At 63.0% G+C, this 56,858-nt stretch carries 53 protein-coding genes (1 of these 53 running past the window's edge); 18 read left to right on the top strand and 35 right to left on the bottom strand.

Going from position 1 to position 56,858, the window contains the following annotated elements:
- The first annotated feature begins 485 nt into the window (after positions 1 to 485).
- The 3 genes from JQ627_RS36510 (at position 486) to JQ627_RS36520 (ending at position 4,215) form a co-directional block, all read left to right on the top strand.
- Positions 486 to 1,550: a ketopantoate reductase family protein gene (locus JQ627_RS36510; protein ID WP_028154283.1), complete on the top strand. Its 1,065-nt coding sequence runs from the start codon at positions 486 to 488 to the stop codon at positions 1,548 to 1,550.
- Between the two features lie 229 nt (positions 1,551 to 1,779).
- Positions 1,780 to 2,598, top strand: a complete 819-nt coding sequence (locus tag JQ627_RS36515) for a YkgJ family cysteine cluster protein (RefSeq protein ID WP_212489174.1) — start codon at positions 1,780 to 1,782, stop codon at positions 2,596 to 2,598.
- A 105-nt stretch (positions 2,599 to 2,703) separates the two neighbouring features.
- Complete coding sequence (locus tag JQ627_RS36520; protein WP_212489175.1) at positions 2,704 to 4,215, top strand: ATP-binding protein; 1,512 nt, start codon at positions 2,704 to 2,706, stop codon at positions 4,213 to 4,215.
- Here JQ627_RS36520 and JQ627_RS36525 read toward each other — a convergent pair.
- The 11 genes from JQ627_RS36525 to JQ627_RS36575 form a co-directional block, all read right to left on the bottom strand.
- Positions 4,212 to 6,524: a TonB-dependent receptor gene (locus JQ627_RS36525; RefSeq protein ID WP_212489176.1), complete on the bottom strand. Its 2,313-nt coding sequence runs from the start codon at positions 6,522 to 6,524 to the stop codon at positions 4,212 to 4,214. The two genes, JQ627_RS36520 and JQ627_RS36525, sit on opposite strands and share 4 nt — an antisense overlap.
- Complete coding sequence (locus JQ627_RS36530) at positions 6,505 to 7,578, bottom strand: HoxN/HupN/NixA family nickel/cobalt transporter (protein ID WP_409363839.1); 1,074 nt, start codon at positions 7,576 to 7,578, stop codon at positions 6,505 to 6,507. Before JQ627_RS36530 ends, JQ627_RS36525 begins: the two co-directional genes overlap by 20 nt.
- Positions 7,579 to 7,807: 229 nt before the next feature.
- Complete coding sequence (locus tag JQ627_RS36535) at positions 7,808 to 8,548, bottom strand: ABC transporter ATP-binding protein (protein ID WP_212489177.1); 741 nt, start codon at positions 8,546 to 8,548, stop codon at positions 7,808 to 7,810.
- Positions 8,545 to 9,390 carry an ABC transporter ATP-binding protein gene (locus JQ627_RS36540; protein WP_212489178.1) on the bottom strand — a complete coding sequence of 282 codons (846 nt, stop codon included), beginning with the start codon at positions 9,388 to 9,390 and terminating at the stop codon, positions 8,545 to 8,547. The genes JQ627_RS36535 and JQ627_RS36540 overlap by 4 nt, the downstream gene beginning before the upstream one ends.
- Entirely contained in the window at positions 9,390 to 11,213 is a 1,824-nt protein-coding gene (locus tag JQ627_RS36545; RefSeq protein WP_212489179.1) for an ABC transporter permease, read from the bottom strand. The genes JQ627_RS36540 and JQ627_RS36545 overlap by 1 nt, the downstream gene beginning before the upstream one ends.
- A 61-nt stretch (positions 11,214 to 11,274) precedes the next feature.
- Positions 11,275 to 12,432 carry an ABC transporter substrate-binding protein gene (locus JQ627_RS36550; protein WP_212489180.1) on the bottom strand — a complete coding sequence of 386 codons (1,158 nt, stop codon included), beginning with the start codon at positions 12,430 to 12,432 and terminating at the stop codon, positions 11,275 to 11,277.
- Between the two features lie 61 nt (positions 12,433 to 12,493).
- Positions 12,494 to 13,072, bottom strand: a complete 579-nt coding sequence (locus tag JQ627_RS36555; RefSeq protein ID WP_212489181.1) for an alkylhydroperoxidase domain protein — start codon at positions 13,070 to 13,072, stop codon at positions 12,494 to 12,496.
- Positions 13,073 to 13,086: 14 nt separating this feature from the next.
- Positions 13,087 to 13,686, bottom strand: a complete 600-nt coding sequence (locus JQ627_RS36560; protein WP_212489182.1) for a CMD domain protein — start codon at positions 13,684 to 13,686, stop codon at positions 13,087 to 13,089.
- A gap of 37 nt (positions 13,687 to 13,723) precedes the next feature.
- Positions 13,724 to 14,758, bottom strand: coding sequence for a putative FMN-dependent luciferase-like monooxygenase (locus tag JQ627_RS36565; protein WP_212489183.1), 1,035 nt, complete (start codon positions 14,756 to 14,758; stop codon positions 13,724 to 13,726).
- Positions 14,759 to 14,882: 124 nt separating this feature from the next.
- On the bottom strand, positions 14,883 to 15,677 hold the full coding sequence (locus tag JQ627_RS36570; protein ID WP_212489184.1) for a MetQ/NlpA family ABC transporter substrate-binding protein: 795 nt from the start codon (positions 15,675 to 15,677) through the stop codon (positions 14,883 to 14,885).
- Between the two features lie 203 nt (positions 15,678 to 15,880).
- Positions 15,881 to 17,308: an MATE family efflux transporter gene (locus JQ627_RS36575; protein WP_212489185.1), complete on the bottom strand. Its 1,428-nt coding sequence runs from the start codon at positions 17,306 to 17,308 to the stop codon at positions 15,881 to 15,883.
- A gap of 143 nt (positions 17,309 to 17,451) precedes the next feature.
- Between JQ627_RS36575 and JQ627_RS36580 the strand changes: the two genes are divergently transcribed.
- Positions 17,452 to 18,030, top strand: a complete 579-nt coding sequence (locus tag JQ627_RS36580) for a TetR family transcriptional regulator (RefSeq protein WP_212489186.1) — start codon at positions 17,452 to 17,454, stop codon at positions 18,028 to 18,030.
- 224 nt (positions 18,031 to 18,254) lie between these two features.
- Here the strand turns inward: JQ627_RS36580 and JQ627_RS36585 are convergent, their stop codons facing one another.
- A complete protein-coding gene (locus tag JQ627_RS36585; protein ID WP_212489187.1) occupies positions 18,255 to 18,812 on the bottom strand; it encodes a hypothetical protein in 558 nt (185 codons plus the stop codon).
- A gap of 263 nt (positions 18,813 to 19,075) precedes the next feature.
- Here JQ627_RS36585 and JQ627_RS36590 point away from each other — a divergent pair, with 263 nt between their 5' ends.
- A complete protein-coding gene (locus JQ627_RS36590; protein WP_212489188.1) occupies positions 19,076 to 20,863 on the top strand; it encodes a peptide ABC transporter substrate-binding protein in 1,788 nt (595 codons plus the stop codon).
- On the opposite strand, the gene JQ627_RS36595 is transcribed toward JQ627_RS36590, so the two are convergent.
- Positions 20,826 to 21,830, bottom strand: coding sequence for an AraC family transcriptional regulator (locus JQ627_RS36595; protein WP_212489189.1), 1,005 nt, complete (start codon positions 21,828 to 21,830; stop codon positions 20,826 to 20,828). The two genes, JQ627_RS36590 and JQ627_RS36595, sit on opposite strands and share 38 nt — an antisense overlap.
- Positions 21,831 to 22,024: 194 nt before the next feature.
- On the opposite strand from JQ627_RS36595, the gene soxC reads away from it, so the two are divergent.
- The 5 genes from soxC to JQ627_RS36620 all read left to right on the top strand — a co-directional run bounded on the left by soxC (position 22,025) and on the right by JQ627_RS36620 (position 25,522).
- Positions 22,025 to 23,296, top strand: coding sequence for a sulfite dehydrogenase (gene soxC, locus JQ627_RS36600; RefSeq protein WP_212489190.1), 1,272 nt, complete (start codon positions 22,025 to 22,027; stop codon positions 23,294 to 23,296).
- On the top strand, positions 23,283 to 23,831 hold the full coding sequence (locus tag JQ627_RS36605) for a c-type cytochrome (protein WP_212489191.1): 549 nt from the start codon (positions 23,283 to 23,285) through the stop codon (positions 23,829 to 23,831). The genes soxC and JQ627_RS36605 overlap by 14 nt, the downstream gene beginning before the upstream one ends.
- 10 nt (positions 23,832 to 23,841) lie before the next feature.
- A complete protein-coding gene (locus JQ627_RS36610; protein ID WP_212489192.1) occupies positions 23,842 to 24,309 on the top strand; it encodes a DUF302 domain-containing protein in 468 nt (155 codons plus the stop codon).
- A 32-nt stretch (positions 24,310 to 24,341) separates the two neighbouring features.
- Complete coding sequence (locus JQ627_RS36615) at positions 24,342 to 24,659, top strand: hypothetical protein (protein ID WP_212489193.1); 318 nt, start codon at positions 24,342 to 24,344, stop codon at positions 24,657 to 24,659.
- Positions 24,660 to 25,324: 665 nt separating this feature from the next.
- Positions 25,325 to 25,522 (top strand): hypothetical protein, encoded by a 198-nt coding sequence (locus tag JQ627_RS36620; RefSeq protein WP_249143690.1) that lies wholly within the window; start codon positions 25,325 to 25,327, stop codon positions 25,520 to 25,522.
- Positions 25,523 to 25,722: 200 nt separating this feature from the next.
- Here the strand turns inward: JQ627_RS36620 and JQ627_RS36625 are convergent, their stop codons facing one another.
- Both JQ627_RS36625 and JQ627_RS36630 read right to left on the bottom strand, forming a co-directional pair.
- On the bottom strand, positions 25,723 to 25,872 hold the full coding sequence (locus tag JQ627_RS36625) for a hypothetical protein (RefSeq protein WP_212489194.1): 150 nt from the start codon (positions 25,870 to 25,872) through the stop codon (positions 25,723 to 25,725).
- 358 nt (positions 25,873 to 26,230) lie between these two features.
- Positions 26,231 to 26,395, bottom strand: a complete 165-nt coding sequence (locus tag JQ627_RS36630; RefSeq protein WP_212489195.1) for a hypothetical protein — start codon at positions 26,393 to 26,395, stop codon at positions 26,231 to 26,233.
- 473 nt (positions 26,396 to 26,868) lie between these two features.
- Here JQ627_RS36630 and JQ627_RS36635 point away from each other — a divergent pair, with 473 nt between their 5' ends.
- Positions 26,869 to 27,843: a glycosyltransferase gene (locus tag JQ627_RS36635; RefSeq protein WP_212489196.1), complete on the top strand. Its 975-nt coding sequence runs from the start codon at positions 26,869 to 26,871 to the stop codon at positions 27,841 to 27,843.
- Positions 27,844 to 28,409: 566 nt separating this feature from the next.
- The gene (locus JQ627_RS36640) at positions 28,410 to 29,960 is read left to right on the top strand and encodes a winged helix-turn-helix domain-containing tetratricopeptide repeat protein (protein WP_212489197.1); all 1,551 of its coding nucleotides are present in this window, start codon (positions 28,410 to 28,412) and stop codon (positions 29,958 to 29,960) included.
- Between the two features lie 1,153 nt (positions 29,961 to 31,113).
- Here the strand turns inward: JQ627_RS36640 and JQ627_RS36645 are convergent.
- Together JQ627_RS36645 and JQ627_RS36650 are read right to left on the bottom strand one after the other, a co-directional pair.
- Positions 31,114 to 32,892, bottom strand: coding sequence for an adenylate/guanylate cyclase domain-containing protein (locus tag JQ627_RS36645; RefSeq protein WP_249143691.1), 1,779 nt, complete (start codon positions 32,890 to 32,892; stop codon positions 31,114 to 31,116).
- Between the two features lie 286 nt (positions 32,893 to 33,178).
- A complete protein-coding gene (locus tag JQ627_RS36650; protein WP_249143699.1) occupies positions 33,179 to 34,093 on the bottom strand; it encodes an AraC family transcriptional regulator in 915 nt (304 codons plus the stop codon).
- Positions 34,094 to 34,585: 492 nt separating this feature from the next.
- Between JQ627_RS36650 and JQ627_RS36655 the strand changes: the two genes are divergently transcribed.
- Positions 34,586 to 35,266, top strand: coding sequence for a TetR/AcrR family transcriptional regulator (locus tag JQ627_RS36655; protein WP_212489199.1), 681 nt, complete (start codon positions 34,586 to 34,588; stop codon positions 35,264 to 35,266).
- A 242-nt stretch (positions 35,267 to 35,508) separates the two neighbouring features.
- Here JQ627_RS36655 and JQ627_RS36660 read toward each other — a convergent pair whose 3' ends face one another.
- The 11 genes from JQ627_RS36660 to JQ627_RS36710 all read right to left on the bottom strand — a co-directional run bounded on the left by JQ627_RS36660 (position 35,509) and on the right by JQ627_RS36710 (position 45,190).
- Positions 35,509 to 35,799 carry a DUF1330 domain-containing protein gene (locus JQ627_RS36660; protein WP_249143692.1) on the bottom strand — a complete coding sequence of 97 codons (291 nt, stop codon included), beginning with the start codon at positions 35,797 to 35,799 and terminating at the stop codon, positions 35,509 to 35,511.
- 37 nt (positions 35,800 to 35,836) lie between these two features.
- Positions 35,837 to 36,742: an NAD(P)-dependent oxidoreductase gene (locus JQ627_RS36665; protein WP_212489200.1), complete on the bottom strand. Its 906-nt coding sequence runs from the start codon at positions 36,740 to 36,742 to the stop codon at positions 35,837 to 35,839.
- Positions 36,743 to 36,814: 72 nt separating this feature from the next.
- On the bottom strand, positions 36,815 to 38,089 hold the full coding sequence (locus tag JQ627_RS36670; RefSeq protein WP_212489201.1) for an amino acid ABC transporter substrate-binding protein: 1,275 nt from the start codon (positions 38,087 to 38,089) through the stop codon (positions 36,815 to 36,817).
- Between the two features lie 37 nt (positions 38,090 to 38,126).
- The gene (locus JQ627_RS36675) at positions 38,127 to 38,858 is read right to left on the bottom strand and encodes an ABC transporter ATP-binding protein (RefSeq protein WP_249143693.1); all 732 of its coding nucleotides are present in this window, start codon (positions 38,856 to 38,858) and stop codon (positions 38,127 to 38,129) included.
- Positions 38,848 to 39,612, bottom strand: a complete 765-nt coding sequence (locus JQ627_RS36680; RefSeq protein ID WP_249143694.1) for an ABC transporter ATP-binding protein — start codon at positions 39,610 to 39,612, stop codon at positions 38,848 to 38,850. Before JQ627_RS36680 ends, JQ627_RS36675 begins: the two co-directional genes overlap by 11 nt.
- The gene (locus JQ627_RS36685) at positions 39,609 to 40,607 is read right to left on the bottom strand and encodes a branched-chain amino acid ABC transporter permease (protein ID WP_212489202.1); all 999 of its coding nucleotides are present in this window, start codon (positions 40,605 to 40,607) and stop codon (positions 39,609 to 39,611) included. The genes JQ627_RS36680 and JQ627_RS36685 overlap by 4 nt, the downstream gene beginning before the upstream one ends.
- Positions 40,607 to 41,485 (bottom strand): branched-chain amino acid ABC transporter permease, encoded by an 879-nt coding sequence (locus tag JQ627_RS36690; protein WP_212489203.1) that lies wholly within the window; start codon positions 41,483 to 41,485, stop codon positions 40,607 to 40,609. Before JQ627_RS36690 ends, JQ627_RS36685 begins: the two co-directional genes overlap by 1 nt.
- 98 nt (positions 41,486 to 41,583) lie before the next feature.
- Positions 41,584 to 42,564, bottom strand: a complete 981-nt coding sequence (locus JQ627_RS36695; RefSeq protein ID WP_212489204.1) for a quinone oxidoreductase — start codon at positions 42,562 to 42,564, stop codon at positions 41,584 to 41,586.
- A gap of 31 nt (positions 42,565 to 42,595) precedes the next feature.
- Positions 42,596 to 43,039 carry a hypothetical protein gene (locus JQ627_RS36700; protein WP_212489205.1) on the bottom strand — a complete coding sequence of 148 codons (444 nt, stop codon included), beginning with the start codon at positions 43,037 to 43,039 and terminating at the stop codon, positions 42,596 to 42,598.
- Positions 43,040 to 43,115: 76 nt separating this feature from the next.
- A complete protein-coding gene (locus tag JQ627_RS36705; protein ID WP_212489206.1) occupies positions 43,116 to 44,027 on the bottom strand; it encodes a dihydrodipicolinate synthase family protein in 912 nt (303 codons plus the stop codon).
- Positions 44,027 to 45,190, bottom strand: coding sequence for a zinc-binding dehydrogenase (locus tag JQ627_RS36710; RefSeq protein ID WP_212489207.1), 1,164 nt, complete (start codon positions 45,188 to 45,190; stop codon positions 44,027 to 44,029). Before JQ627_RS36710 ends, JQ627_RS36705 begins: the two co-directional genes overlap by 1 nt.
- A 186-nt stretch (positions 45,191 to 45,376) precedes the next feature.
- Here JQ627_RS36710 and JQ627_RS36715 point away from each other — a divergent pair, with 186 nt between their 5' ends.
- From JQ627_RS36715 to JQ627_RS36725, 3 genes are all read left to right on the top strand, one after another.
- Complete coding sequence (locus JQ627_RS36715; protein ID WP_212489208.1) at positions 45,377 to 46,021, top strand: FCD domain-containing protein; 645 nt, start codon at positions 45,377 to 45,379, stop codon at positions 46,019 to 46,021.
- A 72-nt stretch (positions 46,022 to 46,093) separates the two neighbouring features.
- Positions 46,094 to 47,179, top strand: a complete 1,086-nt coding sequence (locus JQ627_RS36720) for an LLM class flavin-dependent oxidoreductase (protein ID WP_212489209.1) — start codon at positions 46,094 to 46,096, stop codon at positions 47,177 to 47,179.
- Between the two features lie 32 nt (positions 47,180 to 47,211).
- Entirely contained in the window at positions 47,212 to 48,108 is an 897-nt protein-coding gene (locus JQ627_RS36725; protein WP_212489210.1) for a polysaccharide deacetylase family protein, read from the top strand.
- Positions 48,109 to 48,134: 26 nt separating this feature from the next.
- Here the strand turns inward: JQ627_RS36725 and JQ627_RS36730 are convergent, their stop codons facing one another.
- Positions 48,135 to 48,284, bottom strand: a complete 150-nt coding sequence (locus tag JQ627_RS36730; protein WP_249143695.1) for a hypothetical protein — start codon at positions 48,282 to 48,284, stop codon at positions 48,135 to 48,137.
- 274 nt (positions 48,285 to 48,558) lie between these two features.
- Between JQ627_RS36730 and JQ627_RS36735 the strand changes: the two genes are divergently transcribed.
- Positions 48,559 to 50,355 (top strand): NAD(P)/FAD-dependent oxidoreductase, encoded by a 1,797-nt coding sequence (locus JQ627_RS36735; RefSeq protein ID WP_212489211.1) that lies wholly within the window; start codon positions 48,559 to 48,561, stop codon positions 50,353 to 50,355.
- A 240-nt stretch (positions 50,356 to 50,595) separates the two neighbouring features.
- Here JQ627_RS36735 and JQ627_RS36740 read toward each other — a convergent pair whose 3' ends face one another.
- The 4 genes from JQ627_RS36740 to JQ627_RS36755 form a co-directional block, all read right to left on the bottom strand.
- The gene (locus JQ627_RS36740) at positions 50,596 to 51,687 is read right to left on the bottom strand and encodes an ABC transporter ATP-binding protein (protein WP_212489212.1); all 1,092 of its coding nucleotides are present in this window, start codon (positions 51,685 to 51,687) and stop codon (positions 50,596 to 50,598) included.
- Between the two features lie 75 nt (positions 51,688 to 51,762).
- Entirely contained in the window at positions 51,763 to 52,614 is an 852-nt protein-coding gene (locus JQ627_RS36745) for a carbohydrate ABC transporter permease (protein WP_212489213.1), read from the bottom strand.
- 3 nt (positions 52,615 to 52,617) lie between these two features.
- Complete coding sequence (locus JQ627_RS36750) at positions 52,618 to 53,553, bottom strand: carbohydrate ABC transporter permease (protein WP_212489214.1); 936 nt, start codon at positions 53,551 to 53,553, stop codon at positions 52,618 to 52,620.
- A gap of 65 nt (positions 53,554 to 53,618) precedes the next feature.
- Entirely contained in the window at positions 53,619 to 54,935 is a 1,317-nt protein-coding gene (locus JQ627_RS36755; RefSeq protein WP_212489215.1) for an ABC transporter substrate-binding protein, read from the bottom strand.
- Between the two features lie 156 nt (positions 54,936 to 55,091).
- Here JQ627_RS36755 and JQ627_RS36760 point away from each other — a divergent pair, with 156 nt between their 5' ends.
- Positions 55,092 to 55,229, top strand: a complete 138-nt coding sequence (locus tag JQ627_RS36760; protein ID WP_212489216.1) for a hypothetical protein — start codon at positions 55,092 to 55,094, stop codon at positions 55,227 to 55,229.
- A 69-nt stretch (positions 55,230 to 55,298) separates the two neighbouring features.
- Here the strand turns inward: JQ627_RS36760 and JQ627_RS39440 are convergent, their stop codons facing one another.
- The gene (locus tag JQ627_RS39440; protein ID WP_249143696.1) at positions 55,299 to 55,598 is read right to left on the bottom strand and encodes a hypothetical protein; all 300 of its coding nucleotides are present in this window, start codon (positions 55,596 to 55,598) and stop codon (positions 55,299 to 55,301) included.
- 134 nt (positions 55,599 to 55,732) lie between these two features.
- A protein-coding gene (gene nagA, locus JQ627_RS36770) for an N-acetylglucosamine-6-phosphate deacetylase (RefSeq protein WP_212489217.1) crosses the window boundary here: on the bottom strand, positions 55,733 to 56,858 show its 3' portion. 50 nt of this gene lie beyond the right edge of the window; only the last 1,126 of its 1,176 coding nucleotides appear in the window; its start codon lies off the right edge, out of view; it ends in the stop codon at positions 55,733 to 55,735.

Raw genomic sequence — 56,858 nt, forward strand, 5'->3', positions numbered from 1 at the left:
AGGCGAGACGAAGCCTGACAGCGCCGCTCATCCAGCACGAAGTTTTGGGCTCACGGAGAGCAATCCGCCCTGCCCTATTCTTTCGCGCCCGACGCTGCCGCGTCCACCGCAAGCCCGGCTCGCGACAGTGACGACACAAGATCGCCCCTCAAGGATGAGCCGGGATGGGCAACACATACGCCGTTTCCGAATTTCGGTAAAGTAGAATATTTTAATGCGGAATGATTGACAGCCGCGCGGTGTTTTGCCCGACGGACAATACCGGTTCGCGTAGCCCGATAGAGCGAAGCGAAATCCGGCTTCTTTGCCGCGAGCTACGGCCGCCCCGGATTACGCAGCGCTGCATCCCTCAACGGGCGTCCTTCGGAACCTTGTATGCATTATCCCAGTTGCCATCCCTGCGGACTTCGCTTTACATGCCGCCAACTCGCCCGCTGATGACGGCTGGGCTTAAAAAATCACACACATTTTCAAAGGGACGGAATATGGCGCGTAACATCCTGATTCTCGGGGCTTCCTACGGCTCCCTGCTGGGCACGAAGCTGCTGATGGCGGGCCATAACGTGTCCCTGGTCTGCCGCGCCAAGACCGCCGAGCTGATCAACCGTGACGGTACCGAGGTGCGCATCAAGCTGCGCGACGAGGCGGTGCACCGGGCGATCTTCTCGCGCGACCTGCCCGGCAAGCTCGACGCGGTGACGCCGGGCAATGTCGACCTCTCGCGCTACGACATGGTCGGCCTGGCGATGCAGGAGCCGCAATACACCAACCACACGGTCCGCGTTCTCATGGTCAAGATCGCCGCGGCGAAGCTGCCGTGCCTGTCGATCATGAACATGCCGCCACTGCCTTATCTCAAGCGGATCCCCTCGCTCGCCGACATGGACCTCGAGGAGGCCTACACCAATGCGCAGGTGTGGGAGCGCTTCGAGCCCGGCCTGGTAACGCTGTGTTCGCCCGACCCGCAGGCGTTCCGTCCGCCGGAAGAAGCCGCGAACGTGCTGCATGTCGGCCTGCCCACCAATTTCAAGGCATCGGCCTTCGCCGACGAGAAGCACAACAAGGTGCTGCGCGAGCTCGAAGCCGACATCGATGCGGTGACGCTCGACGGTCACGACGTGCCGGTGAAGCTGAAAGTGTTCGACTCGCTGTTCGTGCCGCTGGCGAAATGGTCGATGCTGCTGACCGGCAACTATCGCTGCATCACGCCGCACGAGCCGCAGTCGATCCGCGACGCCGTGCACGGCGATTTGGCGCGCTCGCAGACGATCTACGACCATGTCGACGCGATTGCCCGCCGTCTCGGCGCCGATCCGCAGGACCAGGTGCCGTTCGCGAAATACGCCAAGGCCGCCGAGAGCCTGCTCAAGCCGTCCTCGGCCGCGCGTGCGGTGGCGAGCGGCGCACCCTTCATCGAGCGCGTCGATCTGCTGGTGAAGCTGATCTCGCATCAGCTCGGAACACCCAACGCCGAGATCGATCGCACGGTCGAGACCGTGGATCTGAAGCTGAACGAGAAGATCGTGCAGGGCGGCTCCGGCGCTCAGTAGCAGCGCGCCGGCGCCGGCTTGCACTGATCGACCGGATTTGTCGATGCAGACAGGGTCGCCCTTGGGCATGGGCCTACGATTTGGCCCAATACGGGCCATCCCGCTCAGCAGTCCGTTTGCGTAAATCCCGCATACATGCGACTGCTAGCCGTCACACGGGCGCCGACTTCCGCAAGTTCCGGGGCAGCGCGATGACCGGATCGAAGGGCTGAAGAACAAGTAGAAGACGATGGATCAGACGGCGTTGCAGGTCGCTCGCGCGGTGGAGGCCGGCGCGACGACGATGAAGGGGATCGTTGACGCGACCGGATTGTCCCGCCTCAAGGTCGAGCGCGCGCTGAGCACGCTGGAGAAGCAAAAGCTCCTCATTCGCGACGGCCAAGGATTTCGGCCGGCTAACCGGCAAACGCCGCCGCCGCTGACCCGGCAGTGCGGATCCTGCAACGCATGCTGCGATATCCTCGAGGTCGCTGCCGTCGACAAGCCGGTGAACCAGCTCTGCAAGCACTGGCAGACGGGCACCGGCTGCACCATCTACGACCGCCGCCCGCAGATGTGCCGGTCGTTCGTCTGCGCCTGGCTGCAAGGTCATCTCGATGACGCGTGGTTTCCGGCGACGTCCGGCATCATCGTGCATTTCAGCCAGGACGCGGTGAACGTGACGGTCGACGACCACTGCCCCGATCGCTGGCGCGAGGAACCCTATTTCAGCAAGCTCGCCGAATGGTCGCTGAACGGGATCAGGCGGATCGGCAACCGCGGCTACGCGACCCTCGTGGTCTCCGGCGAGAACCGGTTCCTGCTGCTCGGACGTACCATCGTTCCCGAGCCGACGCCGTTCGGAACGGCGTTCCTGCCGCTCACCACCGACACCTTCCGGTTCTGGCGCGCAAGATCTGCCGAGCATTTGCAGCGGCTGCACGAGCGCATCGCCGAGATCGAGCGGATCAGGCAGGAATTCGGCTCCTGCGTCATCCCCGAGAACGAGGACGACGATCCGCAAGCACCCTACCGCCCCGCACTTCTACGGCAATCGAATCACGCCTGAACTCCGTCGTGGGCAACACGGCATGATTCGCACCGTGCCGCTCGACGCGCCCCGGCCGGGTTGATAAGCCCCTGTCCGCGAATGATGGGGACTTGAGTCGGGGACATGACGGTTGCGATCGAGATGGGGCAGACCACGGCAGGCGCCGCGGCCGCCATGGACCTCGAGGAACTGCTGGCGACCCGCCTCCTGGTGCAGGGCAATTCGGGCTCCGGCAAGTCGCATCTGTTGCGGCGCCTGCTGGAACAGAGCGCGCCCTGGGTGCAGCAGGCCATCATCGACCCCGAAGGCGACTTCGTCACGCTGGCCGAGCATTTCGGCCATCTGGTGATCGAGGCCGAGGATCACACCGAGCGTGGCCTTCAGGTTGCCGGCGAGCGCGCGCGGCTGCATCGCGTCTCTACCGTGCTCAATCTCGAAGGGCTGGACGCAGAGAACCAGATGCGGCGCGCCGCGGCGTTCCTCGGCGGTCTGTTCGACGTCGACCGCGATCATTGGTACCCGATGCTGGTGGTGGTGGACGAGGCGCAGCTGTTCGCGCCGGCGGTCGCCGGCGAGGTCTCGGACGAGGCGCGCAAACTCTCTCTCGGCGCGATGACCAACCTGATGTGCCGCGGCCGCAAACGTGGCCTCGCCGGCATCATCGCGACCCAGCGGCTGGCAAAACTCGCCAAGAACGTCGCCGCAGAAGCCTCCAATTTCCTGATGGGCCGGACCTTCCTCGACATCGACATGGCGCGCGCCGCCGACCTGCTCGGCATGGAGCGGCGGCAGGCCGAATCCTTTCGCGATCTCGAGCGCGGACAGTTCATGGCGCTTGGGCCTGCGCTCTCGCGACGCCCACTGCGTTTGCATATCGGCCCGACCGACACCCAAGCGCGCAACTCCACGCCGCGGCTGATGCCGCTGCCCGAAGCGACACTCGAGGATATGCGCGCCGTGATCCTGGCCGCGCCGCCGCCCGATGCCAGCCGGCCGCAGCGCCGGCCCGCGCCTGATCTGCTCGAGCAGCTCCGCGCCGCGAAGGCGGCCGCGCCGGAGATCCGGCCCGAGGCGGTCGAGGCGCCCGTCAGCGCCGAGGAACTGGCGGAGCGGCGCGAGCGCGTCGACCGCACCTTGCGCGCCGTACTCGCCGCGCCCGACGCCGGCTTCCGCGCGGTCGGCGTGCTCTATCAGGAGTTCGTGGTCCGCTGCCGGATCGAAGGCCTCGGCTCGGCCGTGCCTGACCTCAACGAGTTCCGCCGTATGCTGACGCACGCGCGGGCCGGGCTCGGTGCGGATCTCGCCGATGACGACGCCTGGCAGGATGTGTCGCTACGCGCCTCGATCCTTCCCGACGACATGCAGGGCGTGTTCATGATGATCGCACGCGCGGCGAAGGAAGGCTGGCCGTGTCCCGGCGATGCCGCGATCGCGCGCGCCTACGGCTCGCACTCGCTGCGCCGGGCCCAGCGCCTGCTCGGCTATATGGAGGAGCAGGGCCTGATCGTCTGCCAGCTCGACGGCGGCGGCCGCCGGATCGTGACGCTGGTCGAACTCGCCTGGGCGACTGCGCCGGGCGATCCCAATGGCGATGATCTGCCGGCCGAGCAGGTTCCGAGCGCGGCCTCGGCCTAGAACGCGCCAGCCACAGTCAGACGAAACGTCAGCGGCTCGACCGGGTGCAGCACGTAATCCATCACGCCGTTCTGGCAGACCGCCGTCGGCGCGACGCCGCCGGTGCAGAGATTGAAGAGCGTATCGGTCTTGAGCAGCGAACCGTAGGCGTAAGTGATCTGGTTCGCCTGTGTGTTGAAGAGATTGAGCACGTCGAGCTGGATGCGCCAGCCATTGTCGATGCGATAGCCGAGGCGGCCGTTGAAGATGCTGGTCGCGGATGAGCGGAACGCATTGTCTTCCGTCAGCGGGCTCGACGCCAGATAGCGCCAGCGCAAAGCCCCGAACCAGCCGGTCTTCTCGCCGAGCGTGATGCCGGCGGAGGCCACCATCGCCGGCGCGTTCGGAATGTAGTTGCCGGGCGCGTTGCCGATCTGCGCCTCGGGATAGCCCGCGAGCGACGCATAGACCTCCGCCTGCTCGCTGTCAGTGCCGCGGAAGCGCGCATGCGTCATGGCGAGCTCGGCATCGATGTCGATCCACGAGCGCGGGCGGTAGTGATTGGTCCATTCGAAACCGTAGCGGCGGCTGGCGCGGGTCGCCGAGGTATCGCCGGCATCACCGGAGAACAGGATCTCGGAATCCTGGTCGAGGATGAAGAGGCTGAGCGAGGTGTCGAGGCCGGGAACGATCTTGCTGCGGACGCCGACCTCCGCGCCCTTTGTAGGTACCAGCAGCGGCGACGGCGTAAGTCGCGTGGCGGGATCCCTCGGATCTTCCGTCGTGGTCGCGCCGCGCGCGTCGTTCGAGTGCATGCCGGTGCCGGCGCCGAGGAAGAATTCAGTCTGGTTGAACGGGCCGAGCACCATGCGGAATTTCGGGCTGCCCAGCGCGGCGTCAGTGCGGCCGGAATTGTTGGAATTGAACAGCGAGGTGACGTCGGCCGCATAGTAATCGCCGCGCAGGCCGACAGTGGTCCTCAGCCAATCGGTCCAGCGCACGGTATTTTCGGCGAAGACGCCGACGCTGCCCTCGCCGACCTTGTCGCTGCGAATGCTGGAGAGCAAGCCGCGCTGGAACGTGTTGCTCAGCGCCAGATCGATCGAATCATAGCGCGATTGCAGGCCGATCGTGGTCTGCATCGGCAGGCCGGCGAACGACCCGTTCAGCGTGCGCGAGATGTTGGCGCCGGCCATCAGGCGGTCGTCGTGCTGGTGGAACTGGTCGCCGAGCACGGGATCGCTGAGGAAATAGGTGAAGTTGTTGAAGAGGTCGAGCTGGCTCTTCACGACGTAGGCGTTGGCCTTCCACGATCCCACATCATCGCTCTGCGCGACGCGGCCGGAGAGCGCGAAACGATTGGTGTTGCCACCGTCGCTCGGATCCTCCGAACCGAACCGGTCGAGAAAACCGCCGGTGATCGCGCGCTGCGGCACCTGGTCGGTCGAATTCCATTTGTTGGCATAGGCCATGCCGGTGATGGTCAGACCATCCGTCGCGGTGCCCTGGCTGTAGCGCATAAGGCCGTTGAGCTTCCTCACATTGTCCGGATTGTCCCAGGGACCGTTGTAGGTGCCGATTTCACCGGCCACGAGCAGCGAACCGTCACCGAGCTTTGCGGAATCCATGCCGAGCAGGCGGCGATAACCAAAGCTGCCGGCGGTGATCTGGGCGAGACCCTTGGTGCGGTCGATCAGGCCGATGCGCACGCTGCCGACGGATGCAAAATCGCTTTCGTCGGCGAAGTACGGTCCCTTGCGCACATCCATCGCGCTGATGGTTTCCGGGATCAACCAGTTGAGATCGGCATAGCCTTGGCCGTGCGCGTGGGTGCGCATGTTGACCGGGACGTCGTCGACGTAGATCGCAAGGTCGGTGCCGTGGTCGAGATTATAGCCGCGCAGAAAATACTGGTTGGCTTTGCCCTCGCCGGAATGCTGGGTCACGATCAGCCCCGGCACCGCTTCGAGCGCCTCGCCCGGCCGCGCGAACGGGCGCGCGTTGATCTCCTCGCCGGAGATGGTGATCTCGCTGGCCATGCTCGGCGGGCGCTTTGCGCCCGAGGCGACGCTGCGCGCATCCGTGACTTGCGTTGCGGCTGGAGAGACGACGACGACGCTGCCGGGCTGGATGGGTTTGCTGGCCCGCCGCGATATGGCCGGCTTCTTGCGACGCGGTGCCTCGTCGCTGGAGACTTGGACTGGCGGTAGTTCGCGTGAGGCACCACTGCTCTGTGCAAAGGCGCTGCCGTCATCTGCGAGAAGGACGAACGCGGAGAGTGCCGCCAGCCCGCCGAAGCGTCGGCCAGACTCAGGCTGCCTCGGTCGCATCGGTGCCTCGAAGCACATCCGCGCGTGAAGGTTCGATCGCAGACATGCGGCGATAGAGCACGACCGAGACGAGCCAGGCGACTGCGAACAGTCCGATCACGGCGAAGCCGACATTGGCGAGCGACTCGTTGAGGGCGTCGACCAGCGTCCACACGCCGCCGGACAGGCCGAGCCGGTCCGCGATCAACCCGAGCGCCTCGATGCCGCCGATGAACAGCGCCACCGCGACGGAGGCGCCGGTGATCGTGAGGTTGTACCAGAGCTTTCGCAGGGGATCGACGAAGGCCCAGCGATAGGCGCTGACCATCAGCGCCGAATCGGCGGTGTCGACCAGCGCCATGCCGGCTGCGAACAGCGCGGGAAAGACCATGACATCGGCGAGCGAAGCGCCACGTGCGGCTTCGCTGGCGGAGACGCTGAGCAGGCCGATCTCGGTCGCGGTATCAAAGCCGAGCCCAAACAGGAAGCCGAGCGGGTACATGTGCCATGGCTTTGTCACGAGGCGAAACATCGGGCCGAGCAGCCGCGTCAGGAACCCGCGATTGGCAAGCAGCGCATCGAGGCTTTCGGCGTCGCGAATCCCCTGCTCCCGTGCTGCGCGAAACGTCCGCCACAGCCCGGCGAAGATGACGAGATTGATGGCCGCGATGACAAGCAGGAACAGCGCCGACACCGACGTGCCGATCAAGCCACCGATCTCCTTGAGCAGGCTGTCGCCACCGAGGCTGACGACCCCGACCGCAAGCAGCATGGTCGCGACCACGACGATTGTGGAATGGCCGAGCGCGAAATAGAGGCCGACCGATCGCGGCGCATCGCCCGCATTCATCAGCTTGCGCACGACATTGTCGATGGCGGCGATGTGGTCGGCGTCGACGGCATGACGGAGGCCAAACACCCATGCCAGCAGCGCGGTCGCCATCACCGTGGGACGGTCGCCGAACGCCGCGAAGGCCCAGGCCCATGCGGCGATGTTGGCGGCGATGAGCCCCCCGAACAGCAGCACCATTTCGGGCTCGACCGCCCGCAGGGACCATCTCGTCACGAAGAACATTCCATCCGCTGCGCGCACCATCGCGGTAGCGGTATGATCTTTCCATAAAATGGTCATACTGACCAGTGCAATTCGGCAGGGCGGCCTTGCAACCGTGCTTGCGGCCATCCTTCGAGACGCCCGCTGCGCGGGCTCCTCAGGATGAGGTTCTGTTGCTTGGCATAATGTCAGACCCTCATGGTGAGGAGCCCGCGCAGCGGGCGTCTCGAACCATAAGGCCGAGGTCCTACTACGCCGCCTCGGAGCCGCCGAGATAGGCGTCGCGGACTCTGGGGTCGTCCTTCAGCGCCCGCGCCGGGCCTGACAACACGATCTTGCCGGTCTGGAGCACATAGGCCTCGTGCGCGATTTCGAGCGCGAGGCTGGCATTCTGCTCGACCATGAAGACCGACACGCCTTCCTGGTTGATGGTGCGGATCAGCTCCAGCACGCGGTCGACATAGAGCGGCGACAGGCCCATGGTCGGCTCGTCCATCACGATCATCCTGGGACGGCTCATCAGCGCGCGCGCCATTGCCACCATCTGCTGCTCACCGCCGGACAGGGAGCCCGCGCGCTGCGACAGCCGCTGGCCGAGTTTCGGGAACAGCGTCAGCATCTTGTCGAGATCCTGCGCCACTGTATCCCGGTCGTTGCGCACGAAGGCACCCATCAAGATGTTTTCGCGCACGCTCATGTCCGCAAACAACCGCCGCGCCTCCGGCACGGAGGCGATACCACGGCGGACGATCTGCGGCGTGGTCAGCCCGAGCAGCGAGGCGCCGTCGAAGGTCACGTCGCCCGAACGCGGTTTCACCAGGCCCAAAATGATCTTCATCGTCGTCGACTTGCCGCTGGCATTGCCGCCGAGCAGGCAGACGATATGGCCGCGCCCGACCGTGATCGACAGGTCGAAATGCACCTGGGCCTGGCCGTAGAACGTGTTGACGTTCGAGAGCGCCAGCAGCGGTTCGGATGCCTTGTCCGTCATACTGCGCTCTCCAGCTCCGGCGTCCCCGACAGACCGTGGCCGAGATACGCCTCGATCACCTTGGGATCGTTGCGCACCTCTTCGCCCGGGCCTTCCGCGATCTTCTTGCCCTCGTCCATGACGATGACGCGGTCGGAGAGGCGCATCACCATCTCCAGCTTGTGCTCGATCAGGAGGATGGTCAGCCCTTCCGCCTTCAGCTCGGCGACGAGCGCCTGCATCTCCGCGGTCTCGGTCGGGTTCATGCCGGCAGTGGGCTCGTCGAGCAGCAGCAGGCGCGGCCTCAGTGCGAGCGCACGCGCGATCTCGACGCGGCGGCGGTTGGCGTAGGACAGGCTGTAGGCGGGCTGGTCGATCCGCGGCAGCAGCCGCTCGCCGAAGCGTGCGAGAATGGCCTTCACCTCCTCGCGCAGCCGCTCCTCTTCGTCCCTAACGCCGGCCGGACGCAACAGCGCCAGCCCCAATTCGAGCAGCGGGCCGATCACCGGCACCGCCGGCTTCACCGCGCGCAGCCGCGTGTGGGCGCCGATCAGGACGTTATCCATGACGCTGAGATTGCCGAACACGCGGCCGAGCTGGAACGTGCGCGCGATGCCTTCGGCAGCAAGCCGCTCGGGCGAGAGACCCGTGACGTCTTGCCCTTCAAAGTGGACCGTGCCGGCGTCTGGACGGTCGAGCCCGGTCACGAGGTTGAACAGCGTCGTCTTGCCGGCGCCGTTCGGACCGATGATGCTGATCAACTCGCCCTTGGGAAGGTCGAGATCGATGGCGTCGACGGCGGTGAGACCGCCGAAACGGCGCGTCAGCCCGCGCAGGGACAGCATGGATGAGTGCTCCGCCATCACATTGTCCCCAACAGGCCCTGCGGCCTGAACCGCACGAGCAGCAGCAGCACGATGCCGTAGATCAGGATGCGGTACTCCGCCGCGATCCGGAAAACTTCCGGCAGACCGACCAGCGCGACCGCTCCGACGATTGCGCCGACGACGTTACCGAGGCCACCGAGGATCACAACGGTCAGCGCCAGGATCGATTGCTGCGTGTTGAAGGTCTCGTGGTTGATGTAGGAATAGAGATGCGCGGCGATGCCGCCGCTGACACCGGCCGCGAAGCCGCCGAAGATGAAGGCCAGCGACTTGTAGCGGTTCAGGCTGAGGCCATAGGCGCGCGCGGCGATGTCGTCGTCTCTGATAGCGCGGAAGCTGCGGCCGAGATGCGAGCCGAGCAACCGGCCCTGCAGCAGCGCCAGCACGACCATGACGACGAAGCTGAACCAGTAGATCGAATTCGGGCTGATCAGATCGTAGCCGAACAGGGACAGCGGCGGAATGCCGGAGATGCCGATCGGGCCGCGCGTGACGCTCTCCCAGTTCAGGATCACCAGCGACACGATCTCGCCGATGGCGAGCGTCGCGATCGACACATAGTGCCCGCGCAGGCGAAACGACGGCGAGATCAATGCCGTGCCGAGCGCAGCACTCATCAGGCCACCGCAGATGATGGCGAAGCCGACGGGGACGGAGAAATTCAGCGACAGCAGTGCGGAGGTGTAGGCGCCGATCGCGAGCAGCGCGGCATGCCCGAGCGAGACCTGCCCCACCGAGCCCGCAACCAGCGTCAGGCTGAGTGCGAGCATGCCGAGCAGCCAGGCGTTGATCAGGGTCTGGAGCACGTAGAAGGACACCGGAAACAGCGGCAGGATCGCGAAGATCGCGGCTGCAACCAGCAGCGCCCAGCGCGGAATGCGCACCGGACGGCTCGGCGCAATGAAGGTGCCGGTGAGCGGCTCGGGCGGCGCCTGCCGCGCGCTGGCGAACAGGCCGTTCGGGCGAAGCACCAGCACGACGACCAGCAACAGGAAAGCGAACAGATTGCGGTAGCTGGTGCCGAACACGGCGACGCCGTAGCTCTCGACCAGTCCGAGCAACAGGCTGCCGATCACGGCGCCCGGCACGTTGCCGGCACCACCGACCACTTCGGCAACGACGCCCTTCAACGTCGCCTGAAGGCTCATCGCGGTGTCGATCTGGTTGTAGTACATGCCGACCAGCATGCCGGAGACGCCGCCGAGCGCAGCGGCAATGCCGAACACGGCCTGATTGACCCGGTTGACGTCGACGCCCATCTGCATGGCGGCGTCGCGGTCCTGCGAGGCGGCGCGCACCGCCCAGCCGAGCTTGCTGTAGCGCAGGAACACGAACAACAAGAGCGCGCTGGTGAGGCCGACTCCGGCGATGAGCAGATCAAGAGGTCCGATCGTGCCGCCGCCGACCTGGAAGCGCACGTCAGGCAGTTGGCTCGGCAGCGCGCGGGGATTCGGCGAGAACGTCAGCATCACCAGCTGATCGAGCACGAAGCTGATGCCGATGGTCGCGAGCAAGGGCGCGATGCGCACGGAGTTCTGGAGCGGACGCAGGCCGAACCGTTCGATGATCAGCCCGACGATCGCGGCGGCCACGGCCACCACGATGATCGTGAGCGGCAACGGCGTATGCAGCTGCACCACCGCGACCCAGCCGATATAGGCGCCGACGAGGTAGATCGAGCCCTGGGCAAAGTTGATCAGCCGGCTGACGCCGAAGATCAGCGCGAGCCCGACCGCAACGAGGGCGTAGACATTGCCGACGATCAGCCCGTTGATCGTGTAGTCGAGCCAGGAAGACACGCTGATATCACCGCGTAGAGAGGGAAGCGGCCGGGACCCCCGCCCCGGCCGTCAAGTCAGGTCAGGTCGGCTTGCCGTCCCAGAGCGCGAACTGGCCCTTGCGCACGACGAGCTCGGCATTCATGGCGCCCTTGACGCGGCGGGTCGCGACGTCGAAGGTCGCCTGCCCGAAGATCACGCTCGGGACGTCCTTGACCTTGGTGAAGGCATCGCGGATCGCCTTGCGGTCGGTGCCGCCGATCCTCACCACGGCAGCCGCCATGTTCATCGCGTCATAGGCGTAAGCATTGAAGGCGTCGGGCTCGAGCCCATTGTACTTCTTCTTGAAGCCGGCAATGAACTTCTGCACCTCGGGCCGCGGGTCTTCCGGGAAGTAGCGCGTGCCGACGTGGACTTCCTCGACCGCCTCGCCGCCCAGCTCCAGAAACTTCGGCGAATAGACCGAGCTTGCCGCACAGATCACCTGCTTGAGCCCGACCTGGCGTGCCTGACGCGCGATCAGGGCGCCGTCGGAATAATAGGAGATCAGGATCAACCCGTCCGGATTGGCGTCACGCACGCGCACCAGCGTGGAGCGGAAGTCGCGCTCCTCGGCGATATAGCCTTCGGTGACCGCGATCTCGGCGCCGTATTCCTTGGCGGCGTTGACGAAATAGTCGCGGCTGGTGCGGCCCCAATCGGTGTTGAGGTGCAGCACCGCGAGCTTCTTCAGCTTGAGGCGCCGCACCGCATAGGACGCCAGCAGCGGCTGCTCGTCGGCCTGGCTGACCGAGGTGCTCCACATGAAGTCGCCGCCCTTGGTGAAGTCAGGATGCGAATTGGTGAAGCCGAACTGCACGAGGCCGGCGCGCTGATAGATCGGCGAAGCCGCCATCGAGGCGGGGCTGGAGAAATCGCCCAGCTCCAGCACGATGGCCGGATTGGAAACGAATTTCTGGGCGATCGCGACCGACTGGCGGGGATCGCTCTGGCTGTCCTCGAATTGATAGGCGAGCTTGCGGCCATTGATGCCGCCGGCGGCCTGGATCTCGTCGAGCGCGAGATCAAAGCCCTGTTTCCACTGCGTGCCATATTGCGCGTTCGGCCCGGTCAGGGGACCACTGACACCGAGCAGGATCGGCTCGGAGGATTGCGCGATGGCGGTGCGCGAACCGGCCGCTCCCGCCATCATGGCGGCAAGCGAGCCCTTGACCAGGGTACGACGATCGATGTTGCTCATGCACGGCTCCATCCAGTCAGATGTTACAAACAAGCGGCAATTCTTGTGCCAGTGAAGATGCCTATTTCGAGGGCTCACCGAGCGACAGCATCAGCCGGTTCGCCCAGTTGAAAAACGACGCGCCATTGATGACATCGACGATCTCGGCATCGTCGAGACCCGCGCGGCGCAGCTCCTCGATATTGTCAGGACCGAACGCGATCGGCGTCGCGGCCAGCGCCACTGACGCCTTGACCACCGCGTTCCAGCGCTCGCCGAGATCGGCCTTGATGCCCTCGTCGAGCAGACGCTGCACGTCGTCACGGCGTTTGGAATAGGTGCTGGCGAAACGCGCATGCACGGACGCGCAATAGATGCAGCCGTTGTAGCGCGAGGTCGCGGCCGCCGCGAGCTCGCGTTCGGCGCGCGGCAGGCCGTCGGCGACGTTGTAGAAGATGTCCTTGTCGGTCTTGGTGCGGGCTTCCAGCACCTCGGGATCGCGCACCAGAAGGCGGAAGTATTCCGACTTGGCACGGGCGCGGTCGACGAGGCCATTGAAATGCCGTTCGGTCAATTCGGCCTCGGGCAGCGGATCGATCCACGACACCCAGCCGAGCTCGTCCTGGGTGAAGACGACGGGCGGATTGACGGTGGCGCTCATGATGCAGCCTCCTCTTATGCGTTCATTGCTGCGAGCGTGCGCAAGCCGCTGACGACGCGCACCTGGAACGACAGGAACGCGACGAGTTGGGAGAAGGTGACGATGCCGGTGTTCGACCAGCCAGCGGCCAGCAGCGCCTTCATGTCGGTGGAGGCCGCATCGCGCGGCCGGAACACGAGCAGATGCGCATGCTCGAGTGCCGCGACGAGCCGGGTGCCGAGAACGGACTTGCTCGCCGCACCCACGCGATAAATAAGACCAGCCGTGTTCTCGACCGACAGCGGGCCGGCCGGGAACGAGCCATACGGACCCGAGGTTCTGCCCCGCGCGATCTCGGCGTCGATCGCTTCAAGCAGAGCCGCGCCATCCGCACTCGCCGCAAGCTTGTCGCGATAGAAGGTCGCAACGGGCGACTCACCATGCAGCCCGGTCACGAAGGCGGCGACCGCGGCGCGCTCCACAAGCGAGAAATCGCTCGTATCGATCGGCGCGAACAAGGAGAGGTAGCTCTTCTGCGCGTTCTCGCGCGCTTGCAGTCGGCGCCCGCGGATGCCGTCCAGAGCCGAGCCCGGCTCGATTCCGGCAAGCGTGTCGATGATATCTGTCGTACTCATCATTCAGCCTCGTGCAACGCGATCATGTTCATTCCGATCAGCCGGCCAGAGCCACGTCAGCCGCCGTCCGGGTCCAGCCCAGCGCCGGTGCGACCTTCTCCGCGACCAGCTCGATCGAGCGCAGGATATGGGGATGTGGCGCATCGACCGAATGGGCCTGGAAGACGAGGTCGGTCACCCGCTCCAGCGTGGCATCGGCGCGGAGCGAGGCGATGACGTCGTCGGCCGCACCGACATGGGTGTCGAATGCGATGATCATCTCCTCCAAACTCTCGCCCGGCCTGGCGTGACCGCCCTTGAGGAACTGCGGCAACGCGCGCCGTAGCCCGATATCGGCAAGGCGCATCGCTTCAGTCCGGTCGTCGGCGACGAAGACGCTGCGCGAGGCCATGATGCGGGGCTCGCATCCCGGCGGCAGCGCTTCGAGATAGGCATCGATGACCGGGTTCTGGATCTCGGCCAGCGTTGCGCGCGGCGCCTCCTTGGTCCGCGGCTGGGTGCGCGACAGCAACAGGCCGTCACCCGCCCTGCCCGCGCGCGCACCGCCGGCGACCGAGAACGTTGCCTGCCAGATCCGCTTGTCCAGTTGCGGGCGCTGCGGATAGAGCGTGTCGCCGCCGGTGAGCGGCTTGCCGACGAGCGCTGTGCGGACGACATCCAGATTGCGCGCAAAGATCTCGTTGCGCTGGGCGCTGTCGAGGCCGAAGGCGGCAAAGGCCGACGGATTGCCGCCGGTGCCGACGCCGAGCTCGAACCGGCCGTTGCAGAGGAGATCGAGCACCGCGGCATCCTCGGCCACCCGCACCGCGTTCTCCAGCGGCAAGGTGACGATGCCGGTGCCGAGACGGATGCGCGAGGTTTGGGCTGCGACGTAACCGAGGAAGGTGAAGGGCGACGGCAAGCCGCCCTCCCGCTCGTGAAAATGATGCTGCGCGATCCATGCGGAATCGAGACCCGCTTTCTCTGCACGCACGATCTGCTCGGCGGCGAAGCGGTAGCGCTCGGCTGGCGGGGCTTCATCGAGGAGCCGCGTGAAGAACCCCAGTCGTTTCAGGTTTGCAAAGCGTTTCATACGACCCCTGTCGGGCGAGGATGGGCCCCGATGATGTCGGTTGCCGCAGCCCCAGACAAGCGGGCATTGCGCAAGGCTGCCCGCCGGACCGCCCCTCGCGCTGGACTTCGGCTGGGCAAACTGCCTACCAGCTCGGCAGCACCGCGCCCTTGAACTTGGTCAGGACGAACTCCTTGACCTCCGCCGTGTGGTAGCTGTCCACGAGGATCTTGACCCAGGGCTTGTCCTTGTCGGCGGCGCGAACGGCGATCAGGTTGACATAGGGGCCCTTCGGGTCCTCGCGCAGGATCGGATCCTTGACCGGATCGAGGCCCGCCTGGGTTGCATAATTGGTGTTGATCGCGGCGGCATCGACATCGTCGAGCGCGCGCGGCGCCTGCGCCGCATCGACCTCGATGAATTTCAGCTTCTTGGGATTCTCGGTGACGTCGAGCATCGTCGGCTTGAAGCCCGTGCCGTCCTTCAGCTTGATCACGCCCTTGTCGCGCAGCAGGAGGAGCACGCGGCCGCCATTGGTCGGGTCGTTGGGGATCGAGACCTTGCCACCCTCGGGGATATCCGCGAAGGCCTTGTGCTTCTTCGAATAGACGCCGATCGGGAAGTTCACGGTCAGCGCAACGGGCTCGATCTTGTAGCCGCGGTCGGCCTTCTGGTTGTCCAGATAAGGCTGGTTCTGGAACGAATTGGCCTGGATCTCGCCGGCGTCGAGCGCCGCATTCGGCACGACGTAGTCGGAGAACTCGATGAGCTGGATGTCGAGGCCGTTCTTCGCGGCAATCGGCTTCACCGCCTCGAGGATCTGCGCATGCGGGCCCGGCGTCACGCCAATCTTGATGGTCTCGGCGGTTGCTGCTGCCGACCAGGCGGCGAGCGCGGCTGCAAGGATCAGGGGGAGGCGAAACGACATCTTGGTCTCCATCACTCAACGAAAATGATTGGAACCGTATTCGCTTCTCCGCCGGGCGAAATCAATGAAATGGAAATCCATATTTGTCGACTGACGCGGACAACGCTTCTCCGTTCGCCCTCATGTGGGGAACGAATGCGCCCGCGCAAGCGTGACGCGCATCACCGCGCAGCGGCGCCCGGAGAGCGAGAATTGCCGGCATCGGGTGCGCCCGTTTACTCGGAGCGCCACGTCCACGGTGATAGCATGATCAGGACACAGATCGCGGCATAGGCGGCGAGCGACAGCGTGACCATGGTGGCGAGACCCGCCACGCCCGCGCCAAAACTCGCCACCGCGATCCAGCCGCCGCCGGCCGCGATCAGGATGCGCGCGAAGGACGAAGCGAGCGGCCCCATCGCTCGGCCGGTGCCTTGCACCGCGAACGAGCTGACAAAACCGAAGCCGAGCGCGGCATAGGCCGGCGCGACGATGCGCAAATAGGTCATGCCCTCGCTGACGACGTCCGCGTCATGGCTGAAGAGGTGCAGCCAGGCCGTCGGGAAGATCGCAACCAGTAAGCCGATCGTGCCGGTCATGATCATGCCGACCACGCCGCTGATCCAGCCGATCTTTCGTGCCCGCGCGGTCTGGCCTGCGCCCATGTTGACGCCGACCATGGTCAGCGTCGCCGTGCTGATGCCGAACAGCAGCGGAATCATGATGTAGTCCAGCCGCGAGGCGATGCCGTAGCCGGCGAGTGCGGAGGTGCCGAACAGCCCGACCGCGCCGGTGACGAGGATGACGGTGAGGTTGGTCAGCACCGCGTTGAACGCGGTGGGGACGCCGACCTTCAGCATGTCGCCGAAGATCTTTGCGCGCAACGGCACGATGTGCAGCCTCAAGCCGGTCGCACCCGTCGACATGTAGCGCAGCAGGAACAGCATCGCCGCGCCGTAATAAAAGCCGAAGGCTATGCCGGCGCCGCCGATGCCGAGCCGCGGGATCGGCCCGAGCCCGAAGATCAGCGCCGGCGAGACCGGAATGGTCACGATGGCGCCGACCAGCGTCACCAGGGCCGGCACCTTGACGTTGCCGGCGCCACGCAGCGCGGCCGCCTGAAGGTTCACGATCCACACCGGGATGGCGCCGGCGAACAGATAGTTGGAATAGGTGGTGGCGGCGGCAAGCGCACCGTCGGTGCCGCCGAGGGCGCGATACAGATGCGGACCACCGAGGACGACGCCGAGCGTGAACACGCCGCCGGCAATGATCGCGAGCACCACGGCATGAAACAGCGCCGCCTCCGCGTCAGCGCGGCGGCCCGCACCGACCGCGCGTGCCACCGAGGACGCAACGCCGGAACCGAACCCGCCGTTCGACATCATGGTCATCAGCATGAAGATCGGGAACACCAGCGCGGCGCCGGCCAGCGCATCGGTGCCGAGAAAGCCGACATAATAGGCCTCCGCGATGTTGACCGCGGTCTGCGCCACCAGGACGGTCACGGTCGGCAGCGCGAGCTTGAGCAGTGTGGGCAAGATCGGCGCGGTCAGGAGCGCGGCGCGTCTTTTCTCAGCGGTGCTTGGGACGGGCGTAGCTGCCTGGCGAAGTGGCGCCGCGGTGTGGGCCACGAATGGTGCAGCGGCATCCTCGACTGACATGGGTTCGATCCTGTGGTTCCCCCGGACCGCCGGTCGGCCGCCCATTGTATTATGATCATAATGTATTATTATGATCGTAATTCAATAGGCCGTGGCTCACGATTTTGTGGCTGGGGTTCAAGCCGGGTTCGCAGGAGGCGGAATTGGCGCGCTACGACAAGGGACACAGGGACACGACGCGGCGGCACATTCTCGATGTCGCATCAACCCAGTTCCGCGAGAGCGGCATCGCCGCAGTCGGCCTCGCCGGCATCATGGCGGAGGCGGGCCTGACCAACGGCGCCTTCTACACGCATTTCGCCTCCAAGGAGGAGCTGGTGCGCGCGGTGCTGTGTGACGCTCTGGAGCGGCGCGAGCAGCGGCACAAGGACAATCTCGCAAACGGCGTCGCGCTGGAGACCACGATCCGCGACTATCTCTCGCCGAGGCATCGCGACCGCGGGGCGACCGGTTGCCCGACCGCGGCCCTCGTCTCCGAGATCGCGCGGCATCCGAAGGCGACGCGCGATGCCTTCACCGGAAAGATATCCGACATCCTCGCGCTGATGGCGGCGCAAATGCCTTTGGGCACGCCGGCGGAACGGCGCCGCCGCGCCATCGCGGCCTACGCCACCATGGTCGGGGCACTGCAATTGTCGCGCGCGGTGAGCGACAGGCAATTGTCCGAGGAAATTCTCGAGAACGCGGTGGATGCCGCGCTGGCGATTTCGAGCGGACGCTGATGCAGTCGCCGCTTCGCGGGTCCATGTGTGGCAATTTCCTGGCGGTCGCAATAAATCTCCGACCGGGGCAACACTCCGAAACTTGATGCGCCCGCACCGACCGGGATAGCGTTCCGGCGCGGCCTTAGAACTTCCCCAAGTTCACCGAGTTCGCACCGGATCGCCGCCTGGGTCTCTCGGGCGGCGATCCGGATCGTCGTAGCCCGGGGCTTCCTGATTATTACTCAGCTCCTCGCGTCGAGCTGGCTGCTACGGCCGGACGAATTGGCTTGCGAGGCATAAGCGGAGGCTGCGGCCGATGCCGGTGAATAGTGCGACAGCGATTCGGCGAGTTCTTCGGCGGCTTCGGTGAGTTCCTTCAGGACGGCGTCGCTGTCCGTGGCCTGGCCGCCGGAGGAATGCAGCACCTCGAACGAGATTCCGTTCGGCAGATCGACATGGACCTTGTCGATCCCGACGGCGTCGGGCGTGTCGCCGTTCTGCGCCTGGTCGGCGCTGGACGCCGGATCACCTGATATCTGCTGGCTCGCGAGCCGCTGCACGAAATCCTCGATGGACTTGAGCGCGCTGGCGTCGAAGCCGCCGCCGCCGAAATGGACGATGCCGATCGACATGCCGTTCGGCAGGCTCACCTTGACCTCGTCGTAGGGCGTGCCGCTATCCATCAGAGACGAGAACGTCGAGGCGCCGTCCTGTGAACCGGCCGATTTCGACGGGCTGGAGGATGAAGGCGCCCCCGCCGCGCTTCCACCACCGATGCTGCTCATGCTGCTGACACTCATACGCGTGCTCCACGGTCATTGCGAACGCACGCTTTGCGTGCAATGCGCATGCCAGATGAAGGCCTCATTGCCATCAAGGGCTTATCGCGAACTCGAGGCGGCAGGCCCTTCACGGCGGCAACGATGTCCCGGCAGAAGCTGCCCACCTCCACGTTCGTCATTTCGTCGCAGGGCCTCGCGGCCTCGCCGGCATTGCCGCCTCGTGCATGATGCAACATGATGGGGTACCGGCTACGATTTTTCTTCGAGGTGGAGGTCATTCGATGAACGAAGACGAGATTCGCAAGTCCATCGCGGAGGTGAAGCAAGGCACGCTGACGCGACGGTCGTTCATCCGGACCATGGCTGCGGCCGGGATCGCAGCGCCGGTCGCGAGCCAGATCCTGCTCTGGAACGACGTCGCGATGGCGGACGCTACGCTGCAATACAAGCCGACCAAGGCCGGCGGCGGCGGCCCGCTCAAGATCCTGCTATGGCAGGCCCCCACCCTGCTCAATCCGCATTTCGCGATCGGCACCAAGGATCAGGTGGCTTCGCGCATCTTCTTCGAGCCGCTGGCCGGCTGGGACAAGGACGGCAACCTCATCCCTTGCCTCGCCGCCGAGATTCCGACAAAGGCGAACGGCAGCCTCGCGGCCGACGGCATGAGCGTCATCTGGAAGCTGAAGCAGGGCGTGAAGTGGCATGACGGCAAGCCCTTCACCGCCGACGACGTCGTCTTCACCTGGGCCTATGCGGCGGACCTCGCGACCGCCGCCTACAGCACGGGATCCTACAAGGACATCACCGTCGAGAAGATCGACGACCACACCGTCAAGGTGCTGTTCAAGGCCCCGACCCCGTTCTGGGCCGACCCCTTCGTCGGCTCGGTCGGCCAGATCCTGCCGAAGCACCATTTCGGCGACTATGCCGGCGCGAAGTCGCGCGAGGCGCCGGGCAATCTGAAGCCGGTCGGAACCGGCCCGTACAAATTCGTCGAGTTCAAGCCCGGCGACCTGATCCGGGCCGAACGCAACCCCGACTATCACGTCAAGAACCAGCCGCATTTCGACACGCTCGAGGTCAAGGGCGGCGGCGACGCGGTCTCGGCGGCGCGCACCGTGCTCCAGACCGGCGAATACGACTATGCCTGGAACCTGCTGGTGGAGGAGGAGGTCCTCAAGCGCATGGAGGCCAGCGGCAAAGGCAAGGTCGACATCACGCCGTCCGGCAACGTCGAGTTCATCATCCTCAACACGACGGACCCCTGGACCGAGGTCGACGGCGAGCGCTCCAGCGTCAAGACCAGGCACCCGACGCTGTCCGACCCGGTCGTCCGCCAAGCGTTCAACCTGCTGATCGATCGCGAGGCGATCCAGAAATTCATCTACGGCCGCGGCGGCATCGCCACGGCGAGCTTCGTCAACCAGCCCCAGCAGTTCAAGTCGGGCAAGCTGACCTACGCGTTCGACGTCGACAAGGCGAACAAAATCCTCGACGAGGCCGGCTGGAAGAAGGGCACGGACGGCATCCGCGAGAAGGACGGCAAGAAGCTCAAATACGTCTTCCAGACCTCGATCAACGCCCCGCGCCAGAAGACGCAGGCCATCATCAAGCAGGCCTGCCAGAAGGCCGGCATCGACATCGAGCTGAAGTCGGTGACCGCATCGGTGTTCTTCTCGTCCGACGTCGGCAACCCCGACACCTACTCGAAGCTCTATTGCGACATGGAGATGTACAACACGACGCAGCCGCAGCCCGATCCGGAGCGGTTCCTGAACCAGTGCGTCTCCTGGGAGATCGCCAACAAGGAGAACAAGTGGCTCGGCCGCAACATCTCGCGCTGGTCCGATCCCGAGGCCGACAAGGCCTACAAGACCGCGCAGCAAGAGCTCGATCCGGTCAAGCGCGCCGCGCTCCTGATCAAGGTCAACGAGATCTTCTGCGAAGCCAATGTGCTGGTGCCGCTGCTCTCCCGCAACATCGTCGGCGCCGGCGTCAACAACCTCATGGCCGACATCTCGGGCTGGGACGTCACGACCTGGAATCTGGGGAGCTGGTATCGGGTTTGACAACGGGCGCCCGAGGACCCGGCTCCCTCAAGGCGCCGGGTCGCATGCCGTATCTGCGCATGATGGCTTTGCTCAGCGCGCCTTCGGACGCATACCCGACCTCGCCGGCGATCTTGGCGATCGGATCGGAGGTGCCGGCCAGCCGCTTGCGCGCGACCGTCAATCGCAAATCGGACAGGAACGTCATGGGCGCGACCCCCGCGCGCTTTTGAAAAGCGCGCACCAACGTCGCGCGCGAAGCGATCGCCACCGCCGCCATGTCGTCGAGCGTCCAGTCCCGGGCAAGATCGTTGAGGATCGCCGACACGACCCGGGCCGTCACGCGGTCACGCAACAGCGACACCGTCCCGTTCCCGGAGGCATCGCCCGAAAGATGGTCGCGGAGCATCATCACGAACAACGCTCTCGCGAGGTCGGCTGCGACCACCTCCGATCCAACCCGTCCTGCGTCGAGCTCTTCGCGGATGTCGATCAGCAGGCGCCGAAACCGTTCCAGCAGCGGCTCCTCCGCCGTGCGCAGGACAATCTCGTCGGGAAGCGCGGCGATCAGCGGGTTCTCATCCGACGTCTCGAACAGGAAACGGCCGCACAGCAGTTCGGTATCGACCTCGGCCTCGACCGTTGCGCGCTGGCGGACGCCGTTTCGGACTTCGGTCGAGATCCGCCCGACAGCGCCGCCCGTCCGGCTACGAACCGCGTGACTGTCGCCGTGCGGCAGCAGGAGGATGTCGCCGGCTTCCAGCCGCAGCGGGCCCAGGCCCGGCCGCTCGACCACGCAGGCGCCGCGCGTGACCATGTGGAATTGCGCCCATCCCTTGCCGTTCGGCGCGTGTAGCGACTCCCAGCTGCCTCCGAACTTGCAGGAATCCTCGAATATTGGACGGATCCTGAACAGCGGCACCATTGCCTTCAACAATTCCGCCGCGTCCGTCTCCGACATCCCTCTCCCCTTGATCCGCCCGGACATGTCTCCGAGCCGCACGGCCATTCCACGGAGCGGCCAAGCGCATTTAACGTGTGGCCGGGCCGTCGCGCGCATGAGTGCACCAGTCCTCATGGCTTCTAACACAACCTAACGAGCAATCCTCACGGTGTTCGGTACATGTCGCGGCATGAAGGCGCAGGGATTTCCAGAAATCAGGTTCATCGAGGGGAGATCATATGACGTCCAAGACGCCAGTGGAGTTGTTGCCACGGCCTGCGAACGTGTCGCGCCGTGGCTTCGTGGGAGGCCTGTCGGCGGGCATTTTGGGCGCGGTGGCGTCTGAGGCCGCCGGCGCCGAGACGCTGGCCGACGTCCCCGATCGCGGGCCGGGCGCCGATCTCAGCGCGCACAGCGAGCGATCCCGCTTCGCCAAGCTCGATCGCATCCCCGAGGCCACACCGGGCAAGCGCAACGTCGATCCCGGCGATGCCATCAATTCCAAGACTCCACATCAGAAACTGGTGGGCAACATCACGCCGACGGATCTGCATTACGAGCGCAGCCATTCCGGCGTGCCCGATATCGATCCCGCGCAGCACCGGCTGCTCATCCACGGCATGGTGCAAAAGCCGCTGGTCTTCAGCGTCGACGATTTGAAGCGGATGCCATCGGTCACGCGCGTCGTGTTCATCGAATGCACCGGCAACGGCTGGGAGAACTGGAAAACGGCCGATCCTGACGTGACGGTGCAGAACACGCATGGCCTCGTCAGCACCAATGAATGGACCGGCGTTCCGCTGAAATTCCTGATCGACCTCGTCGCCAAGGACAAGGACTCGAACTGGATGCTGGCGGAGGGCGGCGACGGCGCAGGCGTCGATCGCAGCATTCCCCTCACCGACGAGATCGTGAACGAGGCTTTCGTCGCCTACGGGCAGAACGGCGAGCCGCTGCGGCCCGCACACGGCTTTCCGATGCGGCTGGTGATGCCGGGCTTCGAGGGCAACCTCAACATCAAATGGCTGCGCCGCCTCAAGTTCGGCAGCGAGCCTTGGATGACGCGCTGGGAGACGGCGCGCTACACGCAGCTGCTTGCCAACGGCAAGGCGCGGCAGTTTCAGCTGCGGATGGAGACCAACTCTGTCATCACCCAGCCCTCGGGCATGATGCAGATCCAGCCCGGCTATAACCGCATCTCGGGTCTTGCCTGGAGCGGCCATGGCAAGATCGCGAAGGTCGAGATCTCGACCGACGGCGCCAGGACGTGGAAGCCCGCGCAACTGAGCCAGCCGGTGCTGTCCAAGGCGCAGGTGCGCTTCCAGATGGACTGGGTCTGGGACGGCAAGCCGACAAAAATCGTGAGCCGTTCGACCGACGACCAGGGCAACGTTCAGCCGGACCGGCAGTCCTTCATCGCTGCGATGGGGACCAACGCGCTGTTTCACTACAACGCCCAGCAGACCTGGAGCATCGACGAAGCCGGGAGGGTCCGCAATGTCCTCGCATGACAAGCTCATTCTCGCCGGCATCCTCACCGCCGGCCTGCTCGCCGCGCCCGCGCTGGCGTTCGATTTCGGCCGTCCGGCAACGCCGCAGGACATCAAGCTGTGGGACATCGACGTCGGTCCTGACGGCAAGGGCCTGCCCGACGGCAGCGGCACGGCGGCGCAGGGCAAGCAGATTTTTGCCGACAATTGCGCGGCCTGTCATGGCGACAACGGCCAGGGCGGCATCAAGGATCGTCTCGCCGGCGGACAGGGCACGCTTGCCTCCAACATGCCGGTCAAGACCGTCGGCAGCTTCTGGCCCTATGCGACGACCCTGTTCGACTACATTCATCGCGCGATGCCCTATCCGACGCCGGGCTCGCTCAGCACCGACGAGACCTATGCCGTCACCGCCTACATATTGAGCCTCAACGGCATTGTTCCCGCCAACGGCAAGGTCGACAAGGACTCCTTGCCGAAAATCAGGATGCCCAATCGCGACGGCTTCATTCCGGAGCCGGAATTCGACCCGGCGCGATTATTCCGCAAGAAGTGAGCGGGTAATCATGAGGCTCTTCACACTGATCCGGATCTTCGCGCTGATCTCGGCATGTTTCTGGGAGACGCAGGCTATGGCTACAGACGGACTCATCACCATCAAGAGCAGTTTTGGCCCACAGGACACGATGACGCGGCTCGAGACCGAGGTGAAGGCCAAGGGCCTCACCGTGTTTGCCCATGTCGATCATGCCGCCGGTGCTGCCGCCGTCGGCATGACTCTGCGACCGACCGATCTCCTCATCTTCGGCAACGCCAAGGGCGGCACGCCGTTGATGCAGCAGGCGCAGACCATCGGCATCGATTTGCCGCTGAAGGCGCTGGTCTGGCAGGACGAGCAAGGCGCGACCTGGCTGTCGTACAACGATCCGGCCTATCTCGGCGGCCGTCACGGCGTCGGCGAGCCCGCCAGGACCGCCATCGGCGCGATGACCGCCGCGCTGCATGCGATCGCGACCAAGGCCACAGCACCGTAAGCGCGCCACGACGGCCGCGCGAGGAGAGGTTCATGAACGTGACCGGCGAGCAACCCGCGTCGCCCAAGGCGAAAGACAGCAAGCTCGCCCGATGGCTGGTCATCGCGGTGCTGTGCGCCATGCTCGTCGCCGCCTGCGTTCTCGGCTATCTCGGCTGGACCAGCACGGATACCAGCGTGCCGGCGTCCGGCTATGTCGCACTGGTGCTCGGCGTCGTGTTCTCGCTGGTCGTCGGCGTCGGCCTGATGGCACTGGTGTTTTACAGCAGCCGCAAAGGCTATGACGAGCCGGTGGTGCTGATCCGGGAGCCGGAGAGCGATGCGGACGACGGACAGAGCGGCCCGCGCTGAGCCGTAAACATCGACCTGTCGAACAGCAGTCTTCCCAGGATGGGTAGAGCGGAGCGAAACCCATCGCGCTTTTGTCTGCGCCGAAGCTTGATGGGTTTCGCAAGTGCTCTACCCATCCTACGGCCTCGCAGACACACCTTCGCATCCTCGCGGCGCATTTCGCCCGAGCTTTGCTCACTCCACCCTCCAAACCAAGAGGGCGCAGGGAAGGCCGGGTGCTGACGTTGCACCCGCGGTCCGCTGCGCGAAAGTGTAGCGCAAGGAAACCGCACAGCAGCATACAGGTGGTGCCAATCACTCGGCCTTCCCTGCGCGATGGTTGGACGTCTTATGCCGTGCTCTCCCGGGAGCCGAGTTCCTTCTGGCCTCCCTCACGCTTGCGAAAGTCACCAGCACCGCGCCGGTTGACGCGACTGCCGCATCCGCAAAGCACTTGACCGTAGCAACGACGGCCAGGACCACACGTCTATGTTTTGGCATTCGGTGAAACACCGCAAATCTAAGAAAACCCTTTGAAATAAGCACTTTATGCGTAGGCTTGTTTCGGGCTGTTCCTGCGGGGTTCGCCAAATCTAGGGCCGGGACCTAAACGTTTCAGCGTCCGCACGACAAACTGAAAGCTCAAATCCCGGCCCCTTGGTCTCAAGCATAGGAGCCGAAACCACATGGATACTACCATTGCCGCCGCCCCCTCGGGCAAGCGGGGCCGCAAGAGCAGCGTCATCCTGATCGACCGCATGTGCGAGAAGCGGGTGACCAAGCGCACCAAAATCTACGACCGCAAATGCCCCGGCCTCTACGTCAGCATCACAACCGCCGGGGTTGCGACCTTCTCGTTCAAGTTCACCGATATGTGCAGATAAGGTCGCCTGCGCGGCTCACCCCTCTATCAACCCCCAAAGCACGATCAGGTAATAGACCACTACCGCGACGACAACATTGATCGCAACTATTAGCAAAACATCGTTAGGTAAGATCGGTTTTCGTCCAGCCATCGCGGCGATCCTAGCCGGACTGAGACACCCTGACCGCTCACAAATGATGGTCGATGCACGTTCCTCCGCTACTGTTGCGTTAACGCCGCAGATGGTTCCATTCCATGAATATAAGCCTGATCGCGGCGATCGTCAGCTGTGGCTTGCCAAGCGGCTACGGCAAAGTAGGCAGTGAGCGCCAGAGCAATCGCGACCAAAACAGAATTGAACTGGGTCATCGATCGGCCCTCCTTTTATACAGAGAAGCACCTTCGATTTGGGTGCGCACGACTTAACGCTGCACATCTAGAAGTTTACGCGCGCAATCCACAGAGAAAGAGGTTAACGAGCGCCATGCTTGTTGGCAGGAACGTATTGAGGCCGCTTAAGCAGCTCCGGCAGCCGGGCAATTGCCTTCGCAATCCGCCTCGCCCTCATCGCGCCACAGGTACTTCCCTGCATATTGATAGCTCCACGCATGAAGGTCCTCCCGATGGAAAGGCCAGCTAATGGCCGACCCGGCAATGCGCGACCAGTACATCAGGATGACTGACGCTTACGAAGCCATGACGGAGAACGAAGAGCGTATAACGCGGCTCACTGCGGCCAATCCTTGTAGAGCGTGATACCGATCATGATCAGCGAGCCGATTGCGACGACCACCGGGCAGATAAACGGCAACTCTTCCAGCACGCCGATAGCGACCGCCCGGACGCGGAGAGTTCTCTTCATACGCGCAAAGCGCCAGCCTGCCGCACCCATCGAACGTCTCCGGTTGGCCCCCAGCAGCCGCCACCCCACTCTTCAGCGCGGAGCGATCTTCGGCTATTGCCCATTCGGATGTATCCCTAGACCAAGGTGAAGGAACCCTTGCAAGTCTCGCGTCCGCATTGCTCTCAGAGGGCGACGTTGAAGCCGACATTGCTGCACGGGTGACTGCTCTAGCTACCAATCGAATTCCTCCGGTTGCTAGACGGTGCTGGCCTCACCGGAGGTGAAAGTCACAGAGCACGCTGCAACCTACTTCGTCCCCGATACTGAGACCCTTTGACGCGGCGGGTTAGGCAGTCCCGCCGCGTCATGCGAATGGACGATGACTGTGATCGCTTCACTGCCTAGCCTTCGGCAAACTCGGCTTGCTCAGCGGGAGAACGCTCGGCGTTGCCTGCGGATGAGTTTCGACGGCACGTGGGGACGGCCTCCAGCAGCCGCTTCGATCACCGAGGAGCTACTGAATGCACAAGTTGCAGGCCCTCCCACGTGGTAGTTCCCGACGTTCGGAACCCCGGCCGTTCATTTCGGTCGCGATCCCAACCTTTCGACGTCCTTTTGGGCTGCAACGCGCGATCGAAAGCGTGCAGCAGCAGGACTTCTCCGATTGGGAAATGGTGATCAGCGACGACGAAGGGCTAGTGGGCGAGAGTTGTCACCTCTTGTCCGAATATGTCAGCACAGAACCGCGCATCCGAGTGGTCGAGAACCGCAGAGGCCGTGGTCAGGTCGAGAACACGAACAATGCGATGCTTGCGTGTCGCGGTCCCTGGATCAAATTGTTGCATGACGACGACTGGCTCGCACCAGGGGCGCTTACGTCTTTCGCGAGACTTGCGTTGGCCTACCCCGCCGCGGCATTCATCACCTCCACAAGCCATCTCGTTCAAGACAAAGGCACAAAGTACCGGCAAGGGGGTGAGATTTACGTGTATTCGGGCCAACAGTGCCTGACTGATCTCTATTTGGTGGGCAAAACGCGGTCGCTCGGAATTGTCCCATCGACGCTGTTGGTCAATAGCAACGTCGTCAAAGCCGGCTGCCTGATGCGAAACTACAAGTCGATAAGTTGGGGGGTGGACCAACTGTTCTTCATTGATCTGGCCTGCCATGGTGACATGGTGGCGATAGACGATGGTCTTATCTTTTACGACATGACCAACCACCCCTGCATCACGGCAGACGGGTCGTTCACTCACATTGACCAAGAGACTGTCGATCTCAAACGCCTCACTTGGAGCCTTTTGGAAGATAAAGGAGCACTTCCCGATCCTGAAACGGTCGTGCGTGCGTTGCGTGTTGCTCGACTACGCGGACGGATCGGCCGGCAGCCACTCGGCGCAACGATCCGTGACGCAATCCAAATCCTGCGCCCCTCGGTCCTGATGGCTCTCAACAAGATCATCCGTGCTCGGGCGCGCGCGCCGAGTGCAATTTAATTCATCCTTTCTGCGGGAACGCTCTGATCTGATAGCGCAGCTAACTGACCGCCGCTCGAAATAGCAAGGTCCGCTATGGGGCCAAAGGCTGACCTCGGCATCTTGCAGGAGCTTTGTCCGTTCACCGCCTAGCAGCAGACATCGGGGTGCAAGAGCTCATCATATTCATCGATCTCCTCTTAGCAGGTCTGTTCGCTTTTGCACAAACAGCTACGGGGGCGTTCGCCTCAGCCCGCCTCGCCCGAGCGCGCGGCCAGTCGCTTGCCCGACCGGCCTCGTCGGCTGCGACCGCGCGGAGGTCGCCAGTAGTGACAGTCTCAGGCATCGCGTTACCGCAGGATAGCTCACTTCCGCTTTCGGCGGCATAGCCGACCTGCCCGGACTTGCCGCTGGCCAACCCGGTCGCGAATGACCAAAACCGGAGTTGGGCTCCGCTGCATTCACATGAGATGCCACGGCTCAAACCCGCTCAACCATCGGTTTACATGTTTCATGCCAGCGGCTTATCCTTTGGGTGCGCGAAGATGCCTTCCTGCGAAGGGAGGACACCGTGAGGGGTTCGCAACTTGCGCTATCGCTTCGAGGAATTCGCATTTGACATCGACCGACGCGAACTGCATCGCGGGGCAGAGGTCGTTTCCATTACACCGCAGGTGTTCGATCTGCTCGAATACCTAATCCGAAACAGGGAGCGCGTCGTCAGCAAGGACGACCTTATCAACGCCGTTTGGAATGGTCGCATCGTGTCCGATGCTGCGCTTACGACCCGCCTGAATGCTGTCCGCGCTGCCATCGGCGATACCGGCGAGGAGCAGCGCCTCATCAAGACGCTTCCGCGCAAGGGCTTCCGTTTCGTCGGACAGGTGCGGGAGGCTCCAGAAGTTGCGGGCCAAAATCCGGGCGATGCGCCCGAGAGCGCTCCTGCGCTCCCGGACAGGCCCTCCATCGCCGTATTGCCGTTCGAGAACATGAGCGGCGATCCCGAGCAGGAATATTTCGCGGATGGAATGGTTGAGGAGATCATCACCGCGCTTTCGCGGTTCAAATGGCTGTTCGTGATCGCCCGCAATTCCAGCTTTACCTACAAGGGCAAGGCGGTGAACGTGAAGCAGGTCGGGCATGAGCTGGGCGTGCGCTATATCCTTGAGGGGTCTGTGCGCAATGCAGCGGGGAAAGTTCGCATAGCAGGGCAGTTGATTGACGCGGTGACCGGCGCGCACATCTGGGCGGATCGGATCGAGCGCGACCTGACAGACGTTTTCGCGCTTCAGGACGAAGTGACGGTCGCCGTTGTCTCAGCTATCGAGCCAAAATTGGTTCAAACGGAAATCGCAATGGCGGCGCGGCGCCGACCGGAGAACCTCACCGCCTATGATTTTTATCTCCGCGCTCTGCCGCAGTCTTACCTGGCGACCCGCGAAGGGTTGGCCGACGCGATCAGGTTGGCTCACCGCGCCTTGGAACTGCACTCTCGGTTCGGCGGTGCCGCGGCTCTCGCAGGTCTCTGTCACATGCGAAACGTCCTTTTCGGCTATGCTGGCGATCCCCAGTTCGACCGCAGGGAAGCCGTTCGGCTTTCTCGCTTGGCATTGAGCGTCGACGATAGTGATCCAGATACGTTAGCAGCGGCTGCTGTAATCTCGGCGTTCATGATTGGCGATTGTGAAAGTGAGATCGAAATGGCTGACCGCGCGGTTGCGCTCAATCCCAATTCATTTGGCGCATGGTCCGCCAGAGGCTGGGTCTGTAGAGCTGCGGGGCTACCGCAGGAAGCGGTCCAGAGCTTCGAACGTGCCATTCGCGTGAACCCGATAGACCCGCTGCTACATTCGTCGTTTGTCGGGATGGGCATAGCCTTGATCGAGCTTCGTCGCTTTGACGAGGCCATCGTCGCAGCCAAGAAAGCCCAACGCCAGAAATCCTCCTATTGGCCAGCTTACTGCTGTCTCGCGTCCGCTTTCGCCCATCGCGCGCGCGAGGCTGAGGCCCGCGAGGCGTTGGCGCGTCTGCTTGAGTTCGATCCCGCCTTTACAATATCAGCGTTCATCGCGCGGGGCGGGCAATCAAACGCGAAGCTGTTGATTGAGGGTCTTCGGAAAGCTGGGTTGCCCGAATGAGCGGTGGACAGCTGCAGCGCATAGTGGACATTGGGTGCGGCGCACGTCCCTGTCACTGCAACCACGGATTTTCGCGCAGCAAATATCCAGACCTCTCGGCGTCGCGCGGTCCCCGCGCTTTGGGGCGCTCTCCAAAGGACCCTGCCGACCGATTGCGGAGGGACCGCGACAACTTCACACGCCCGGATAGCGTCACGCGCCGCACGTCATCACGATCACGAAAACTGCCAAGTTTACCTGTTCCGTTAACTTTTCATTAACCGGGTCCGCGCACCATCGATCCCGTTCTGAGGGGACACTGCGTCGCTTCTTGTCTTGTCGCCACGCATCGTCACCACGACGCGACCGTGCGTCAGCATTAAGCGCACGACCCTCACCAATCCCTCCCGCTGGTTTCCGGCCGCACGGCATCACGCTACCGCGTCACCATCGCCACCCTCGCGCGCGTCACGGCATCTTACGGTCGCAGCCTGCTACCGAAAGCGCGCCCGCATCACGGCGCGGACAGGCGACCGATAGCGGACCGCATCACCTCATCGCGTCATCACCACGTGGACGGACCGGGCCGCGCCAGCGCCATGTGAAACTAGGGCCTATTAGGGCCCGGCAGGTTCGGTCGGGCCATTCGTCGATCCGGAAGCAGTCGCAATATGCATACGTTTTCAGGCATTTACGCCGATTTCAACAGACCGAAGAAATCGCTGGCGGAAAGGACCACACGGTTTTGCCGTACGCACGGCCCGCCATGTCGCCGCAGTTTTTCCAGCCCTGTCGACGGAGCCCGAAACTTGCAGGCGAGACGAAGCCTGACAGCGCCGCTCATCCAGCACGAAGTCTTGGGCTCACGGAGAGCAATCCGCCCTGCCCAACGCCTCTCGCGCCCGACGCTGCCGCGTCCACCGCAAGCCCGGCTCGCGACACGTGACGACACAAGATCGCCCCTCAAGGATGAGCCGGGATGGGCGACACATACGACATTTCCGGGGTTGACGGGGTGATGGGTGTTTTGCCCGGAGGGTCTCTGTCACACAAACCGAGCCAAATCTCACGGGCAAGCAGAAGTCGCTGGCGGCGGACATGAAGGACGGAAACGTCCAAAATCTCCGGGGATTCCCGGACGTTTGCGGCGACGGTGCGCTGCGCGGCCTCGGCGCTATTCCAGCATTCCAGCCTTGCGCATTCCCTCGATAAACATCTCCGCGTCTTCCGAACGCTGAAATGGAACCCAGCTCTTCAGCTGTGAAATTCGCAAATCCGGGTCAACGTTTTGTAGTCGCTTGACCATTGAATACGCTTCGTCGGTCCGATTCAGTACGGAACAGGCAACTGTCGCGAATCTGAGCGCAGATGGGAAAGATGGACGACGCGTAAGCGCCTTGCTGATCCACTCTAATGCTTCCACGGGCCTGTGAAGAAAAAGCAGCGCGATACCCATGGCTGTTTCCGCCTGATGTATCTCAGGATCGATTGGATTGAGACGCATTGTGTGGCTGACCTCGGCCAGAGCCTTTTCGTGCTTTCCGAGATAGATGCTCGTCCAGCACCGCGCTTGCCAAGCCCGAAACAGGTTTGGATTAACTGACAGCGCTTGGTTGGCAAGGGTATCGGCGGTTTGCGCATCACGTGCAGCAAAGCCAAAAAACTGCGCCGCACAAGCCAGGGCTACGGCGTCGTCCTGACCAAACTCTACGGCAAGTAAAGCAAATTGCTTCCCCAGAGCCAGTTGCTCGGTATCGTTTCTCGCCCAACCGATGCTGTGGCGGAGACGGTAGCATTCTGACGCCAATCCATATGCTGCCGCAAATGACGGGTCCAGATCGATCGCCTGCTTGAAGTGCTGTAATGCCTCCACATTGCTGTCAGGACTCATCAGCTGCAATCGGGAGATACCACGATAATAGTAGTTGCAAGCATCGAGACTTTGAGTTGGCTTTCGGGCCGACCTTTCGATTTCTGCTTGTTGTAGCTTCGGAGCGATCGCTCCGACTAGCTTCTTGGTAACCTGATCTTGCAGTTCAAAGATGTCGTCAAGCGCACCATCGAATTTCTCTGCCCACAAATGCGCTCCAGTAGCCGCTTCGATCAATTGGCCCGTAATGCGCACGCGTCCACCCACTTTTCTTACACTGCCTTCCAGGACATAACGTACGCCGAGCTCCCGACCGACTTGCTTGATGTCGACCGGCTTGCCCTTGTAGGTGAACGACGAGTTACGAGCGATTACAAATAGAGATTTGAACCTCGACAACGCGGTGATGATGTCTTCCACGATGCCGTCGGCGAAGTATTCCTGCTCCGCGTCACCGCTCATGTTTTGAAACGGCAGAACCGCGATGGACGGTTTGTCGGGAAGGGCGAGCATCGGGCTTGGCGCACGTTCCTCCGCTGCTGCGGCCGCGCCGTCTGGCATCCCGAGGCGCCAGGCGCGCATCGGTACGACGATATTCTTGAGGGTTTGCTCGCCGATGTCTTCGAAGACGATGTCAAGCTTGCCGCGAACCTGGCGTTGGGCATCGTCCGAGATGCAGACGCCTCCTGGTTTCGCGATGCTTTCCAGCCGCGCGGCGATGTTTACACCGTCGCCGAAGATGTCATCGTCATCAATAATAATGTCGCCAACGTGCACGCCAATCCGGAATTCGACCCTCGTTTCCTGCGGAATATCCGCGTTTTGCCTGGCCATGCCGCGCTGGACTTCGATCGCACATCGAACCGCATCGACAGCACTCGCAAACTCAATCAGCAGACCGTCGCCAGTTGTCTTGACGATACGGCCGCGATGTGCCGCCACGGTGGGATCGATCATCGTCTGCCTGGCGGTCTTTAGATCTGCGAGCGTGCGTTCCTCGTCACGGCCCATCAGGCGGCTATAGCCGGCGACATCCGCCGCCAGCACTGCCGCTAACCGCCGCTCCATTCGCTCGCCGCTCAATTCAGTCTCCAATTAGGTAACGGATTGCCGGTTGTCGAAGCACAGCGGGCGGCAGTCGCGTGGGGTCGGGAACCGACCTTCCGCGAACCGCGCTATGATTGCCGCGCGACTCTCGAAGCCGTGCGCTCGCCTGCTGCTATCGAACACCGCCGCAGCGACCAGCTCCGTCTCTCCGATGGCTAGCGCCATAGTGCGTCTCCCTTGATCATGGCGCGCGCCGGGTTGGTTTAGCGACCGGAGCTACAGCCGCCCCAGAGCAATTGCCCTATCTGTAGAGCGATTGCTGTTACCTCATGCGTCGCCGCCAATCGCGTGGGGTTTCGCCGGTCAGCTTCCTGAAGGCCGCGGCGAAAGCGGTTTGGGACGCATAACCGAGCTCCGCTGCGATCGACACGATCGAAGCGTCTGTGTCGCGCAGCATGTTCATAGCCTGATCGAGCCGGTACTGACGCAGCCAGGCATGCGGTGAAAGCCCGGTGCTTTCCTTGAAGGCGCGGCAAAAGTGGAAGCGGGACAGGTCCGCCTCCGACGCGAGCGCGGCGAGCGAGACGTCAGCATCGCCGTCCGAGCGCAAGCGTTCGATCGCGCGCAGCAGCGTCTTCGGCGCCAGCCCGCCCCTGGCCGATTGGAGCGTGATTGGCGAACCCGAGTGCGCAGCCAGAAGGCGCGTGGCCAGGAGGTCTGTCAGTTGCTGCCTGAACAGCATGTCCAGGGCTTCATTGCCTTCCAGGACGTCCGCTGCGCTCAGGAGCAATCGGGACGTAATGGGGTCGGGATGCGCCGTTCGCTCCAGGAGTTCGGTCGAAGTGGCGGAATGGGACTCGTCGGCAACACGCTTCAGCGTTGTGTGAGGAAGATAGAGCTGAACCACATCAACAGGTTTTGGAATGTCCCATCGGGAGCTTGATCCTTCCGGAATGATAATCACAACCCCGGGACGAAACGTTCCAATCGCAACCGATCTTCCCGACCGCCGCTCCATGCGCTGCACCGAGCCGTTATAAGCCATGATGACGTGGTGATTCATGGGCTCGACAACGTCGTGCAACGGCTCATGTTTCCAGTGAGCGACCCCGGCACCGGAGTCATCCAAAGCCATGCTAAATGGTGTGGTCCCAAGCACCCGCGCCATCTCCACATCGGCAGGACGACGCGCGGCATTGGCCTGAGTGACTTGGCGCGGCTCAGCCGCGACTGACATATCTTCCTCCAAGGAGGCACGCAGGACATGTTTACTCATGAACGTATCCTCGCATTAGGGAGGCGATGTACGCTGACGGGGGCAAGCTCCCCCGTGATCAGGAGTCATTTGTTGCGCTGATCGGGAGGATCGCTTGGCCTGCTCACCGCTCATTTCGGCTCCAATCCAGCCATCGCATCGCTAGTTACCAAAGCCCTCCTGGCGGCAGCCCCGCTTGGCTGGGACTACCCTTCGGCGAACCGCGTCACGATTGGCGCGCGCCTCTCGAAGCCGTGCGTTTGCCTCATCGAGATCCTTGTTCTTGGACTCGGCCTTAGCGACTAGCTTCCGCCAGCACGGGAGCGTTCAGCTATTGCCATCCCCCACCGTCGACATCGGCGGTACGATCGGGGCAGTTCAGGTCTTTCAACCGGAATGGTAATGACCAGTACCCCAATTTCAAGTAAGGTAACGTACCGTACCCGTCAAGGGGTAATTTGGACGGAGTTTTCCATGGCTGTTGCTGCTCGCACTCGCTCAAAGCGGTCGACTCGGGAAAATCGGCGCACCGCCATTCTCGAGGCGGCCGCCCAAGTCTTCTTTGAACAGGGATACGCCGCGACCAGCATCGACGCGATCATCGAGCGCATCGGCGGCTCGAAGCGAACCATCTACAACGAGTTCGGAAGCAAGGAAGGCATATTCACCGCCCTGGTTACCGAGAACGCGGACGCCGCCGTTGCAGCGCTCTCCGTCGAGCGGTTTGCCGCCCGTAACCTCAGTGAAGTCCTGCTCGAATTTGGACGCCGACTGCTGGCGATCTACATGTCGCCTGCCGTCATCGGCATCTACCGCTCGATCATGACGGAGGCGCCGCGGTTTCCCAAGCTGGCCAAGGCTTTCTATGACAAGGGACCGGGCCGCGCCTCAGACCGCCTCGCCGACGTACTGGAAGACGCGAAGGCCCGCGGTGAAATTCAAATCGGGGACTGTCATTTAGCGGCGGACCACTTCGTTGGCATGCTACGCGACAACCTTCATCTGCGGGTCATCCTCGGATTGCGGCCGCCACCGTCGGCAGCGGAAGCCGAGGCCGCGGTGGCTTCCACGGTCAACATCTTCCTCTACGGAATCCATGGCGCGAAGCTGCCGCAACGCTCGAAGAGAGGCGCGCAATCAGGGGCGATGAGTTAGAATCTGCAGAGACCGAAATTCAAATAGATTCAATTTGATAGCAGAAGAACGCTACCTGCTTCCCCACATCACCCCAATATACGATATCTCATCCAATGTTCCGCCTAGGGCAAAGGCGGATATCCGGCGAGATAAGCGCTCAATCCGGGTTGTCGCCCACACGTGCCGGCGATCCGGATAGATCCTTCCAAGGATTGGGGGCGCACCAAGGCTCGAACCTGGGATCCGCTGATTGAGTACAATCACTTCTCGATGCCTTCGACTGCGACCATATGGCGTTCTGAAGTCCCAATCGTGTATCTCCGTGCCTCACTATATTCAGGGGAGTTGTAGCATTCGACAGCGGCCTCCAGGCTCGGAAAGCGTACCACAACGCTTCGCTCGTAATTGCCGCCCTCGAAAATGACCTGGTTGCCGCCTCGGGCGAGAAACACCCCGCCGTGCTTCTCGATCGCGGGACCGGCAAGCGCGGCATACTTCGCATAAGTATCGGCATCCGTGACGTGAACGCGTGAGCACCAATAGGCAGTCATAATCCATCCTTTTCTGTGTTTAGGTCGAGAGAAACAGTCAGGGCTTTCTCCCGGCAGGACGCACGAAGCCATTCATGCGCTCCAGAACGGCGCAGATCGACGCTGTGTCGCGTAAGGCAAAGCCCAGTCCGTCGCCGGCCCGGTACAACTGTTCAGCGGCGGCGTAGACCGGCAGCGCGCATCCCAACTCCGCCGCAAAACCCGAGATGATCGACAGATCCTTGAGGTGGGTGCGAATCGTCGCCGTTGGCGTGTCGTAGTTGTCGTCACGCATCAGCGGCCCGCGCATCTGGAACATGCGCGACGTCGCGGCGCTGTCGGCCAGCGTCTCGTAGACCAGGCCCGGATCAATTCCTGCCTTCATGCCGAGCAACATGGCTTCGGCAGCCGCGGCGTTGTGGATCGTGACGAGGTGATTGGCGATGTATTTCATGATGCTGCCTGCACCGAAACGGCCAAGATAGACCTGCCGCCGCGACATCGCGGCAAGGGCCGGTCCGCAGCGCGTGAAGGCGTGCTCGTCGCCGCTTCCAAGGATCACGAGATCGGCCGTCGCCGCCTGCGCGCCGGTGCCACTCACCGGGCAATCGAGCAGTGTCTTTCCCGCATTATCCATCGCGGCAAGCGCTGCGCGCTTTGCGGACAAGGCGAGCGTCGAACACTCGATCAATATCTGCCCCGAGCGGCTCGCGCCTGCGACACCCGTGGGTCCGTCGATTGCTTCGGCGAGCGCAGCCGCGCTCGGCAGCGACGCGAAACTGATTGCGGCAGCCTCCGCCACATCCTTCGGCGACAGCGCGGCCCTGCCGCCCATTGCGACAAGACGATCCCGCGCCGCCGGCGCGGGATCGTATCCGATCACGGCAAAACCCGCCTTGATCAGGTTCCGCGCCATGGCGGAGCCCATGATCCCGATGCCGAGCATGCCGATCGTTTCAGTCATGGTTTTCGTTTCTTCTTCTGGATTAGGCCCGGAGCGGCGCGTGCGTGCGGCGCTCCGGCAGGGCATGCGGCATCAGTTCTGCGCGTTCTTCTGCGCGTTCGTGAAAGGATAGACAAGGTCGCCGGACTTGTACTTCGGCGGGAAGATAATGACTTCCTTGCCGGGCTGGGTGAACTGCTGAACATCGTTACCCTTGATATTGCGGAACTGCACCGCGAACATGCGGGGCTCGACCCACTCGCCGTCGGGTCCGAACTTGATGTCGCCCACCACGGTCTGGAACGTGTTCTCGTGGATGTAGCTGATCAGCTTCTGCTGATCGACGCCGCCGGTCTTGGTCACGGCTTCTCCCAGCACCTGGAGCGCCGAGTAGACGAACGCGGGCACGTAGTAACCCAGCGCGTCGACGCCGACATCCGCCGCCTTCGCCTGGTACTTCTTCAGCATCTCCTCGATGCCCGGGAATTTGACGGTCGGCTCGGGAATGTACTGCTCGAAGCTGACGATGCCGTTCAGGGCCTCGCCGAGCTGCTGCTTGATCGCGGCATATTGGGTGCCGACCATGGCGCCACCAAACACCTTCGGCTCGAGATTGATCTCGTGCGCGGTCCGGATGATACCAACAGTATCGGACGGGTAGGACGCCACGAACACCAGGTCGGGCGACGTCGCCTGCAACGCCTTCAGCACCGGTGTGAAATTGACGGTCGTCGGCGGATAGACCTTGTCGTACACAACGGTGAGCCCGAGGCGCTTGGCCTGCATGCGGGCGCCTTCAAGCGCGTTCTTGGAGAATTCGGCGTCCGCTCCGACCAGTGCCACCGTAGTCGGCTTCGGGTTCATCGCGATCGCGTTCTCGAAGAAACCACGGGTCAGAGAGTCCTTTCCGTTCGGCCCATAGGGCTGGATCTGGAAGTAGCCCGGATATTTGAACTGCTCGTTGATCGCGAGCGCGAACATCCCCATGATCAGCCTTTTGTGCTGGATGATCGTCGGCATCGCCGGCGCGGTCTGGTTAGTGTTGTTCGAGAGCAGGAGATCGACCTTGTCGACGTCCAGCAGCTTCGAATAGATGCCGGGCACCAGGCCGGGATTGCTCTGGTCGTCATAGGCCACGAGCTCGACCTGCCGGCCGAGCAGACCCCCGGCCTTGTTGACCTCCTCAGCCCAGATCTGCGCACCGAGCAACGCCGCCTTACCGTTGCCGGCGAGCGGTCCCGTCAATTGCATGCCGAAGCCGATCTTGATCGGATCCGCCGCACGCGCCGCGTCGTTCGTCGCATAGAGTGCGGCGACCATTGTCGACAGCGCCAGTGTGACGCCCCTCAAGCCATTCAGCCGAAACATCCTCACGTATTCCTCCCTTGCTTTATTATTTCGAGTTCTACATTCCGAGGTAATGCTGTCGTATGAGATCGCTTTGCTGCATTTCCTCCGCACTCTCGCCTCGGAACGCGATTTCCCCGTGGACGATCACATAGCCCTTGTCGGCAATCCGCATCGCCTGCGTGAAATTCTGTTCCGCCATCAGCACTGTCAGATGATAACGCTCCTTGAGCTGTGCGATCATGTCGATGGTGCGGCTGACGAACAGCGGTGCGAGCCCGACCGAAGGCTCGTCGACGATCAGGATACTCGGCGCCGACATCAACGCCCGTCCGAGCGCCAGCATCTGCTGCTCGCCGCCGCTCATCGTGCCAGCGAGCTGCGAGCGGCGCTCGGCAAGCCGGGGAAATGCCTCGTAGCAATAGGCCATGTTGTCCTTCAGCCGTGCCCGGGCCGTGGGACGGTAGGCGCCCAGCAGGAGGTTTTCCTCGACCGTCAGGCGCGGAAACAGTCGCCGTCCCTCCGGAACCAGCGCCACGCCGAGGTCGATGATCTCCTCGGTCTCCTTGCCGATGAGATCATGATCCTTGCCGTCGATGGTCGCGACGATGCGCCCCGAACTCGGCCGGACCACGCCCATGATGGTCTTGATCAGCGTGCTCTTGCCGTTGCCGTTGGTACCGAGCAGCGTGACCGTCTCGCGCGGGGCGACGTTCATCGACACGTTGTGGAGGACTCGGACCGAACCGTAGCCGGCATAGATGTTGTCGATGCGAATGCTACTGGCCAAGATACGCCCCTATCACCCGTTCGTCCGCAATCACCTCTTTCGGCGCGCCGTCGGCGATCTTCTCGCCGGCAACAAGCACCGCGAGCCGCTCAGAAAACGCCATCACCGCACGCATAATGTGCTCGATGAAGATCACGGCGACGCCGCGCTTGTTGAGCGCGAGCAGCAGCGCCAGGATCTCGTCCACCTCGGAGTGCGACAGGCCTGCCAGCGCTTCATCGGACACCAGCAACGTCGGATCGGTCGCCATGGCGCGCGCCAGCTCCAGCTTGCGCATCTCGACCTGGGTGAGGTCGCCTGGCAGGCGATGGAGCTTGGCGCCGAGGCCGAACTCGCCGAGCAGGTCCGAACTGCGGCTGCGAATCTGCTGCTCGGTCAGATGCGTGCCACCGCGTGCATTGACGGCGTAGACCAGCGGGATCCGCAGATTGTCCAGCAGGGACAGGCTGTGAAACGGTCGCGGCAGCTGGAAGCTGCGTCCAAGCCCGAGCCGTGCGCGCTGATACGACGACAGATTGTCGATTGCCCTGCCCGCGAACGAGATCGAGCCGCCGTCGGTCTTCAGCGCGCCGCACAGGCAGTTTGTAAGCGTGCTCTTGCCTGAGCCGTTCGGGCCGATCAGCCCGAGCCGCTCCCCGGGGCGCACGGCGAGATCGACCTTGTTGAGTGCAACGAACCCGCCAAAGCGCTTGGTGATGCCTCGCGCATCCAAAATCAGTTCGTCAGCCGCCACCGCCGTTGCATAGGTCATCATTGGCTGCTCCGCTTCTCGGCCACCAGCATCGCGGCGAGCGGATTGGCCTCGGGATCCGCCTTCTTGCCGCCCATGGAACGGATCAATCCCAATATGCCGTTCGGCGCGGCGATCACGAAAATCACGAGCAAGACGCCGACCACGAGCAGATTAACCGACGACGAGATCAGCACCGTCATGGCCTGTTGCATGGTGCCGAGCAGAACCGCGCCGATCACCGGCCCGAGCCAGCTCGTGGTACCTCCCACCAGCGGCATCGCAACGCTGTTCACGGTATAGGCGAGGCTGAACGACGAGGTCGGCTCTACATAGGTCAGATAGAATGGCAGCGGTGCACCGGCCATTCCCATGAAGGTGCCGCTGACGGCCGCGGCGATCAGCTTGAGCCGCAGCACCGGAACGCCGGACGCGGCGGCCGCGGTCTCATCGTCGCGAATGGCCGCAAGACCAAAGCCGAAAGTCGAGCGTTCGATCACGCGTGCCGTGACGACCGCAGCAACCGCAAGTACCGTCATCAGGAAGAAGAGATAGGCGACGTAGCTTCCGAACACGGGAATCTCGCTCGGCCGCATGACATAGAGGCCACGCGAGCCGCCGACATATTCCCAGTTGGTGATGAAGGTCTGCACGACGACCGACAGCGCCAGCGTCGCGATGGTGAAGTAGACGCCCCGCAGGCGGATCGTCAGATAACCCATCGCGAGACCGACGGCCCCGCACAACAAACCTGCGATGGGAATGAGCACGGGAATGGGGAGATCGAGCCATTTGTTCAGCGCCGCAGCGCTGTAGAGCCCAATGGCCAGGAATGCCGTCGTACCGAAATTGACGTAGCCGACATACCCGCCGAGGATATTCCAGGCGGTGGCGAGCACAACATATTGCAGCACGAAGTAGGCCGCGAACACATAATATTCGTTGGTCACAAACATGCTGGCCCCGACCAACGCTGCGCCGACGAGACAAGCCAGGGCGATGAAGCGTCCGTTCGACATCAGGCTCTCCCGAACAGGCCGGCCGGCCTGACCACCAGGGCGATGAGCAGGAAGCCGAATGCGATGGCAGGCGACCAGGACGGACCGTAGAAGGTTGCCGTGATGCTCTCGGCCACGCCGACGATCACGGCGGCGATGAAGGTCCCGGGCAGCGAGCCGATGCCGCCGAGCACGCAGATCGCGAAAATCCTGCCGATATAGTCGCGCCCCATCGAGGGCTCGACCGGCTGGAGGATGATGAGGAAGGCCCCGGCCATGGCGGCGGTGGCCGTCGAGAGGCCGAAGGCAATCCGCTTGACGCGAACGGGCGCTGCCCCCATGAGCTGAAGCGCAAACTTGTCCTGCGCCACCGCCATGATGGCGCGTCCGGTGAAGGTGCGTGCGAAGAAGATCTGCAGGCCAACCAGGAGCAGCACCGAAGCCAGGAACGGGATCAGCATCCGGACCGGCAGCGAGACCGGTCCGATATTGTAGGACGGTCCGATATAGGGCGCTTCGACCAGGCGATAGTCGACGCCGAAGATGAGCTGAAGGCCAACCTCGGTGATGAACAGAAGGCCGAAGAAGAAGGCAAGGCCGCGGATGAGCTGCGTTCCGCGCCGCTCGAAGGCGAACTCGTAAGCGCTGTAAAGCAGCGTGCCGAGAAAGTAGAACGGAACGGTCGCCAGCACGCCGATCAGGATCGGATCCAGGCCGAACTGGGAATTGAGCACATAGGCAATGAACGAACCGAGCAGAATGAGGGCCGGATGAGCAATGTTGCTGATGCCGAGCATGCCGAAGGCGATCGAGATGCCGACCGCCATGGCGGCGTAAAAGCCCCCGACGAGAATGCCGGACACGATGGAATCGAGCAATAATCCTGCGAACTGTCCCATCCGCTGCCGGCCTCCTCCTCTTTGCGCACGCAATCGGCGCTATTGTTCTCGTTTCGGCGGTGGCATGGAGGCGGACGCGTCCGCCCCCATCGATCAAATCAGGGTATCAGCAACGACGATCCGCGCGTGGTTCCAGCTTCCAGATCGCGGTGGGCTGCGGCCGCCTCGGCGAGCGCGTAACGGTGTCCGATCATCGGCTTGATGATGCCCTTGCCGACCAGATCGAACACGGCGGCCGCCGATGCTACCAGATCGTCGCGGGCGGCGATGTAGGTCGCAAGCGTCGGCCGGGTATAATACAAAGATCCGTTCTTCTGGAGCAACGCCGCCTCGAGCGGTGGCGGCGCGCCGGTGGTGGCGCCGAAGGTGACGAAGAACCCGCGCGGGGCGAGCGAGGCCAGCGTGGCCTCGAAACTGTCCTTGCCGACGGAATCGAACGCGACTGCGACACCCTTGCCGTCCGTCAACGCCTTCACCCGGTCGGGAATCCTCTCGGTCTTGCGATCGATCACCACGTCATAGCCGTGCGAGAGCGCCAGCGCTGCCTTGTCGCCGCTGGTCACGCCGATCATGCGCGCACCGAGGTGCTTGCCCCATTGACCGGCAATCAGGCCGACGCCGCCGGAGGCGGCATAGAACAGCACCTGCTGCCCGGGCTTGACCGCGACGCAACGGTTCAAGAGATATTCCGCCGTCATGCCCTTCATCAACACGGCGGCGGCGGCCTCGTCGCTCACGGATTGCGGAATGGGTACGAGCCGTGCCGCCGGCATCAGCCGATGGCTCGCATAGGCGCCCGGCGCCGAGCCGCCGTAGGCGACGCGGTCGCCGACCTTGAACTCGGTCACGCCCGCGCCGACCGCCTCGACTACGCCCGCCGCCTCCGCGCCGACACCGGCCGGAAGATCCAGCGCATACGAGCCGTCGCGGAAATAGACGTCGATGAAGTTCAGCCCGATCGCGGTCTGCCGCATCAGCACTTCGCCGTTGCCGGGCGCGGCAAGTTCGACCGTCTCCAGCTTAAGGACGTCCGGCCCGCCCTGCGCGGCCATGCGAATTGCCTTGGCTTTGGTACCCATACGAGACTTCCCGTGTTCCGATCCTGCCGCGCTACGATGCCATCTTGATGTCGGCGCTATGCGGCGGCTTCAGCCGCACGCTGTCCGGCACGACCAAAGCCGTGTTGGCGCTATCGAGGAACTCGACTGTGGTGAACAGCAGATCCGTGGTCCCGATGTTCTCGACCGCGTGCACCATGTACTCGCCGGCACCGAAGGCGAGGTGCTTGGTCTCGCCCTTGTAGTGCTCGACATCGACGATGCGGCCGTCCTCGAAATAGCCGCGCGCCTTGCCTGGGTTATGCGCCGTCCAGAAATATGTCAGCACGTGGCGATGGAAGCCGCAACGCTTGCCCGGTGCAATCGACAGATGCCACACCCGCACGCGGTCCGTCTCCGACACCAGGATGCTGCCGACGCAGCCGCTATCTCGCCCTTCTTCGTACTCGCGCTGCAGCTCGATAGGCCAATGTGCGCGTGGATTCGAGTCTGCCATGAGGCTTTCCTTCCCATAATTGCCGCTGTCGCGGCCCTGATTTTCGTGCGTAAGGCGGGCGTGCTTCGACAGCCGGTCAGGCGGCGTCGCGCGCGTCTCCGATCTGACCGAGTCGTTCCATCTCCCGCCTGAGCTGAGCGGTCTGCTCCGCCGACAGGCCCCGCAGCGGCGGTAGCATGCGCAGCCATCCGGGATCGCCAGTGCGCCAGGCATGCACCTGCTTCACGGCCGGGATCAGTGGAAATTTCTGGATGGTCTGGCGGAAATCGGTCAGCTTCGCCTGCAATGCCGCGCGCTCGGCCCCGCTTGCGCGCAGCACGTCCCTGGCGAGCGCCGCGGAAATGTTGGTCGATCCGGAGATCACCCCCGCGCAACCTGCGGCAAGGCCCTCCGAAAGAACGGACTCGGTGCTCGGAAAGACGTCGAAATCCTCCGCGCCGACATAGGACTTGGCGGAGTCGAAATTGCCCGAAGAATCCTTGATGCCAGCGATGATGCCGCCGAACTTGTCACGCAACCGCGCCACCAGCGCGTGCGAGATCGGTACCATCGTCACCTGGGGGATGTGATAGAGGTAGAGGTGCAGCCTATTGTCGCCGAGCGCATCGATGATGCGGGAATAATAATCGTAGAGTCCCTCGTCCGAAGGTTCCTTGGTGTAGTACGGCGGCAGGACAAGCAGGTTGGAGTATCCTGCGGCCAGCGACGCCTTGCCGATGGCGACGGCATCGCCGAGCGACGGCGAACCGGCACCGAGGATGACCGCATCCGGCGCAATGCCTGAAGCGGCAAGCGCGTCGGGCACGCGCTGGCGAAACTGGAACGGAAGCGCGGCCGCCTCCCCGGTGGTGCCGAGCGGAGCCACGCCGTCGCAGCCCGCCGCGATCAGCCCGCGGCAATAGCTGACGAGCCCCTTGAGATCAGGCTCGCCGTCCGCGCCGATCGGCGTGATCGCCGCTGCGTAGACTCCCTTCTTCGCCTTGCTCATCACGCCACTTCCTTCTTGGTCTGGGTGACCGCCCCACGAGTCTTGACGACGACCTTGATGGCATCGTCGATGCGATTGCGTGCGTAGTGCAGCGCCATCGGCAGGTCCGCGAGCGGAAACGTGTGAGTGTGGATCAGCGTGGCGTCGAAGCGCTTGGCCGCCATCAGCGCCATGGCGCGATGCGTCGCGCTCTTGCCTTCGCCGCGAATGCCGTAGACGTAGATGTTGTTCTTCACCAGCGCGCCGATATCGGCCAGCACCGGCTCGTGCGGAAATGCCGCGAGACAGATCTTGCCGCCGCGATTGACCATCTTCGCCGCTTCGTTGATGGCCGTATCGGTACCGGCACATTCGACCACGTAATCGGCGCCGCGGTCCGTCATCTCCTTGACGACCGCGACCAGATCCTCATTGCGCACATTGACGACGCGGTCGGCCCCGAGCTTGGTGCCGATCGCAAGCCGGGCATCGCGGGTACCCGAGAGGATCACGGGACTGGCGCCGAGCGCCTTGGCGACGGCCACCGCGAGAAGTCCGATCGGCCCTGGCCCGGTCACGACGACGCTTTCACCCGCGACGAGGCCGCCGAGTTCGGTGAGGCCGTACATGGAGGTGCCGGCCGTCACGACCAGCGTGGCCTCCTCGTCGCTCATGTCGCCAGGCACGCGTGAAAGCGTGTTGATGTGGTTGACGGCATATTCCGCAAAGCCGCCATCCGTCGTGAAGCCGTTCGCGCGGTGGCCTTTGTCGACATCGCCGTAGTTCAGGCCGTAGTTGTGGCAGGATGTGTACATGCCCTGCCGGCACCGCTTGCACTGGCCGCAGCCGGCATGGATCTCGACGGTGACGCGCTCCCCGATCCTGTATTCATCCACACCGGGCCCGAGCGCCGCCACCGTGCCCATGTATTCGTGCCCGGGCGTGAAATTCTTGTTGAAGGGCGGACCACCCTGGACCAGCGCCGGCGTTCCGTGCTCGATAATCTCCAGGTCGGTGGCGCAGATCGCGACCGCATCGATGCGAACGAGCACCTCGGCCCGCTTCGGCATCGGCACCGGCTTCTCGATTAGGCGGAGCTGATTGGGATCTCCCAACACCCAGGCCTTCATCGTGTCGGGAATGGGCATGTCGGTTGACGTGTGAACGCCAGCGGCCTCGACCATTGCAACGATCCTCACCTATTGGTTGACCAATTTTACCATTGGCCTTTTGATTGGTTGCAGCCTCGCGCCGAAATATCTTTCTGTCAACGCCAAATTATCGGCTCTGATGTTTTGGTCTTGCATTTATGAATGAAGATGCCATTGAATACGGATTGGTTGATATTGGTTGCGACGAGGATTTGACCAGTGCTCGACTTGTTGGCTCGATTGACTGAGGGGGGTCCCGGCACGCGGCTTCCACCGGAGCGGCAACTCGCTGCGCAGTTCGGCGTTTCGCGCAACGAGATCCGCAAGGCGCTCGCGCGACTCGAGCTGGACGGCCGCCTCTCGCGCGAGGTCGGCCGCGGCACCTTCATTCGCGCGCCAGCGGAAACCGGCGTCGCCAATCTCGACGGCCTTCGCGACAGCACCAGCCCGCGCAACGCAATGGAAGCGCGTCTCGTGCTCGAGCCCGAGCTTGCGAGCCTGGCTGCGGTCAACGCCACCTTCAAGCAGATCGAGGGCATGCGCGTGCTGGCGCGGCAGATGCGCGAGGCCGAGACGTGGAAAGACTATGAGACCCTGGACGGGCGGCTGCACCGGCTGATTGCCGAGGCGACCGCAAATCCCTTGCTGTCAGAGATTCATCGCACCGTCGACGACGTCCGGCGCGCCGTCGTGTGGCGATGGCTCGATACGCGACCGACGCGGCCGCCGGACGACTATTCGTCCTTTGCCGAACATGATGCCCTGATCGATGCAATCGAGCAGCGCGATCGCATCAGGGCGATGGAGGCGATGCGCAGGCATTTACGAACCACCATGGACAAGCTGATGGGAACGCAAGCCTGAGCGCACCGGGCAACACGCGGCGTTCATGACAGAGATCGGCGATCCAGCCGACGAACATACGAGGGACCGGCCATGAAACTGGGCTTCTTCACGATGCCTATCCATCCGCTGGACAAGGACTGGCGACAGTCGCTGCGGGAGGATCGCGAAGCGTTCTTGCTGGCCGACGAGCTGGGCTTCTCCGAAGCCTATGTCGGCGAGCACGTCACCGACCGGGCCGAGAACATCACCTCCTGCATCGCATTCCTTGCCTGGATTGCCGCGGCGACCAAACAGATCAAGCTCGGCACCGGCACCGTCAACATGCCGAACGTGCACCCGGCCACCGTCGCCGCCACGATCGCGATGCTGGATCACATGCTCGACGGACGGCTGATCTTCGGCATCAGCCCGGGCGGCCTGCTCTCGGATGCGGAGCTGTTCGGCACGCTCGAACGCGACCGGAACGCGATGTTCCTCGAAGCGATCAACCAGGTCCTGCAAATCTGGGCGAGCGAGCCGCCATACAACATCGAAGGCAAGTTCTGGAACATCACGACGCACAAGACGCTGATGGCCGATATCGGCCAGGGCTTCATCGCCCGTCCCTTGCAGCGGCCGCACCCGCCGATCGTCGTCACCGCTGTCGCGCCGTTCTCGAAGGGCGTCACCGAGGCCGCCGCGCGCGGCTGGGATCCGATCTCGGCCAATTTTCTGATGCCGATGTGGGTGAAGAGCCACTGGCCGAAATATGTCGAGGGCTGCGAACGCGTCCGCAGGACCGTTGACTTTGCCAATTGGCGCGTGGCCAAGAGCGTGTTCGTCGCCAAGGACATGGCGACCGCCAAGGCCTACGCCACCGATCCGGACAGCCCTTACGTCTACTATTACCGCTCGCTCTTCACCAAGCTGAAGCGCAACGGCCGCATCGAGCTGTTCAAGACACGGCGCGACCAGCCTGACGACGAGGTCACGCTCGAATCCGTCTGCGACAAGCTCACCATCTATGGCACGCCCGACAGCGTAGCCGACCAAATCCTGGCGCTCCAGGAGGAGGTCGGCCAGTTCGGCACCCTGCTCTATGCCGGCAAGGACTGGAAGGACCGCGAGCTCGGGCGCCGTTCGATGATCCTGATGGCCGAGCAGGTGATACCGCGCGTCTCTGCCGGCTCACAATAGTTTCAGCTCTTCATCACGACAGGAGGCTCGTCATGGCCCTCAGCGACCGCATTCCCTATCAGGCCCTTGTCGACCGGCCGAAGCTGCAATTGCCGGACGGCAAACGCCTTGCGGTGTGGGTGATCCTCAATGTCGAGGAATGGCGCATCGAGAACGCGATGCCGCGCGTCGTGCTGAGCCCGCCGATGGGACAGCCGCTGCTGCCCGACGTGCCGAACTGGTCATGGCACGAATACGGGATGCGCGCCGGCTTCTGGCGGCAATTCAAGGCGCTGACCGACCGCAACATTCCGGTGACGCTGGCTGCGAACGCCGACGTATGCAACGCCTATCCCCGCATCGCTTCCGCCGCGCGCGAGGCCGGATTCGAGTTCATGGGCCACGGATTTACGCAAGGCCCCATGCACCGGATTCCCGATCAGGCCGACGCGATCAAACGCTCGGTCGACACGATCTCCAAATTCACGGGCCGCGCGCCACGCTCATGGGAGAGCCCTGGCCTGACGGAAACCGAGGAAACGCTCGATCTGTTGCGCCTCAACGGCATCGAATATGTCGCCGACTGGGTCATCGACGACCTTCCACAAGACATCGCAACGCCTCACGGCACCATCACGACGATCCCCTACACCGTCGAAACCAACGACATTGTCGTCCACGCTCTGCAGCAACTGCCGTCCGATCAGTTCCTGAAGCGCGGGATCGATCAGTTCGATCGGCTTTATCTCGAAGGCGCCGACAATGCGCGCGTGATGGCGATCTCGATCCATCCCTACATCACCGGCGTGCCCCATCGGATCAAATATCTCGAGGAGTTGTTCGACTATGTCATCGGACATGACGGCGTAGCTTTGATGACGGCGAGCGAGATAGGAGACTGGTACCGAGACGCCCTTCGTTCGTCGGTCAAACCAGATAGCGTCGCGTAGCCATCAGGATCCGAGATTGGCCGTTCCTAGTAGAGCCTCGTACGGTAGGCTTCTTCCATCGTCTTCTCGGCCTCCGCAACCTCGATGGCGGCAGTCTGCTCGGCGATGATCCGGCCGAGCGTCGGAAAGCTGTTGCGCTCGACCTGCGCGGCCGGATTCCACAGCTTCGAGCGCATCAGCGCCTTGCCGCAGTGGAAATAGGTTTCCTCGACATGGATCTTGCCGTCCCGATCTTCGCCTTCGGGCCAATTTCGGACGCATGCACCGCAGCAAACATAGCTCTTAGTCTACCCCATCGTCGGTAGGCAAAGCGGCGTTGTTGCAGGCGAGCGCTGAGAGGCGCTGAAGCCGACCGGGAACCCTGCCGCGCGAGTCTGGATTCCCGCGATGGTTGGGGTAAGGTTACGCTGCCTGTGTAGAAAAATTGCAAACAACATCCGGGAGGAAGTGATGCTCGACACCACGCTTAGTGCGCGCGTCCAGGGTTTCCTCGACGAGTTTGAAGCTGCGCTTGCGGCGGGCGATCTCGACGCCGCCGTTGGAATGTTCGCTCCGGAATGCTACTGGCGCGACCTCGTTGCCTTCACCTGGAACATCAAGACCATGGAAGGCCGCGATCAGGTCCGCGACATGCTCGCGCATTGCCTCACGCATGTGAAGCCGCGCAACTGGAAAATCGCCGAGGGTGAAACGCCAACCGAGGCCGGCGGCGTGACCGAATCTTGGATCACGTTTGAGACCGAGGTCGCGCGCGGATATGGACTCATCCGCCTGCAGAATGGTCAGATCTGGACGCTCTTGACGACCATGGCCGAACTGAAGGCCCATGAGGAAAAGGCTGGCTTCAGCCGACCGCTCGGCGCCAGGCACGGCGTCAATCCCGGCGCCAAGACCTGGAAGGAACTGCGCGACGAGGAAGTCGAGCAACTCGGCTTCAAGACCCAGCCTGACGTGCTTGTCATCGGCGGCGGACAGGGCGGCATTGCGCTCGGGGCGCGGCTGCGCCAGCTCGGTGTGCCGACGATCATCGTCGAAAAGAACGCACGCGCCGGCGATTCCTGGCGCAACCGCTACAAGTCGCTCTGCCTGCACGACCCCGTCTGGTACGATCACTTGCCCTACATCGATTTCCCCAAGAACTGGCCTGTGTTCTCGCCCAAGGACAAAATCGGCGATTGGCTGGAAATGTACACCAAGGTCATGGAGCTGAACTACTGGTCGAACACCACGGCCAAACGCGCCAGTTGGGACGATACCAAAAAGGAATGGACCGTCATCGTCGAACGCGATGGCAAGGAGATTACTCTGCGGCCCAAGCAGCTTGTGTTCGCGACCGGCATGTCGGCCAAGCCGAATATGCCGAAAATCAAAGGCATGGAAACGTTCAAGGGCGAGCAACACCATTCCTCACGCCATCCCGGCTCCGGCGGCTACAAAGGCAAGAAGGTAGTGGTGATCGGCTCGAACAATTCGGCCCATGACATCTGCGCTGCGCTATACGAGGCCGGCGTCGACGTAACGATGGTGCAGCGCTCAACGACCCACATTGTGCGCTCGGATTCGCTGATGGAGAGTATCGCCGATCTTTATTCCGAACGCGCCGTCCGCGGCGGAACGACGACGGCAAAGGCCGATCTGATCTTCGCTTCACTGCCCTACCGGATATTGAATCAGTTTCAGAAGCCGGTCTACGACAAGATCCGCCAGGATGACGCCGCTTTCTATGCCGGGCTGGAGAAGGCCGGGTTCAGGCTCGACTTCGGTGACGACGATTCCGGGCTATTCATGAAATATCTGCGCCGCGGCTCGGGCTATTACATCGACGTCGGCGCCTCACAACTTATCATTGACGGCAAAATCAAACTGTTCGCTGGACAGGTCGAGGAAATCACGCCCAACGGCGTCAGGCTCGACAACGGCAAGGAATTGCCAGCGGACGTGATCGTCTATGCCACCGGCTACAGCTCGATGAACGGATTTGTCGCCGATCTCGTTAGTCGGGAAATGGCCGACAAAGTCGGCAAGGTCTGGGGCCTCGGCTCGAATACGACAAAGGACCCCGGCCCATGGGAGGGTGAGCAGCGCAACATGTGGAAGCCGACGCAGCAGGAAGGCTTATGGTTCCACGGCGGCAATCTGCATCAGTCGCGACATTACTCGCAATTCCTTTCCCTGCAGTTGAAGGCGCGCTACGAGAGCATCCCGACGCCGGTCTACGGCCTGCAGACTGTCCATCACAAGGCCTGAAATCGCCGAATGCGCAACGGGGCTCGCGGATTGCGAGCCCCATGCTATTTCCGGGCCTCCGCACTCGCCGGCACAATGTCCGCCTTGTCTCGCTGAGCCGACATCGCTGACTTGATCCTCAAGCACGCAGCAAAAAGGGCGCGGAATGGTCAGGCCGCTCTCCGGGCGTCATCGGAGCTAGTGACAGGGAGGTCACCAGTTCTGATCGAATTCCCTTCGCCAGTGGCGTTGGCCAACTGCCTAGATGGCCGCCTCCGTCTGCGCATCGAAAACATGAAGCCTGGAAGGCCGCATGGCAACGCGCAGCTTGTCGCCCACCCTCACCCTTGCGGTCGGCTCGACGCTCGCCACCATGATACTCTCGCCGACCTTCATATCGAGCAGGATTTCCGAGCCGAGTTGCTCGACCACTTCAATCACAGCATCGAAGCATGGGTGGCCGAGATCAGCGCTACCCGCCACGGTCAGGTCCTCCGGCCGCACGCCGAGCATGAGCTCGCGTCCAATATGGCCGCGCAGCCGCTGCGCGGTCTCGTCCGGTAGCCTGATGCGCAGGCCGGAGTTCTCGGCAATCAGCGATCCGTTCGCCTCGGTCACCGTAACGGCGGCGAAATTCATGGCCGGGGAGCCGATGAAGCCGGCGACGAACTTGTTGGCGGGCTGATTGTACAGCTCGAGCGGCTCCCCCACCTGCTGGACCACGCCGTCCTTCATGACGACAACCCGGTCACCCAGCGTCATGGCTTCGACCTGATCGTGGGTAACGTAAATGGCTGTGGTGCCGAGACGCAGATGCAGCTTCTTCAGCTCAACGCGCATCTGCACCCGCAGCTTGGCATCGAGGTTCGACAGCGGCTCGTCGAACAAGAACACGCGGGGGTGGCGCACGATAGCACGGCCCAACGCCACGCGCTGGCGCTGGCCGCCCGAGAGCTGGCGTGGCCTGCGCTGTAGCAATTCGCCGATGCCGAGGATCTCAGCCGCCTCCAGCACGCGCTTGTCAATCTCGGGTTTTTCGAATTTTCGCATCTTCAGGCCGAACGCCATGTTGTCGTACACGGTCATGTGCGGGTACAGAGCGTAATTCTGGAACACCATGGCGATGTCACGGTCCATGGGTGCCAATTCATTGACCACGTTGCCGTCGATGGAAATGTCGCCGGAGCTGATCGCTTCGAGCCCGGCGATCATCCTGAGCGTCGTCGTCTTGCCGCAGCCGGAGGGTCCAACGAACACCATGAACTCCTTGTCGCGGATCTGCAGATTGACGTCTTTGACAGCGTGCACGCTGTCAAAAAACTTGTTGATCCCCTTGAGCACGACCTGGCCCATTCGCTTCCACCTGCCTCCAGCGGATTATGCGCTGTCGCTATGCGCGCTTTCGAACCCTTGCGATCCGCGGTGCTGTCAGCCCTTCACTGATCCGGTCAATCCCGCGACGTAGTGCTCGACGAAGAACGAATAGGCGATAGCAACCGGTATCGATCCAAGCAGGGCCCCAGCCATCAGCGGCCCCCAATAGAATACATCGCCGCGGATCAGCTCCGACGTGACGCCGACCGGCACGGTCTTCTGCTCAGGCGAGGACAGGAAGACGAGCGCGTAGATAAACTCATTCCACGATAGCGTGAAAGCGAAGATGCCGGCCGAGAGGATGCCCGGGACCGCCACCGGGATGACGATGTAGAGCATCGCTTGCCAGCGCGAGGCGCCGTCAATGCGCGCGCATTCCTCGAGCTCCTTCGGTACCGCCTTGAAGTAGCCCATCATGATCCAGGTGCAGAATGGAATCAGGAAGGTCGGATAGGTCAGGATCAGTGACCACGGCGTGTCACCCAGCCGATAGTTGCGTATGATCTCTGCCAGCGGAATGAACAGCAGCGTCTGAGGCACCAGATAGGTAATGAAGATGGCGGTGCCCAGGCTGCCGGCAAATGGAAAGTTCAGCCGCGACAGAGCATAGCCGGCGAACACACCGCACACGAGCGAGATGGCGGTTGATGCGAGCGCGATGAACGTCGTGTTCCACAGCCACGATGCGAACAACGTCTCCTCGAACAGGTACCTGACATGGTCCCAGGTCGGTTTCCAGGTCCAGAACGGATTGTAGTTGCTCGAATTCCAAGGCCGGTAAAGCTCGCCGTCCGGCCGCACCGACGTGATCACCATCCAGTAGAACGGGAACAACAGGAAAAGCAGGAACAGCGCCATGGGCACGTAAAAGAACACCCACTTTCGCCACCTTGCGCCTTCGATCATGGCTCAGCGGACCTCCACGCGGCGGATGTAGAGAAGCTGGAGGACGACGATCAGAAACAGGACCGGAAACATCGCGAGCGAGATCGCGGCGCCCTCGCTCAGGAGGCCTGTGCCGACGCCGATCTGATAGGCGTAGGTGGCGAACAGGTGCGTTGCGTTGGCCGGCCCGCCGCCCGTCATCACATAGACAATCTGGAAGTCGGCGAACGTCTGAATCACCGAGAACAGCATCACGACCATGGTCACGGGCAACAGCAGCGGCCAGGTGATGTGCCAGAACCGCTGCCACGGCTTGGCGCCGTCGATGGCGGCGGCCTCGTTGAGTTCGGGACTGATGGTCTGCAGGCCGGCGAGCAGGCTGATGGCGAAGAACGGCACCCCGCGCCAGATGTTGACAATGATAATCGAGATCATGGCAAGGTCCGGATCGCCCAGCCAATTGATCCGACCGGTGATCAAGCCGAAATGGTAGAGGAGCCAATTGAGAACGCTGAACGTCGGGTCGAACATCCACTTCCAGGCGAAAGTCGAGAGCACGGTCGGAATAATGAACGGCAGCAGGATGAAAGCACGCATAAAAGCCTTGCCGCGGAAATTACGGTTGAGCAGCATGGCCAGCCACAGCCCTAGCGCCAGCTTGAAGACGGTGGTCACGCCCGTATAGAGGAAGGTATTGTAGACGGCGGTGCGAAAGATCCCGTCATTGAAGATCTTGTAGAAGTTGGCGAGGCCGACGAAGTCGCCGGGAATACCGACGCGCGAGCTGGTGACCGACAGCAATATCCCTCGCATGAAGGGATAGGCGATAAACATGCCGAGCAGTACGATGGTCGGCACTAGCAGCACGAACGCCAGCCAGCGCTCGTCCTCGAGCAAACGCTGTCGCCGGGGAGGCGGCGCCTCGCGGAGCGTGGTGTCGGAAACCGCGCTTATCGCCATGTTCGATCCTCGTCGGCCGGAAGATTCCGCCGCCCCTCGAAAAATGGGAGGGGGGCGGCTTATCCTCAGACGTAGACCTTCTTGAGCTCAGCCTCTGCCCATTTCACGGCATCCTCGGGGGGCATGCCTTGGACAGCCTTTGCGTACATATCAACGATGACGTACTTGGTCACGACTTCGGCCGCCCTGCGCGTAGAGGGTCCCTCGTAGCCAGCGAACCGCCCCGTGCGCGCGGCTTGCTTGTAGGGCAGCATGATCGGGTCGTCGCCCCACAGCTTGTGCTTTTCCCAATCCGTGGTCGGGCCGACCGAGAAGCCCTTCTGGGAGACGAACCATTTGTCGTAGACGTCCTTGGAGTGAATCCAGCCAAGGAATTTCTTCGCCGCATCCTGGTTCTTCGAATAACCCATCAGGAGATTCGAGAACGGGACGTGATAGCTGAATTGCCCGCCGGGGCCCTTGGGCAGCGCGGCATGCAGGATGTCGTCCTTCAGCGGCCCGCCGGCCTCCGTCTTGTAGGTATCCGGCTTGCGCAGGGTCTCGATGTAGATCGAGGCGCCATTGAGCGTGGCGCTGCATGTCCCGGACAGAAAAGCGCGGTTGTTGTTGGAATCGTCCCAGGCGAGCCCACCTTCATCGTGGGCGTCCTTCCAGAAGGCCACCATGAATTTAACCGCCTCGACCGTTGCGGGGCTATTCAGCACAACCGTCTTGCCGTCTGCCTCGACCTCCTTGCCGCCCCAGGACCACAGGTAGGGGTAGGCGAAGGCGGGCGCATCGCCGAAGGTGTGACCCAGCGTTTGGCCGATTGGCCGTCCCTTTGCCTTCAGCTTCTTGCCGGCCTCGCGATACTCCTCCCACGTCTGGGGGAATTTTCCGTCCGTGTAGCCGATCTCGGCAAACCAGGACTTTCGGTACGCGATCTGCAGGCCGACGATGCACCACGGTACGGCAATCCATTTCTTGCCGTCATTGGCGACAGCGCGGGATGTTTCGTAGAAGCCGCCCTGGCTCTTGCCGAGTGCTTCCGCGATGTCGCTGACGTCTACGACGCTTTCGCCGTAAAGTTGCCCCCAATTGTTGAGGACGCAGACGACGTCGGGGCCGGACCCGGACTGGATCGCCGAGGTTACCCGGGCCTGGATGTCGTTGGCGTTGATGGTCTCGATATTGAGCTTTATGCCGAGCGCTTTCTCGCACTCCTTGGCGATTTCGTTGCGCAGCAGCTGATCTGACGCCGGAACGAAGTCAGTCCAGCGTAGCCAGTGCACCGTGGTGGCTTGCGCATAGGCGGGCGCCCTACCAACCGCCAGGATGCCGGCCATGCCGCCCGCAAGCGCGGTACCGCCCTTGAGGACGTTACGTCGGGTTACTGTCGTCATGCATCCCTCCCTCGATGTGTCCGAGTTGATGCTCTACGGCCAGTCTTGCCGCCGGCTTGGAGTCCCTTTCAGTCTATTGCGTCTCCGTGGTTCAACGCTTGCGCGCGTTGGTGCCTGCGCAATGCATTGGCTCGATGATCATTGGGTGGTGTCCACTTGCCCCGCCGTGGTGGCGAGTTCGCCGCCAACCAGGGCGGGTTCTTCGCGGTGCAGCAGCGCGATTGCACCGCTCCCAATCGTAACGGCGATACGACCGGCGGCCTGGATCAGGTCGGCGCTGCAGCCAGCGCTTGAACCCTACCGTCATAACGATCCCTCCCGCGCAGCGACGGTATAGCCGTAGCCGTGCGGGTTTGCCCCGTCTTATGTGAAGTTCGGTACCAGAAGCTGGCGCGACGTCATTGTCGCCCGTCGCAGCAGGAAATCAAGTGCTAGCTTTGACGCGGCGGCCATGGTCTCACCTCGTGAACTGTCGTCGGTCATCACGCCGGCCTGGCTGCCGGTGAAGCTGATCGCAGGCACGCGGAGATCGAAAAGTGCCATGCTCATCAGGGACATGCTGATGCGCTCACCAGTCGTCAGTAGCATATCGAGCTCGCGGCGGTTGGGAATCGGGCTGACCTGATGAGCCATCTGGATCAACTGGTCGGTGGTCGTGCCCATGCGGAGACGATCGCCACGACACGACGACCGCGGCCGTGCAAGTTGCCGAGACTGCGCGCAACCGCGCGAATCTTCGCCGGCGTTTCAAGGCAGACACCACCATATTTCTGCACGATGATGGGATGGTTGCGCATCTAACCTCGCTCGGAAGCCTTACTCGCCTCGCCCATCGAACCGACTCCGCCTATCCATGTGCCGACGACCTCAAAGTTCGGATTGAAGGCGACAAGATCCGCGCGGTATCCGGGCGCGATCCGTCCGAGCTCGGACTCAAGGCCCAGAAATGCTGCGGGCGTCCGAGAGGCCATGATGAGGGCATCGACAAGGGAGATTCCGAGCAGCCCAACAGCGTTGCGCACCGCCTCGATCATGGTGAGGTGAGCACCCGCGAGCGTGCCATCCCGGCCAGTCAGCCGATTCTCGTGCAACGTGATTTGCCTTCCCTGGAGCATGAATTGCCGGTCGTTCGTGTCCACCAAAGGCATGGCATCGGTGACCAGCATCAATCGATCGCGTCCCTTGCAGCGGAAGGCGACACGCAAACCGGTGCGGTCAACGTGGATGCCGTCGCAAACGATCCCTGCAAACAACCGGTCATCCCCCAGCGCGGCGCCCACCAAGCCCGGTTCTCGGGCGTTCAGCTGCGACATGGCATTGAACAGATGGGTCACCCCCGAGACACCGCGATCGACCGCCTGCCCGATTTCGTCTGCGGTGGCGTCGCTGTGGCCGGCCGCGATGCGCAATCCGGCGCCGATCAATTCATCGATCATGGACGCGGGCACGCATTCCGGGGCCAAGGTCACAATGGAGCGGCCGCGGTGCCCGAAACTTTTGATGGCGGCGAGGTCGCGCCGATCGGGCACGCGTATCTCGGCTTCCGGATGAATGCCCTTGCGAGACCTGTTGAGGGCCGGACCTTCCAAATGAAAGCCGAGCACGCCGGGAATTTCGAGGCACGCCTGAGCTGCTACAGCCAATCGTTCGATGACCTCGCTTCGATCGGTGATGAGGGTTGGCAAGCAGCCCGTGGTCCCCGCCTTGCGGTGCGCCTCGACGATGCGTCGAACGCCGGCCACCGTTGGCTGGTCGTTGAGAAGAACGCCCCCGCCTCCGTTCACCTGAACGTCGACGAATCCGGGTGCAAGGATCGCATCTCGGGGAAGTTGGATCGAGGCGCGCGCCTCCTCGGTGACGCTTTCAATCCGCCCCTGCGAGATCCTGACCAACCCCGGCCCGCGCATGTCGGCACCATCAAAG

This window comes from Bradyrhizobium liaoningense (assembly GCF_018130785.1).
GTDB lineage: Bacteria > Pseudomonadota > Alphaproteobacteria > Rhizobiales > Xanthobacteraceae > Bradyrhizobium > Bradyrhizobium liaoningense_A.

Excerpts from the sequence above, each read along its gene's own strand:
- JQ627_RS36510 (WP_028154283.1), top strand. The coding sequence starts at position 486 with ATGGCGCGTAACATCCTGATTCTCGGGGCTTCCTACGGCTCCCTGCTG.
- JQ627_RS36515 (WP_212489174.1), top strand. The coding sequence starts at position 1,780 with ATGGATCAGACGGCGTTGCAGGTCGCTCGCGCGGTGGAGGCCGGCGCG.
- JQ627_RS36520 (WP_212489175.1), top strand. The coding sequence starts at position 2,704 with ATGACGGTTGCGATCGAGATGGGGCAGACCACGGCAGGCGCCGCGGCC.
- JQ627_RS36525 (WP_212489176.1), bottom strand. The coding sequence starts at position 6,524 with ATGCGACCGAGGCAGCCTGAGTCTGGCCGACGCTTCGGCGGGCTGGCG.
- JQ627_RS36530 (WP_409363839.1), bottom strand. The coding sequence starts at position 7,578 with ATGTTCTTCGTGACGAGATGGTCCCTGCGGGCGGTCGAGCCCGAAATG.
- JQ627_RS36535 (WP_212489177.1), bottom strand. The coding sequence starts at position 8,548 with ATGACGGACAAGGCATCCGAACCGCTGCTGGCGCTCTCGAACGTCAAC.
- JQ627_RS36540 (WP_212489178.1), bottom strand. The coding sequence starts at position 9,390 with ATGGCGGAGCACTCATCCATGCTGTCCCTGCGCGGGCTGACGCGCCGT.
- JQ627_RS36550 (WP_212489180.1), bottom strand. The coding sequence starts at position 12,432 with ATGAGCAACATCGATCGTCGTACCCTGGTCAAGGGCTCGCTTGCCGCC.
- JQ627_RS36555 (WP_212489181.1), bottom strand. The coding sequence starts at position 13,072 with ATGAGCGCCACCGTCAATCCGCCCGTCGTCTTCACCCAGGACGAGCTC.
- JQ627_RS36560 (WP_212489182.1), bottom strand. The coding sequence starts at position 13,686 with ATGAGTACGACAGATATCATCGACACGCTTGCCGGAATCGAGCCGGGC.
- JQ627_RS36565 (WP_212489183.1), bottom strand. The coding sequence starts at position 14,758 with ATGAAACGCTTTGCAAACCTGAAACGACTGGGGTTCTTCACGCGGCTC.
- JQ627_RS36570 (WP_212489184.1), bottom strand. The coding sequence starts at position 15,677 with ATGGAGACCAAGATGTCGTTTCGCCTCCCCCTGATCCTTGCAGCCGCG.
- JQ627_RS36575 (WP_212489185.1), bottom strand. The coding sequence starts at position 17,308 with ATGTCAGTCGAGGATGCCGCTGCACCATTCGTGGCCCACACCGCGGCG.
- JQ627_RS36585 (WP_212489187.1), bottom strand. The coding sequence starts at position 18,812 with ATGAGTGTCAGCAGCATGAGCAGCATCGGTGGTGGAAGCGCGGCGGGG.
- JQ627_RS36590 (WP_212489188.1), top strand. The coding sequence starts at position 19,076 with ATGAACGAAGACGAGATTCGCAAGTCCATCGCGGAGGTGAAGCAAGGC.
- JQ627_RS36595 (WP_212489189.1), bottom strand. The coding sequence starts at position 21,830 with ATGTCCGGGCGGATCAAGGGGAGAGGGATGTCGGAGACGGACGCGGCG.
- soxC (WP_212489190.1), top strand. The coding sequence starts at position 22,025 with ATGACGTCCAAGACGCCAGTGGAGTTGTTGCCACGGCCTGCGAACGTG.
- JQ627_RS36605 (WP_212489191.1), top strand. The coding sequence starts at position 23,283 with ATGTCCTCGCATGACAAGCTCATTCTCGCCGGCATCCTCACCGCCGGC.
- JQ627_RS36610 (WP_212489192.1), top strand. The coding sequence starts at position 23,842 with ATGAGGCTCTTCACACTGATCCGGATCTTCGCGCTGATCTCGGCATGT.
- JQ627_RS36615 (WP_212489193.1), top strand. The coding sequence starts at position 24,342 with ATGAACGTGACCGGCGAGCAACCCGCGTCGCCCAAGGCGAAAGACAGC.
- JQ627_RS36620 (WP_249143690.1), top strand. The coding sequence starts at position 25,325 with ATGGATACTACCATTGCCGCCGCCCCCTCGGGCAAGCGGGGCCGCAAG.
- JQ627_RS36625 (WP_212489194.1), bottom strand. The coding sequence starts at position 25,872 with ATGACCCAGTTCAATTCTGTTTTGGTCGCGATTGCTCTGGCGCTCACT.
- JQ627_RS36630 (WP_212489195.1), bottom strand. The coding sequence starts at position 26,395 with ATGGGTGCGGCAGGCTGGCGCTTTGCGCGTATGAAGAGAACTCTCCGC.
- JQ627_RS36635 (WP_212489196.1), top strand. The coding sequence starts at position 26,869 with ATGCACAAGTTGCAGGCCCTCCCACGTGGTAGTTCCCGACGTTCGGAA.
- JQ627_RS36650 (WP_249143699.1), bottom strand. The coding sequence starts at position 34,093 with ATGTCAGTCGCGGCTGAGCCGCGCCAAGTCACTCAGGCCAATGCCGCG.
- JQ627_RS36655 (WP_212489199.1), top strand. The coding sequence starts at position 34,586 with ATGGCTGTTGCTGCTCGCACTCGCTCAAAGCGGTCGACTCGGGAAAAT.
- JQ627_RS36660 (WP_249143692.1), bottom strand. The coding sequence starts at position 35,799 with ATGACTGCCTATTGGTGCTCACGCGTTCACGTCACGGATGCCGATACT.
- JQ627_RS36665 (WP_212489200.1), bottom strand. The coding sequence starts at position 36,742 with ATGACTGAAACGATCGGCATGCTCGGCATCGGGATCATGGGCTCCGCC.
- JQ627_RS36670 (WP_212489201.1), bottom strand. The coding sequence starts at position 38,089 with ATGTTTCGGCTGAATGGCTTGAGGGGCGTCACACTGGCGCTGTCGACA.
- JQ627_RS36680 (WP_249143694.1), bottom strand. The coding sequence starts at position 39,612 with ATGATGACCTATGCAACGGCGGTGGCGGCTGACGAACTGATTTTGGAT.
- JQ627_RS36685 (WP_212489202.1), bottom strand. The coding sequence starts at position 40,607 with ATGTCGAACGGACGCTTCATCGCCCTGGCTTGTCTCGTCGGCGCAGCG.
- JQ627_RS36690 (WP_212489203.1), bottom strand. The coding sequence starts at position 41,485 with ATGGGACAGTTCGCAGGATTATTGCTCGATTCCATCGTGTCCGGCATT.
- JQ627_RS36695 (WP_212489204.1), bottom strand. The coding sequence starts at position 42,564 with ATGGGTACCAAAGCCAAGGCAATTCGCATGGCCGCGCAGGGCGGGCCG.
- JQ627_RS36700 (WP_212489205.1), bottom strand. The coding sequence starts at position 43,039 with ATGGCAGACTCGAATCCACGCGCACATTGGCCTATCGAGCTGCAGCGC.
- JQ627_RS36705 (WP_212489206.1), bottom strand. The coding sequence starts at position 44,027 with ATGAGCAAGGCGAAGAAGGGAGTCTACGCAGCGGCGATCACGCCGATC.
- JQ627_RS36710 (WP_212489207.1), bottom strand. The coding sequence starts at position 45,190 with ATGGTCGAGGCCGCTGGCGTTCACACGTCAACCGACATGCCCATTCCC.
- JQ627_RS36720 (WP_212489209.1), top strand. The coding sequence starts at position 46,094 with ATGAAACTGGGCTTCTTCACGATGCCTATCCATCCGCTGGACAAGGAC.
- JQ627_RS36725 (WP_212489210.1), top strand. The coding sequence starts at position 47,212 with ATGGCCCTCAGCGACCGCATTCCCTATCAGGCCCTTGTCGACCGGCCG.
- JQ627_RS36730 (WP_249143695.1), bottom strand. The coding sequence starts at position 48,284 with ATGCGCTCGAAGCTGTGGAATCCGGCCGCGCAGGTCGAGCGCAACAGC.
- JQ627_RS36735 (WP_212489211.1), top strand. The coding sequence starts at position 48,559 with ATGCTCGACACCACGCTTAGTGCGCGCGTCCAGGGTTTCCTCGACGAG.
- JQ627_RS36740 (WP_212489212.1), bottom strand. The coding sequence starts at position 51,687 with ATGGGCCAGGTCGTGCTCAAGGGGATCAACAAGTTTTTTGACAGCGTG.
- JQ627_RS36745 (WP_212489213.1), bottom strand. The coding sequence starts at position 52,614 with ATGATCGAAGGCGCAAGGTGGCGAAAGTGGGTGTTCTTTTACGTGCCC.
- JQ627_RS36750 (WP_212489214.1), bottom strand. The coding sequence starts at position 53,553 with ATGGCGATAAGCGCGGTTTCCGACACCACGCTCCGCGAGGCGCCGCCT.
- JQ627_RS36755 (WP_212489215.1), bottom strand. The coding sequence starts at position 54,935 with ATGACGACAGTAACCCGACGTAACGTCCTCAAGGGCGGTACCGCGCTT.
- JQ627_RS39440 (WP_249143696.1), bottom strand. The coding sequence starts at position 55,598 with ATGGGCACGACCACCGACCAGTTGATCCAGATGGCTCATCAGGTCAGC.